This window comes from Geothrix paludis (assembly GCF_022808815.1).
Lineage (GTDB): Bacteria > Acidobacteriota > Holophagae > Holophagales > Holophagaceae > Geothrix > Geothrix paludis.
The window spans coordinates 55,823-111,417 of record NZ_JAKZLC010000002.1 but is presented as its reverse complement, the minus strand read 5'-3'; the positions used below and the strand labels follow the sequence as shown (position 1 = coordinate 111,417).

The following is a 55,595-nucleotide window of genomic DNA, read 5'->3' as shown; positions in this document are numbered from 1 at the left end:
CAGACGAAGCACTCGGAGGCGCAGATGGCCGCCAGCTCACCGCCGAAACCGCCGAAGACCTTGTCCTCGTGGGCGATGAGCACGCGGTGGGTCTTCTTCACGGACTTGAGGATGGCAGGCGTGTCCAGGGGGCTGAGGCTGCGGAGGTCGATCACCTCGGCGGACTTGCCTTCCTTCTCCAGCTTGGCCGCGGCTTCCAGGGCGAAGTGGACCGGCGTGCCGTAGGCGAGGATGGTGAGGTCCGTGCCTTCGCGGCGGACGCGGGCCTTGCCGAAGGGCACGGCGAAGTCCGGCGGCACCACGGCCTGGGCCATCTTCGCGTTGTAGAGGAACTTCGGCTCGAGGTAGAGGGTGGTGCCGCGGCTGCGCAGGGCCGTGCGCAGCAGGCCCGCGGCGTCGTCGGCGAAGGCGGGCACCACCACGCGGATGCCGGGCAGGGTGGTGAGCCAGCCTTCGACGTTCTGCGAGTGGTAGAGGCCGCCGCCGATGTAGCCGCCGGAGGCCAGGCGGATGGTGACGTTGGGGGAGAACTGGCCATTGCTGCGCCAGTAGTCGTGGCTGCACTCCACGATCTGCTCGGCGGCGGGCCAGATGTAGTCGGCGAACTCGGCGCCCTCCACCACCACGCGGATCTTGTCGTCCAGGCGGGAGAAGCCGTTGGCGGTGCCGACGATGAAGTCCTCGGCGATGGGGGCGTTGAAGACCCGCTTCTCGCCGAACTCCTGCTGCATCCCCTTCGACACGTTGAAGATGCCGCCCTTCTCCTTGTTGGCCATGTCCTGGCCCCAGATGAAGGTGTCGGGGTTGTGGCGGAACTCCTCCTTCAGGGTCTGGTTGAGGGCGGTGATCACGCTGACGGGGCTGCCCTCGGCGTGGTGCGTGCCGTCCGGATACTGCGCGGAGATCCAGCCCTCGGGGATGACGAAGTCGTAGATGGTGGCGGGATCGGGGTTCGGCGCGGCCATGGCCTTGTCGTGGGCCGCCAGGTAGCGGGCCTGGTTCTCCGTCTCGATGGCCTTCAGCTCCTCCTCCGCGAGGCCGTTCGCCAGACAGTAGGCGCGGAAGCGGGGCAGGGGATCCTTGGCCTTCGCCTCGGCCCGCTCCGCGTCGTCGCGGTAGAGCTCGTGGCGGTCCGAGTTCGAGTGGCTGCCGATGCGCACGCACATGGCGTAGACCATGGCCGGGCCCTGGCCGGTGCGGATGTGGGCGATGGCCTCCGCCATGGCGCGCATGGAATCCAGGAGGTCCAGCCCGTCGCACTTGATGATCTTCAGGTTGGAGTAGCCGCTGAAGTTGTCGCAGATGTAGTCGTTGGCGCTCTGGTCGTGCTTGGGCACGGAGATGCCGTAGCCGTTGTCCTGGACCACGAAGACCACGGGCAGCTGCTCGCGGTCGGCGCCGTTGATGCTCTCGGAGCAGTAGCCTTCGGACAGCGAGGATTCGCCCTGGCTGCAGAACACCACGCTGTCGCGGCCATAGTACTTCACCGCGCGGGCGAGGCCCACGGCGTGCTGGGTGTGGTTGCCCGTGAGGCTGGACACGTTCTGGATGCCGATGGACGGCTTCGCGAAGTGGTTGCTCATGTGGCGGCCGCCGCTGGCGGGGTCGGTAGCCTTGGAGATGCCGTTGAGGATGATCTCCTCGGGCGTGAGGCCCGCGGCGAGGCAGGTCATCATGTCGCGGTAGTAGGGGAACAGGAAATCCTGGCCCGCGCGGAAGGCCAGTCCGGCGGCCAATTGGATGCCGTCGTGGCCCGCGCACGGAGCGTGGTACGACCAGCCGATGGCCTGCTTCAGGTAGTTCGGCGCCTTGTCATCCAGGATGCGTCCGAGGTGCATCAGTTCGTACCATCGGGCGAGGTCCTCGCGGCCGGGGGCGCCCTGGCCCTCCAGCGCGTTGAGGGCCGCTTTCACCAAGGTCGGAGTTTCCAACATCCACCTCCACGGGGCCGGGTTCCACCGGCTGTGCCAGAGCTTTTCATCTTCCCATGGACCTGCCTGACGGGCCAGCGCGCGTGTCGCCGTTCATCCCCGGCGATGGCTCCAGATCAGGCTCGTACCTTCGCGATTGGCTTCAGTGAAGGCTTTGCCGACGCGCGTCAAAGCCGACTTCAAGGTCATGTCGTCATCCCCGGGGAACCACAGCGTCGCCCCGGTGGGATGCTCGCCCACGATTCCGCGAAGCCGCGTGAGCAGGACCTCCGCGCCCTCCTCGCTGGTGTGGGGCATGATCAGCAGGTACTGGTCCGCCGACAGCTCGATGAGCAGATCCTCGCCCCGCAGATGGGCGGCGGCGGCGGCCAGGCGGCCGCGGGTGCCCGTCACCAGGGGCTGGGACCAGAGGGCGAGGGCGATGGGCTCCTTGCGGCGGCGGGCCATGAACAGCGAGGCGCGCAGCCAGATGTCGAGGTAGCGGCGGTTGGGCAGGCCGGAGCGGGCGCTCTGGAGGGCGCTGTCCTCCACGATGGCGCCGCTGAGCTCCAGCGCGTCCAGGGCTCCCCGGAGCTCCTGCTTCATGCTCTCGGATTCGAGAGTGCGCGCCATGAGGTGCCCCATGGCGCGGATCAGCTCGGTCTCGCCGCGGTCGAAGGTCCTGGGGGCGTGGCACTGGACGCACAGGGTGCCCACCACGTTGTCGCCTTCCTTCAGGGCCACGCCGGAGTAGGCGCGGATGCCGAGTTCCAGGTAGCCAGGGCTCTTGCGCCAGCGCGGTTCCAGCGAGGCGTCCCGGATGGTGAGCGGGCGGTCCGGGTGGGCCATCACCCACGGACAGTAGCCCTTCTCGGGGGCCTCGAAGATGCCGTTCATGCCGGCGCCGTCCGCCACCGCCCACCAGAACACCTCGTAGCCCAGCCCCGTGATCCGGGTGAGCAGGGCGCGGTCCACGTTGAGGCGGTCCACCAGCAGGGCGAGGCCATGCTCGAAGAGCCGGGCCGGGTCCTCCCGGCTGGCGTTGAGCAGGTCCGCCAGCGCGGCAAGATGGTTCCCCTTGGCACTGCGACGCTTGACCGCCTTCCCAGGGCTCACGCATGTCTCCAGTCGGTACCCTTAGAGTGCCGGGCTTTTACCGCAGTGCAAGGGGTCAGATTGGAAAGAATCTACCAGCTCACGACGCGAAGGCTGGGGCTGATCTCCTCCTGCAACAGCCCCTCGATGTAGCGCAGGGTGCCGCTGGTGGAGGAGGGGCAAGAGCCGCAGGCGCCGTGGTAGCTGATCTGGAGGGTCTGGCCGTCGAAGGAGATCACCTCCAGGCCGCCGCCGTCGCCCGCCAGGCCGGGCCGGATGCGGGAGTCCAGCAGCTGGTTGATGCGCTCCAGCGTCGCGTCCGCGTCGCCGCCCGGCGTCAGCGCCACATCGCCGGTGTCGTTCTCGGGCAGCTTCAGGTCCTCGATGGATTCGCAGATGGGGTCGATGAGATCGGTCCACTCGGCCGAGGGATCCTTGTTCACGGTGACGAAGCGGTCCATGTAGAACACGGAGGTCACCTTGCCCAGGGCGAAGAGCGCCGAGCCCAGCGGATCACCCACCGCAGCCCCGAAATCCTTGAAGGACCGGGAACCGGCCTTGAGAATGGCCGGGTGCACCAGGAACTTCAGGGCATCGGGATTGGGCGTGGGTTCGATGTTGATGACCTTGGGCATGGAAGGCTCCCAGGAAAGTTTACCAAATTCGTCAGGATTTGCGAGGACCCATACTTGGACCCGGAGATCCCATGACACGGACGAAGGTCCTCCTGAGCTGGTCCAGCGGCAAGGACGCCGCCTGGGCCCTGCACGCCCTCCGGCAGGTCGGGGAGGTGGAGGTGGTGGGCCTCCTCACCACCACCAACGAGGCCTTCGGGCGGGTGGCCATGCACGCGGTGCGGGAATCCCTGCTGGAGGCCCAGGCCGAGGCCGTCGGCTTGCCCCTCTGGAAGGTGCCGCTGCCCTGGCCCTGTCCCAACGAGGCCTACGAGGCCCGGATGGCCGAGGCCTGCGCCAGCGCGGTGGCCGAAGGCATCAGGGCCATGGCCTTCGGGGACCTGTTCCTGGAGGATGTGCGGGACTACCGCATCCAGAAGCTGGCAGGCACGGGCCTGGCGCCCCTGTTCCCCATCTGGGATCCGGATACGGCGGGGCTTTCCCGCGCCATGGTGGCTGCGGGCCTGAAGGCCACCCTGACCTGCGTGGATCCCCGGGCGCTGGACGCGGCCTTCGCAGGCCGGGCCTTCGACGCCGGGCTGCTGGCGGACCTGCCGGTCGGGGTGGATCCCTGCGGCGAGCGGGGCGAGTTCCACACCTTCGCTTGGGACGGCCCGATGTTCAGCCATCCGGTGGCGGTCCAGAACGGTGAAGTGGTCGAACGGGATGGCTTCATCTTCGCGGACCTGGTGCCCGCATGACCTCGCCGCAGCCCACGGGCGCGAGCCTGATGGACCCCGGCCGGCCGCTGATCCTCGTCACCGGCGCCACGGGCTACATCGGCGGACGCCTGGTGCCCCGCCTCCTCGCCGCCGGCCACCACGTGCGCTGCCTGGCCCGCAACCCCGACCGGCTGGCGGGCCGACTCTGGCCGGGGGTGCAGACGGTGAAGGGGGACGTGAGCGATCCGGCCTCTCTGGCGGTGGCTCTGGAGGGTGTGTCCCAGGCCTACTACCTGGTCCATGCCATGAGCGAGGACCGGCCGGACTTCCGCGACCGGGACCTGGGCCATGCCCTGGTCTTCGCGGCGGCCTGCGCCAAGGCGGGCGTGCAGCGGATCATCTACCTGGGCGGGCTGGGGGATCCCAAGGGCCACCGGAGCGATCACCTCGCCAGCCGGCAGGAGGTGGGGGCGGCCCTCGGTTCCACGGGCGTGCCGGTGCTGGAGTTCCGGGCCGCCGTCATCGTGGGCAGCGGCAGCGCCAGCTTCGAGATGATCCGCCACCTGACGGAGCGGCTGCCCATCATGATCACGCCGCGCTGGGTCAACACCCGTTGCCAGCCCATCGGCGTGCGCAACGTGCTGGGCTACCTCACCGAGGCCCTGGAGCATCCCGATGTGTCTGGCATCTTCGAGATCGGTGGCCGCGATGTCCTCGACTACCGGCGGATGATGCTGGGCTACGCCGAGGCCCGGGGCCTGCGCCGCTACATCCTGCCCATGCGCGTGCCGCTGCCGATCCTGTCGGCCCTGTGGGTGGACCTGGTCACGCCCATCCCGCTGGTCCTGGCCAAGCCGCTCATCGAAGGCATGACCACCGAGGTGGTGGTGCGCGACCCCCGCGCCCTTGAGGTGTTCAAAGTGCGCCCCATGGCCTACAAGGAGGCCTTGGCCCTGGCCCTGCAGCGCCTGGACGAGGACGCGGTGGAGACCACCTGGGCCACCAGCCTCTCCAGCGAGCAGGAGGAGGAGGTCCTGGGCTCCCATGAGGGCATGTTCCTCGAGCGTCACCACCGGCATGTCAAGGCGCGGCCCCACGTGGTGTTCGAGACCTTCTGCGCGCTGGGCGGCGAGAACGGCTGGCCCGCCGGCAACTGGCTGTGGCAGATCCGCGGTTTCCTGGACCGGCTGTTCCGCGGCATGGGCATGCGCCGGGGGCGGCGGCACCCGCGGCAGCTCCGCGTGGGCGATCCCGTGGACTTCTGGCGCGTCGAGGCCGTCGAGGAGGACCGCCTCCTGCGCCTGCGGTCCGAGATGAAGCTGGACGGCCACGCCTGGCTCCAGTTCACCGTGCGGCCCGAAGGCGAGGGTTCGCGCCTGGAGCAGACCGCCTTCTTCGAGCCCCACGGCGTGCTAGGCCTGATCTACTGGTACTCGGTGCTGCCCTTCCACCTCTTCGTGTTCCCCGGCATGATCCGGGCGCTGAAGAAGCGCGCCGAAGCGGTGAGTGATTTCTACCAGCCTCCAATGAACTAAAGCGCAGGTCACGGAAGGCACGGAAGGACAGTGAGGACACGGAAGGGTTAGTGGTTCCCGGCGTGCGGGCGCTCACGCTCTTCTTCCGTGCCTTCTGGCTTTCTTCCGTAGGTTCCGTGACCAGCAAGGCTTTGGATGGTCATCGGAATCCATAAGATAATCAGGCCGGGATGGTGATCATGTACGACGCGCAACGGGAGGCCTGTATGGCTGCGGCCCAGGCCGGAGGGAAGGTGCTGCTGGGCTATTTCCGGAAGCTCGATCCGGCCACCATCACCGAGAAGACCAAGAACGACGTGGTGAGTGAGGCCGACCGAGCCGCCGAGGCCGCCATCCGCGCCGAGCTGGACTTCCACTTCCCTCAGTACGGCTTCCTCGGCGAGGAGGGCGGAAGCCATGGCAGCGCTGACATCCGCTGGATTGTCGACCCCCTCGACGGCACGCTCAACTTCGTCCAGGGCTTCCCCCACTGGTGTGTGTCCGTGGCCCTGTGGGACGCGGAAGGTCCCGTGGTGGGCTGCGTGCTGGATCCCCTGCGGGACGACTGCTTCCTGGCCGTGCGCGGCATGGGTGCCACCTGGAACGGTAAGCCCATGCGCGTCTCGCAGCAGGCGGGACTGGATGGCGCCTTCCTCGCCACGGGCTTCGCGTTTCAGCTGGGCGAGCGCTGGCCAGCCTTCAATGCCGCCCTGGGCCGCGTGTTCCCCCGGGCCAAGGGCATCCGTCGCGCCGGCAGCGCCGCCCTCGACCTGGCCCACGTGGCCTGCGGCATCTTCGACGGCTACTTCGAGCTGGGCCTCAAGCCCTGGGACCTCGCCGCCGGCGCCCTGCTGGTGCAGGAGGCCGGCGGTGTGATCACCGATTGGGAGGGCGGCCAGGGCTGGTTCGAGACGGGGAATCTGGTGGTGGGGAATCCCGGGGTGCAGCGGGAACTGCAGGCCTGTTTGCACCTGTCCTAGTCAACCGGCTTGATCAGGTCCTCGAAAGGCGGGTACCCGCGGAACTTGCGAAAGGCCGCGTCGTGCGTCAGGACGTAGGTGAGGTTCTGGCCATTCAGAATGGTCTGGCGAAGGAGTTCGACCATCCGCTCCTTCTCCCCGAGTGCAGCCAGGACACAGGCACGTTCGAACGGATGGCCGGGCATCGCTCCGGGCCGCGGTGGAAGCGTGGCCAGCTGCGCTTCCACCGCCCGGGCCTCGGCGGCCTCGCCCAGTTCCGCCAGGAGGATCCCTCGATCGGAGAGTGGATCCGGATTGCCGGGATCCCTTGCCAGCCGGGCGTCCGCCAGGGCCAGCGCCTCCTTCCGCCGCCCGAGCATGCGGAGCATGTGGGTGGTGTGGAACCACAGCTGTGGGTCCTCCGAAGGCGGATGGCGATCCAGGAACCGCGATGCCCAGCGCCGGCCCTCCTCCTCCCGGCCATGGGCATGGAACTCCGAGGCGGCGACGGCCTCAAGGGCACGGGGGGGGCCAGCCAGCCCGCGGCTCGGCTTGACGAGGCCGCCGGCCTGGACCGCCTGCTCCACCTCCGCCGTCCGGCCCATGGCTGCGAGCGCCGAAATTTCCCGTACGCGGAAGAGGATGTTGTCCGGAACCACCGCTATGCCCTTGCGAGCCAGCCGGAGCTCCTCCTCGAACTCTCCCCGCTGGTGCAGGATCCTCCCCATGGGGAGGGCGATCCATCCTGCGAACCAACCCTCCCAGAACATTGACGAATCCATGATCGGCTGGAATTCCCGGAGCGCGCCGCCATCGTGGTGCAGGCGGAGGTAAAGGTTCCCGAGATGGTAGTGGAGCGATTCGAAATCGCCGCAGGCCGCGCGAGCGTCCAGCAGGGCTTTGACGCCTTCCGCAGGCCGGTTCTCGGTTCTCGCCCGGTAGTAGCGCAGGAAGCACTGTTCTGCGAACGTGTAGCCGGAGCTGCGGGGTTCGACCGCATCCAGTACGGCCCTCGCCTCCTCGGCTCGCCCGGGCACAGCGATGTAGGCGAGCAACGTGTCGATGGCGTCGAACCCGTCCGGATCACTTTCCAGGAGCCTACGCAGGCCCGCAATCGTCCCTTCGGGATCGGCATTGAACTGCTCGTAGTACTTCTTCGACTGCAGCCAGGTGTCCAGGCGGGGTGCCCGCCACGTGCCGAACCTGGCTCCACCGTTGTCGCAGAGGGAGATGGCGACCGCTCCGGCCAGGTACTGCCGGAGCTCCTTCAGCGCGGCGGTGGGGTCCTCTGCCGGGGCCTGCCATGGCCCCAAGGAGTAGATGGTCGTGCCTGTCCACGGATCCTCGAGCCGGGCCTGGAACACCAGGTCGCGGCCGCGCCGTGCGTAGCTTCCGGTAGTTACAAGCCGCGCCCGGGTGGCCACCGCCAGACGGTGCGTATCGCGCCCCCCGGGGCTCCCGGCCAACTTCAGGTTCTTCACCTTCTCCAGGTCCTGACGTACCAGGTCCGCGGCCTGCTGGCCCAGATCGTCCAGGGCGGGGTCCCCGGTCCGGTTCTCCAGGGGCAGGACAAGCGCGAGGTGATCGTCCCACCTTGGCGCGGAAGGCACCCAGGGGCGCCACCACAGGAGGAAGCCGAGAGCTGCGGCCAGCGCCACTCCGGCGGCGGCCAGCAGTCCCCTGCGGGGAAGTCGCAGACCAGCCTGGGGTCTGGACGGGAAACGGAGTATCGGCGCGCCCTCCTTGGTCGCCACTGCCGCCAGTGCCTCCGCAAGTTCACCGTCGTTCCTGTAGCGTTCGGTGGGATCCTTCGCCAGGCAGCGCTGGACGATCGTGGTGAGACCCGCCGGGATACCCGGTGCCAGGCTTTCCAGCGGCGCAGGTTTGTCCCGTACGATCGCCGCCAGGGTCTCCGTAATCGAATCGCCGGTGAAGGGACGCATCCCGGCCACCATCTCATAGAGCACCACGCCGAGGCTGAACTGGTCGGTTGCGAACCCCACGGGCTTCCCGGTCGCCTGCTCGGGGCTCATGTAGGACGCCGTCCCCACCACCATCCCGGTGCCGGTTCCGAGTGTCGTCACCGAGGTGGACTTATTCTCCACGCCACCGGACTTGGCCAAGCCGAAGTCCAGGATCTTCACCACCCCGCGCCGGGTGAGGAAGAGGTTTTCGGGCTTGATGTCGCGGTGGATGATCCCCCGCTCGTGCGCTGCCGCAAGCCCTTCAGCGATCTGCGCTCCCAGCTCTGCAATGCGTCCCGCCGTCAACGGACCCTGTTTCATCAACTCCCGCAGGGTGAGCCCCTCGAGCAGTTCCATGACCAGGAAGGGGGAGCCCTCGTGGGTGCCGAGTTCATAGATCGTGAGGATGTTCGGGTGGTTCAGCGCGCTCGCCGCGCGGGCCTCATGCTCGAAGCGTCGAAGCCGCTCGGCGCTCTCGGCGAAGGCCGCCGGGAGGACCTTGATCGCCACCTCCCGCCCAAGCTTCGGATCATGGGCGCGGTACACCTCGCCCATCCCGCCCTTGCCCAGCAACTCGAGCACGCGATACGGGCCGAGGAACGTGCCTGTGGAAAGGTTTTGAGCAGACATCTTCCCCTCTCAGAAGCTCAGGGACAGGGCCCAGCGCAGATTGCGGCCAGGGAGCCAGGCCCAGGGCTGGCGCCAGGTGGGGTTGCCTTCCGGGTAGGGGTACTTCCCCCAGGCCTTGTTCTCGTCCACGCCGGTGACCGTCTGCCGATTGAACAGGTTGAACACGTCCAGGGAAGGCGTGACCTTGACCCGGCCGAAGCGCATCTCGTAGCGCAGGCTGAGGTCGCATACCACCTGGGTGGGCATGCGGCCGTGGTTGCCGTACCTGCCGTCGATGGGGTGCGCCGGTCCGTAGTCGCCGAAGTCGTTGGTGCCATCCCAGTCGGTGCTGGGGATGCCGCTCACCAGCCGGGAAAAGGTGCCGACCGTGAGGGTGTGGCCAAAGAGCGGAAGGCTCTTGGTGGCGAGCAGCTTCAGGCTGTGGGTGTGATCGAGGGGCAGGAGGCCCACTCCCACATAGGGCCAGTAGTCGTAGGTGAAGGACAAGTTGGCGTTGGCCTGGAACTGCACGGCCAAGCCCTCGTAGGAGCCTTCGAAGCGGCTGAGGGTGTAACTGAGCTCGAGGCTGTAGTCGGGGCCGTGCTTGGCCAGGGTGAGGTCGATGGCCCGGTAGAGGTTGTAGGCCGTGGGGAAGACGTCGTTCACCCACACGTTGAGCGCGCCAGGGTCACTGTGCAGGGCACTGTTCCGCCAGCGCACGGTGGCTCCGGCCTTGGGATTCCAGAGGATCGAGAAACCTTCACCGTCGATGGGATGGCCGTCCCTGTCGGTTGGCACCGAGTCCTCGATGACGTTGGTCAGCTTGCGCCAGCGGCCGTGGATACCGGCGAGCCAGCCGCTGGCGAAGAGGTGGTCGTAGCCGAGGGTGTACTCATCGCGCCGCGGGAGCTGGATGCCTTCGGCGATGGGCGACCTTGTCCCCCAGAATGCGGAGTTATCGTAGGTTGAGTGCGGGTCGAGTCCGGGGATGCCGTCGGGAACCCCGGTGATGGACCAAGCGCGGGTGGAGAGGTCGTAGCTGGCGCTGGCGGGGCTGTAGTTCTCCCAGCGGCTGAAGTACCCTCCGCCCCTGGTCATCACCGGGTTGAGGGGGATCTGCTCGTAGAATCGGCCGTAGCTCCCACTCAGCTTGCGGCGGCCATCGCCCATGAGGTCCCAGGTGAAGCCGAGGCGCGGCTGGGTGACATCCTTGGCCCTGGTGAACTTGAGGAAGGTCGCGCCCTGGTTGTCCCGCTGCTCCTGGCCCTCGTAGCGGAGGCCGTACATCAGCCGCAAACCTGGCCGGACCTCCCAGGTGTCCTGGGCGTACAGGGCCGAGTAGTCGCCGGATGCATGTGAATCCTGCGAGAAGAAGGAGCGCCTCAGGCCGCGGAACTGGTAGCGGTTGGGCCCTGAGTTGAATTGGTAGATGGTGATGGCATAGCCGCCGGTGGTTCGACCCTGGAGAGTCCACTCCGGCAGGATCCGGCTGATTCCGAACTTCAGAATGTGGTTGCCGGTGAGCCAGCTGAAATCGGCGCGCAGCTGGCGCGTGGTGATGACGCTCTCCGGGGTATACGTCCCTGGTCCGCCGTACGGGAAGACGTCGCCGGGAAGGGTTGACGCCGGTAGGGAATTTGATCCCCAGGGCCCCAGCGGGCTGAAGTACATCTGGTCGTTCACGCGGACCTCTGAGCCGTCCGTCGGGGTTCGGTCCGATTTGAATTGGGAGCGTCCGGCCTTGACGGCCAGCATCATGGACGGACTGATGATCCAGTCCCAGTTGAGGCTCAGGTTCCGGGTGCGGTCGTGGACTGCGGCACCGAGTTGAGCCGTGCCGTTGGGTGAGGGATAACGGTTGTCTTGGCTCTGATCACGGTTTCGGTCCTGAAGCGCGAAGGTCAGCTGGTGTTCCGGATGTGGGAACCAGTTCAGCTTGCCGTACAGATTGCGAGTGTCATCCTTCGCTGGATCGGACCGGAGGCCCTGGTTGTTGGGGGTCACTGAGGCCGGATCGGGCTCCACCCGGTTGAAGTTCCCGCCGAGGAAGTAAAACAGCCGATTCTCCTGCAGGGGCCCGCCGACGGTGAAGGTGGTGTCCCAAGTCCGCTGCGGGTCGTTGGGTTTCAGCTGGCCTGCGGCCGGGTTGTACTTCGCGCGCGCCTGCAGCTTCGGCAGGGTCGAGGTGTAAGTCAGGGAGCCGGCGAACGTGTTGGTGCCCTGCTTGGTGACGGCCACCACGACACCGCCGAGCGCCGAATATTCCGGGGCGAAGCCGCCGGTCTGAACCTCCACCTGCTTGACCCATTCCTTGGGCAATGCAGCACCCTGAAAGCCGGTGCGGAAGTCGTTGGTCACCAGGCCGTCGAGCAGGTAGAGGTTTTCCAGGGAAGACGCGCCGCTCACCGAAGGGTTGCCATTCCAGTTGGTGGTGCCGGTGCTCGTGAAGCCCGAATCCTCCACCCCGGGCCCGAGCAGGAGCAGGTCGCTCAAGCCCCGGCCAGTGGGCAACCGCTCAAGGTCGGGGGCGGTCAAGCTGGAGCCCTGGGTGTTCGTGCTCAAGTCCACCTGCAGGGCCTCGGCCACAACCTCGACCCGCGCCTGTCCCAACGGTGCCATCTTGACTTTTACAGGGTGGACATTGTTGGTGGTGACGGTAAGGGGCAGGGAGAGGGTGGTGTAGCCCGCCAGCGTGAACTCCAGGATCCAGTCGCCGGGATTGAGCAGGGCGAGATGGAACCCGCCCTCCCGGTCCGAGGCGGTCGTTCGCTGGATTTGCGGTGAGGTCGCGCGAATCCTGGCGCCCGTCAGGGGTGTACCTCCGGTGTCACACACCAAACCGGTGACTGCCCCAGTGGTGGAGGTCTGCCCCCGCAGTGCAGGTCCGGCGACCAGCAGGAGGAAAATAAGGTAGCTGACGAACCGGGGGGGCAACATGCTGCATCCCTTGGTGCTTCGCGAGCCAAATCAGATGAGTGGGGTGGATTAAGCAGATAGATAATCTGGCGATGGGTCGTCTTTTTCAAGGGAAAAGATGCCCTCGTCGTGAATGCTTCCACCCTGGCCATCAATCCTACGGTTCACCCATGCGACTTCAGCTCTTCCATCAGTTCCACCCTCTGGTTGAGATGAAGCTTCAGCCGAGCCCGGCTCACGTCCTCAGGATTCCTACTGGTGCGTCTCCGTGGCCCTATGGGACGCGGAGGGCCTCGTAGTGGGCTGCGTGCTGGATTCCTGCGCGCCGACACCTTCCTGGCCATGCAGGGCATGGTCGCCACCTGGAACGGCAAGCCCATGCGCGTGTCGCAGCAGGAAGGCCTGGACGGGGCCTTCCTGGCCACGGGGTTTGCGTTCCAGCTGGGCGAGCGCTGGCCGGTCTTCAATGCCGCCCTCGGCCGCGTGTTCCCCAGGGCCAAGGGCATCCGCCGCGCCGGCAGCGCCGCCCTGCTGGTGCGGGAGGCCGGCAGGGGTCATCACAGACTGGCAGGGCGGGCAGAGATGGTTCGAGAGCGGGGATCTGGCGGTGGGCACCCGGGGCGTACAGGCGGTGCTGCTCGACTGCGTGAAGGCTTGAAAAGACCAGAACGAACGAACGGAATTTAAAAAGCGGAGGAGAGCGGAGGGGCGAAGGAAAGCGGAGATGCTGGATTCGTCATTCCCTCCGCTTTCCTCCGCTTCTCTGCTTTCCTCCGCTTATCAGATTCCTTTTTACTGGCGATCGGCTACGCCTCGCCCTTCGCTCGCCGGCTGTAGACGACGACGTAGAGGCACAGGGCCACGAGGGCCGCGAGGCCGAGCCACTCGCCCAGGGCGCCTTCGGCCTGGTGGGTCGTGAGGAGGGGGAAGCCCTCGGTCCACTTGAGCTTCACGAAGCTGGCTACCACGCCCATGATGGCGCCGCCGGCCATGAGGCCGCTGGCGATGAGGACGCCGCGGTTCTCGCGGGCCTTGGCGTCGGCCTCGCTGGTGCCGGGCTTGGGCCGGTTCACCAGGTGGGCCAGGATGCCGCCCAGGAAGAGGGGCGTGTTCAGCTCGATGGGCAGGTACATGCCCAGCGCGAAGCCCAGGGCGGGAAGCTCCACCATGCGCAGCACGAGGGAGAGCATGATGCCCAGGCCGAAGCAGTACCAGCGCAGGGGCATGGCCGTGCTGCCGAAGATGCCCTCGAGGATGGCCTTCATGGCGCTGGCCTGGGGCGCGGGGATGGAGGTGCCCAGGGCCATGGTGCCATCCAGGTTCACCTGCTTGGCCATGAGCCACATGGCGATGCCCGTAAAGAGGGCCGCCACGAAGGTGCCCACGAACTTCCAGCCGATCTGGCGCGCGGGCGTGGCCCCGATCCAGTGGCCGATCTTGAGGTCCGTGCTGAAGGCGCCGGAGGCCGCCAGGGCCGTGCACACGATGCCGCCCACCATCATGGTGAGGAACATGCCGTAGCCGCCGGTGAAGTTCAGCCTCAGCATCAGCACGCCGGTGATGACCAGGGTCAGCATGGTCATGCCGCTGATGGGGTTGGTGCCGATGGTGGCGATGGCGCGGGCCGCCACGGGCGCGAAGAAGAAGGAGATGACCATCACCACGAGGGTGGCGATGAGGGCGGGCACCAGGGCCTGCTTGATGCCGAGACCGAAGCTGAGGAAGGCCATCGTGCCCACCATGCTGGTGACGAGGCCCACGGCGATCATGGAGCCCGCCAGGCTGCGCTCCGTGCGGATGGCGGCCTTGGGGGACTCGGCCGCCGCGTCGCGGTCCATGAGGGCCTTCATGTTGCTGATGATGCTGCGGATCATGTTGGGCATGGAGGCCAACACGCCCATGACGCCCGCGCCCGCGATGGCGCCCACGCCGATGATGCGCACGTAGGCGAAGAAGACCTGCTCCGGCGTCATGTCGGCGATGAGCTTCGAGCCCGGCGCCACGACCAGCGGCACGTGCTGGCCGATGGCGTGGAAGAGGGGCACCAGCACGAACATGCTGAAGAAGGAGCCTGCGGCGATGACGGCGGAGTAGCGCAGGCCGATGATGTAGCCGATGCCGAGCGTGGCCGCGCTGTTCAGGAAGTTGAAGCTCATGAACTTCTCACGGAGCGCCTTGCCCACCCAGACGTGCTCGAGGCGGATGTATTCGCCCATGCCGCGGAAGATCGAGGTGATGCCGTCATACAAAGCGCCGATGCCGGCGGCAATGGCCAGCTCCTTGGCCTGGTTGCCGGCCTTCTCGCCCGTCACGAGGATCTCGGCGGTGGCGGTGGCCTCGGGCCAGGGGAAGATGCCGTGGTTCTCCACCATGAAGTGGTGGCGCAGGGGCACCAGGAACAAGATGCCGATGCAGCCGCCCAGGAAGCTCACCAGCACCACCTGCCACAGCGTGGGCGTGGGCACACCGCTGCCGGGCGTCTGGGCCAGGATGTAGAGGGCCGGGATGGTGAAGGCGGCGCCACTCACCACGTGGCTGCTGTTGGCACCGATGCTCTGGACGATGACGTTCTCGAGGATCGTGTTCTTACGGGGGAAGAAGCGAGAGAGGCCCACGGCCAGAATGGCGATGGGGATGGCCGCCTCGATGCCCTGGCCCAGCTTCAGGGCCAGGTAGGCGGCGGCCATGCTGAAGATGGCGCAGAAGATGAGGCCCATGGTGATGGCGCGGGGCGTGGTCTCGGGCACGCCATCCTGGGGCACCAGCGGCACGTAGGCCTCGCCGGGACTCAGTGCCCGCCGCGCATTGGCAGGCAGGCCCTTGATCTCCTGGGGTTCGGATCCGTGGGACATCGGGGACTCCTGGGCCGATTAGGCGGGATAGGCTTCGAGGACGGACGCCACCACGCGGCGCGACAGGCCGTGGTAGCCGGGGCTGGCGGCGGCGAAGATCTCGCGGGCCAGGGCGCGGGTGCGGGCATGCTGCCCCAGGGCGCCGTAGAGCGGCCGAAGGTACTTCATGCGCCCCACGCGGACCAGCACCTCGCGGATGCGCGGGAAGGCCGCCTCGTAGTCGGCGGCGGCGGTCAGGGTCAGCCACTCCACGAGGATCTCGTGGTTGCCGCGGTCCATCAGCTTGAGGTGCGTGTCCAGCCAGGCGCAGTCGGTTTGGGTGAGCTGGCGGGGCAGCTTCTGGAGGTAGACCAGCAGTTCCGAAGGCGTCCAGGCCGCGATCTGGGCCTCGGCGGGCCGCTGGCCCGCGACCCAGCCATCCGCCAGGGCCGTGAGGCCGTCCAGCTGGGTGCTGCGGAACTGGGGCGCCGTGGCCGGCATCCCGGGCTCGTCCAGGTAGGCCTTGGCGTTCACGGCCGCCAGGGCGCCGGGCAGCTGCTCGTCCACGAAGGCGCAGAACTGCTCCGTGGTGATGGAGGTGAAGCGGAAGGCATCCATGTAGTCGCGGAGGAAGCGGCCGAAGGTGGCCTCTCCCACCTGCCGCTCCAGGGCCGCCACCAGCCTTGCGCCCTTCTCGTAGGGGATGCTGGAGAAGGCGTCGTCGGGATCGATGCCCTCGAGGTGCATGCGCAGCACCGTGAGGTGGGGCTCCTTCTTGAAACGCTCCAGGCTGTCTTCCAGGGCCTTCTGGCCGGTGGCCCAGCCCAGGGCCGCGGCGTCGTCGCCGTGGAGGGTGCGCAGGATCTTGCGCTCGGCCCACACGGTGAAGCCCTCGTTCAGCCAGAAGTGCTCCATGCTGGCGTTGGTGACGAGGTTGCCGGTCCAGCTGTGGGCCAGCTCGTGGGCCACCACGTCCACCAGGCTGCGGTCCCCCGCCAGCAGGGTGGGCGTGAGGAAGGTCATGCGCGGATTCTCCATGCCGCCGTAGGGGAAGGAGGGCGGCAGCACGAGCATGTCGTATCGGTCCCAGGGGTAGGCTCCGAAGAGGCCCTCGGCCTTGACGATCATCTCCTCCACCCCGGCGAACTCCCAGGCGGCGGCGGCCACCGTCTCCGGCTCCGCCCACACGCGGCTGCGGGGGCTCAGGTCGCGGGATTCCAGGCGCCCCACGGCCAGGGCCAGCAGGTAGCTGGGGATGGGCTGGGGCATGGTGAAGCGGAAGATGTGGCGGCCATCGCCGGTGGCCTCATCACCGTCCGGGCCCGCGGACATCACCGCGGTGAGGCCCTCGGGCACGGTGACCTCGGCCTGGTAGGACACCCGGGCGATGGGCGTGTCCTGGCAGGGCACCATGGTGCGGGCGTGGATCTGCTGGCACTGGCTGAAGAGGTAGGGGGCCACTTTGCCCTCGGTCTGCTCCGGGTCCAGCCACTGGAGGGCCATGGCGTCCGGGGCCGTCCGGTAGCGGACCGTCACTTCCCGGGTGCCGTCGGGCGCGGTCACCCGCAGGCGGCTGCCCAGGATGGGATCGGCCTCGCCCAGTTCCCAGGGGAGGGACCCCTTGCCCGGCGCATCCACGGCGAGGATCTCCAGCCCCTTGGTGTCCAGGTCCAGCGGGCCCGACACTGGGTCGCCGAACTCCAGGGCCACCTCTCCAGCGATGCGCTTGGCGGCGAAGTCCACCCCCAGCTTCAGGCGAAGCCGCCGGGCCTTCGGTTGGGCTGCATCGTAGTAGGAATGCGGATCAGGGCGGTGCATGAAAACCTCGGGGAACCCGCCATCATCCCACAGGGCCCTGAACGGCAGACATCACAACTAGGAAGGCCCCGCGAGCGGGGCCTTCCATCTGAAAACCGCAGGTTTTCAGCCCGGGGTTCACTCCTCGTCTGGAGCGAGCCCCTCCACCTTCTGCATCTTGATGACGTCGCCGTGGTCCTTGACGATGCAGCGCAGCCAGTCCTCGGGAGCCTTGGGATGGGTGACCTCGCCCTTCCCGTTGCGGACGTTGCCATCCAGGTACTTCCAGATGAGGGATTCGCCCAGCTTCTTCCACCGGCCCATGAGCTCCTCGGACTGAATGGCGGCGCGCTGGGTGAGGTAGGCCTGGGCCTGGGCGGGATCCTGCTTGTAGAGTTCCAGAGCCTTGCGGTCCACCTCGGCCTGGTCGGCCAGGTAGCGGCCTTCGAGCTCCTGCTGCACCTTCTGGACATCCACGATCATGTCGCTCCAGCGGGTGTAGGTGTAGTTGCTGACGAAGTTGAAGGTCCAGAACGCGCTGTCCCAGCTGAAGGAATCGAAGTTGCCCGTGCCGATGGCGAAGGCCTTGGGCGGGGCCGTGATGGCGCAGGAGATGGGCTGGTAGACCGTGGTGTAGGTGTCGTCCACGCCGAACCACAGCACGCCGCCCACGGGACCGGGCATCCAACCGCGGGCCTGGCTCACGAAGGAGAAGCCGGTCTGCTGGGTGCTGATGGCGCGCTCGTGGAGGTACTCCTGGCCGTCCACCTTCCAGGTCATGGGCCGCCAGCGGTAGGGCAGCTTGTAGGGGCCGGCACCCACGTCCTTGGTCATGTCGAACTCGGTGCCCTCGAAGTGGTCGCGCATGAGCTGCATGACGTCATGCACGCCCAGCTTCTGATCGGGCTTGATGAAGAGCGGCATGGGCTTGGCGCCCTTCACCGCCTTCACGTAGTCGATGGAGAGGTTCTGGCTGGGCGCGGCGCGGCGGAACAGGCTCCACACGCGGGCCTCGCAGGCGCGCAGGGCCCCGAAGGTGAGGGGCGCGTAGGTGTCGGCGAAGCTGAAGTCCTTGTCCGCCCCCTTGAAGTAGCCCTTCTCGCGGGCGAAGGGGATGAGGTCCTTGCTGTAGATGGCGGTGCTGGGATCGTTCAGGGGGAACTGGCGGATGCGGGACTGATTGGCGTGGGCGCTGATGGTGCCGTCCGGCAGGTGGTAGGCCACCCACAGGGCGCCCGTCTGGCCCTTGCCCTTGCCGATCATCTCGAGGATCCAGACTTCGTTGGGATCCGCGATGGAGAAGCTCTCGCCCTCGGAGGCGTAGCCGTACTGCTCGGCGAGGGTGGTCATCACCTGGATGGCCTCGCGGGCGGTCTTCGCGCGCTCCAGCCCGATGTAGATGAGGCTGCCGTAGTCGATGATGCCGCTGGGAACCTGCAGCTCCTTGCGCCCGCCGAAAGTGGTCTCCGCGATGGTGACCTGGTGCTCGTTCATGTTGCCGACGCGGGTGTAGGTCACGGGGGCCTCGGGGATGCTGCCCAGCACCTTGCCCGTGTCGAAGGTGAAGCCGCTGTCCCACTCCCGGATCACGCGCACCTCGCCGGGGCTGTGCTTCCCGCCGGGCTTGAAGTAGAGCTCGCCGTAGAGCGTGTGGCTGTCGGCGGCATAGGTGATCATCGTCGACCCATCCTTGGTCGCGCCCTTGGTCACGAGCAGGTTGGTGCAGGCGTCCAGGGCTGCGCCGGCGGTCAGGAGGGTGGCGAGGAGGACGAGGGGGCGGATGCGCATGGAGATCCTTTGGAAGTCGGGACGAAAGGGCGATGCTACCAGATGGCCGGGCGGTCCTTCTCGGGCCGTTTCATGGGGTCGCCGTCCTGGCAGCCGAAGGCCTCGTAGAACTCCGGCAGGTTGGAGAGGGGGCCGTTCACGCGGAACTTCGCCGGACTGTGGGGGTCGGTGATGGCGCGGAGGCGGGTGGCCTCCTCGCGGGTGAGGGTGCGCCAGGTCTCGGCGTAGCCCAGGAAGAACCGCTGTCCGGGCGTGAAACCCTCGATCTTTCCGACGGGGGCCTTGCCCTTCTGGCTCAGCTTCCAGGCGTCCCACGCGATCTTGAGACCGCCCAGGTCGGCGATGTTCTCGCCCAGGGTGAGCTTTCCGTTCAGGTGGAGGCCGGGCAGGGGCTCGAAGGCGTCGAACTGCTTCACCACCAGCTCGGCGCGTTCGTTGTAGGCCTTCTCGTCCTCAGGGGTCCACCAGCTCTTGAGGTTGCCGTCGGCGTCGAACTGGCGGCCCTCGTCGTCGAAGCCGTGAGTCATCTCGTGCCCGATGGTGGCGCCGATGTTCCCGTAATTGACCGCGTCATCGGCCGTCGCGTCGAAGTAGGGCGGCTGGAGGATGCCCGCGGGGAAGACGATCTCGTTCATGGTGGGGCTGTAGTAGGCGTTGTTGGTCTGCGGGGTCATGCTCCACTCGTTGCGGTCGATGGGACCGCCGAGCTTCGCCAGGCGCCGCTGGAACTCGAAGCGGCGGGCCTCCAGGAGGTTGAGCACGTACGGCTGCCGCTTGACCTCGAGCTGGGCGTAGTCGCGCCAGACATCCGGATAGCCGATCTTCACCCGCATGGCAGCCAGCTTCTGGCGGGCCTTGGCCTTGGTCGGGCCGCTCATCCAGGCGAGGCCGTCGATGCGGGCCTTCAGCGCCGTGCGGAGGTTCTCCACCATCTCCAGCACCTTGGCCTTGCTGCTGGCGGGGAAGGCGCGCTGCACGTACAGCTTGCCCAGGGCCTCGCCCAGGCCGCGGTCGGCGGCGAACATCACGCGCTTCCAGCGGGGATGCTGGGCGGTGGTGCCCTGGAGCTTCGTGCCGTAGAAGGCGAAGGATGCCTGCTCGAAGGCTTTGGGCAGGCCCGGGGCGGCATCGTTGAGAAGCGTCCAGCGCAGGTAGGTGCGCCACTGGTCGGCGGGGACCTCCTGGATCATGCGGCCCAGCTCGGCCATGAAGGCGGGCTGGCGCACCACGAAGCGGTCCGGGGCGGGGGCCGCCAGGGCCTTCAGGTAGAGCTCCGTGGGGAAACCGGGCGCGGCGGCCTTGAGCTGGGCGGGCGTCATGGCGTGGTAGACGGCGTTGGGATCCCGCTGCTCCACCCGGGTCATGCTGGCCTTGGCGAGGCGTGTCTCCAGGTCGAGGATGCGGTCGGCGTCCCCGGCCTGGAAGCCGGCCATGGTCATCATCTTCGCGACATGGGCGCGATAGGCCGCGAGGAGCTCCTTCGACTTGGGATCATCCTTCAGGTAGTAGTCCCGGTCCGGGAGGCCGAGGCCGCCCTGGGCGAGCACCATGGAATAGCGGCTGCTCTCCTTGTCATCCTGCTCAACTCCGAAATAGAAGCCCGCGAAGGCGCCCAGCCGGTGCAGGTCAGCCAGCACGGCCACCAGGGAGGCCGCGTCCTTCACGCCGTCGATGCGCGCGAACAGCGGGGCGAGGGGCTTGAGCCCCGCGGCCTCGATGCCGGCCTCGTCCATGCCGCTGGCGTAGAAGTCCCCGACCTTCCGGGTCTCGGAACCCGGGGCGGCCTTGGCGGCCGCCGCGGATTCCATGATCTCCCGCAGGATCTGGTGGGTCCGGGTGTCGATCTCCTGGTCCACCCCGTAGCGCTCGTACTCGGCAGGGATGACCGTGCGCTTGGCCCAGCCGCCCACGGCGTACTGGAAGAAGTCCTGGCAGGGCTTCACGGTGGGGTCGAGGTTCGCCGGGTTGAAGCCCTTGTAGGGCAGCTGGGCCGAAAGCGGCGCCATCAGCGCCAGTACGAGCAGTACGGAGCGGTTCTTCATGCCATTCCCTTTTTTCGATCTCCGGAATGCTCCGCATTCCGGAGCATGGATCACCAGATGGCCGGCCGCACCTTGACGTCCCGCTTCATGGGCTGGCCATCGGCGCAGCCGAAGGCGTCGTAGAACTCCGGCAGGTTGGACAGGGGGCCGATCACGCGCTCGCGGCCGGGGCTGTGGGGATCGGTCTTGAGGCGCACGGAGAGAGCCGCCTCGCGGATGTGGTTGCGCCACACGGCCGCGGCGCCGAGGAAGAAGCGCTGGGGGCCCGTGAAGCCGTCGATGGGCGCCGGGGCGGGCTTGCCCTTGAGGCTGTTCTGGTAGGCCGCAAAGGCGATCTTCAGGCCGCCGATGTCGGCGATGTTCTCGCCCAGGGTGAGCTTGCCGTTGACGTGCTCGCCCTTGATGGGCTCGTAGGCGTCGTACTGCTTCACCACCAGGTCTGTGCGGGACTGATAGGCCTTCTTGTCCGCCTCGGTCCACCAGTTCTTGAGGTTGCCTTCCGCGTCGAACTGGCTCCCGCTGTCGTCGAAGCCGTGGGTCATTTCGTGGCCGATGACGTAGCCCAGGGCGCCGTAGTTCACCGCGTCGTCAGCCTTGGCGTCGAAGAAGGGCGGCTGGAGGATGCCCGCGGGGAACACGATCTCGTTCATGGTGGGGCTGTAGTAGGCGTTCACGGTGGGCGGGGTCATGCCCCACTCCGTGCGGTCGATGGGCTTGCCGAGCTTGGTCAGGTTCTCGTGGACGCGGAAGGCGGCGGCGCGGCGCACGTTGCCGAAGAAGTCGTCCCGCTTCACGTCGAAGGCGTAGGTCTTCCACTTGTCGGGATAGCCGATCTTCACGCCGAAGGCATTGAGCTTCGTGAGGGCCTGCTGCTTGGTTTCGGGGCTCATCCAGTCCAGGTTCGTGATGCGCTCGCGCAGGGCGACGCGGAGGTTCTCCACCAGCTCCAGGACCTTCTTCTTGGATTCGGGCGGGAAGGCCACCTTCACGTAGAGCTGGCCCAGGGCCTCGCCCAGGGTGCCGTCCGTCATGGCCTCGATGCGCTTGGCGCGGGGCTCCCGCTCGGGTGTGCCGTTCAGGACCTTGCCATGGAAGGCGAAGGCCTCTTCACCGAAAGCCTTGGGCAGCAGGTTGGCAGTGGCGCTGAGGGCATGCCAGCGCAGGTAGGTGCGCCACTGGGGGGCCGGCACCTCAGAGGCCAGCTTGCCGAAGGCCTGGAAGAAGGAGGGCTGGCTGAGGTTCAGATCGGCGAGCTTGACCCCGCGGGCGGCGAAGTAGGCCTTCCAGTCGAAGCCGGGGGCTTCGGTCGTCACCTGGTCGAGGGTGCGCTTGTTGTAGGTCTTCTGGGGATTCCGCAGCTCCACGCGGGTCCACTGGGCCTGGGCCAGGCGGGTCTCCAGATCCAGCACCACCTTGGCGCGGACCCGGGCGAGGTCCGGCGCGTCGCCCGCCAACTCCAGCATCTTCGCGATATGCGCCTCGTACTTGGCGCGGATGTCCCGGCTGCGGGCGTCATCCTTCAGGTAGTAGTCGCGGTCCGGCAGGCCCGTGCCGCCCTGGCCCAGGTAGCCCAGGTACTGGGTGGAGGCCTTGGCGTCCTGGCGCACGAAGAATCCGAAGCCGCCGGGCAAGCCCTGGCTGTGCAGCTTCGCCAGCAGGGCGGGGAGCTGCTTCGTGTCCTTGAGGCCGTCGATGGTGGCGAAGATCGGCTTCATGGGCGCCAGGCCACGCTTCTCGATGGCGCCCTCGTTCATGCCGGACGCGTAGAAGTCGCCCACCTTCTGCTGAACGCTGCCCTTGGCCCAGGTGGTCTTCGCGCTGGTCTCGTTCAGGATCTTCTGGAGGATGGCGCGGTTGCGCTCGCTCAGCTCCTCCATGGCGCCGTAGCGGGACTTGTCCGCCGGCAGACTGTGGGACTTGAGCCAGCCGCCGTTGGCGAACCGGTAGAAGTCGTCGCAGGGCTTCACGGTGGTGTCCAGGTTGGCGGGATCGACGCCGGGCTTGGGTTGGGCCACCAGGGAGAAGGCCGCAAGGCCCAGGCAGAGGCCGAGGGAGGCGCGCAAGGAGGAAGCCATGAATAACCTCGTAAGTTGAGGGTAAAAGCCTATCAGGAAGAATCCCGAAGTGATATATGCACCACTTTCTGCAGTTCGGCATGGATGGCGCCGTCGGCGTCCCGCCATTCCACGGGATAGGTGCGGTCCACCTTGGGCTGGTCCTGAAGGAGGTGGCGAATCTCAGCCAGCTCGGCCTCGTCGATCCGGAAGGTGGCGGACAGGAGGCTGCGGCCCGGCTTGCGGAAGCGGATGGAGGCGGCCTTGTCCCACACCACGTACTCCGGTCCGAGCCGGTGGATCAGCATGAGCATGTAGATGGGATCCGCTCCGGCGTAGAGGCTGCCGCCGAAGGTGGTGCCCACGTAGTTCTGGGTCCTCCATGAGAGGGGCAGGCGCACGCGGACCTCGGACCAGTCCGAGGCGATGAAGGTCACTCGGGCCCCCGTGCCCCGGTAGCAGGGCCAGAGGTTGAATACCCAGCGGAAGAGGCGGGTGCGGAGGGATTCGCGCAAGAGATTCCGGGAAGGCTAGAAGCGGACCGTGACCTTCTCGCCTTCCTTCATGTGCACGGTGTCGATGAAGTGCACCTTCCGGTCCTGGTAGGTGAGCACCAGGCTCTGGGTGCGGACGCCGTGGCCGAAATGGAGCACGCCCTTCAGGAGGTTCCCGTGGGTGACGCCGCAGGCCGCGAACACGATCTGCTTGCCGGGGCAGAGGTCGTCCGTGAAGTAGATGCGGTTGAAGTCCACGCCCATGGCCTCGGCCTTCTCGCGGCTGGCGGTGTTGGTGTCCACCTTGAGGCGGCCCTGGATCTCGCCGTTGAGGCACTTGAGGGCGGCGGCGGAGAGCACGCCTTCGGGGGCCCCGCCGGTGCCCATGACCGCATGGATGCCAGTGCCGCTGACGGCGGCGCTGATGGCGGCGCTGAGATCACCGTCGCCGATGAGCTGGATGCGGGCGCCGGCCTTGCGGATGTCGGCGATGAGCTGGGCGTGGCGCTCCCGGTCGAGCACGGTGACGGTGATCTCCTCGACCTTGCGGTCCAGGGACTTCGCGATGATCTCCAGGTTCTCCTGCACGGGGGCGTTGAGGCTCACCTTGCCCTTGGCGGCGGGGCCCACGACCAGCTTCTCCATGTAGAGGTCCGGCGCGTGCAGCAGGCCGCCCTTTTCCGTGGCCGCCAGCACGGCGATGGCGTTGGGGGCGCCGGTGGCGCAGAGGTTCGTGCCTTCCAGGGGATCCACGGCGATGTCCACCGCCGGGTGGTCCCCGTCCATGTCCGCCCCCATGCCCACCTTCTCGCCGATGAAGAGCATGGGCGCCTCGTCCCGCTCGCCCTCGCCGATGACGATGGTGCCGTCCATGCGGACGGTCTCCATGGCGTGGCGCATGGCCTCCACCGCGAGCTGGTCGCTGTACTTCCGCCGACCGTGGCCGACGGAGGAGGCGCAGGCGATGGCGGCCTGTTCGACCACGCGCAGGAATTCGAGGGACAGGGTCTGTTCCATGGGGGGCTCCGGATGGGCGGGTCGGATGGGCTCAGGCGAGCCGGTTCACGCTCTGATGGATCCAGTCGAGGAAGCCCTCGGACCCGGCTTCCACGGGAAACATCAGGATCTCCGGGACTTCGTAGGTGTGGAGGTCCGAAATCACTTCCGACACCTGGGGGAAGAATTCCCTGGTGGTCTTGATGATGAGCATCACCTCTTCGTCGAGGTGGGTTTCGCCCTTGAAGTAGTAGTAGCTCTTGATGCTGGGGACGATGTTCACGCAGGCGGCATAGGCCTGATCCACCAGGGCCGCGGCGATGGTCAGAGCTGTCTCCTCGCTGCCGCAGGTGGTCATGATGGTGCAGGCGTCGCTCATCGGGTGGACTCCCCGCCCGGCGGGCGGAACCCGCCATTGTATCGTGCCGGCAGGGGCGCCGTTGATCACGAAGCTCGGAGGTGGATCGCGACGGCACCTGCGTGGTCTGACCACCGATTCGGAGGTTGGGAGCGATATTCGCTGGGGGACCATCGGTTGGGAGCTGTCCCGTCGGAGGTGGGCCGCTCTCCGTATTTGGCGCCGACCCACCAATGCGCGGATTCGAACCGCGTCTGGCTATGCCAGCCGCCGGTCCCGCTTCGGCGTGCCATCAAGGCACGCCTCGGGCGGTCCCACTCGGAGGTTCGAATCATTGTCTTTTCCCGACCAATAAGAAGGGGGCCCGCAGGCCCCCTTCTTATTGGTCGGGGCGAGAGGATTCGAACCTCCGACCTCTCGGTCCCGAACCGAGCGCTCTACCAGGCTGAGCCACGCCCCGACGAAGGTTTGACTCTACTGGAAACGGGCGGGGTCGTCCAGCCCGGGACTACTCGGACTCCAGGCCGAGGCGGATGCGCTCCCGGCGGCGGGCTTCGAGGAGACGCAGGGCACGGCGGAGGGGATCGGGATCCTCCGGCGGGGCGGGGGTTTCCACGGGTGGGTCGCAGGGGGTGATCTGGAGGCCGGTCAGGCTGAGGTTCAGGGCCCGCTGGATGCGGTCGCGGATCTGGGGCCACACGGCGGTGGCGGCGTCGCGCAGGGGGCCGATCCGGGTCAGTTCCCAGCAGCCCATCACGAGCACGTTCCGCTCCACGCGCAGCGGACGGGTGCGTTCCGCCAGGACGGGGCCCACCACGAAGACCCAGGCGGCGCGCAGGCGTGCCAGGGCCTTCTGGTCGGGCTGGCGGGCGCCCAGGGGCACCAGACGGGGGACGCGGCGGCGGTCGGCGCTCATGGCTTCCAGCGGGGCGGGGGCAGGGGGGCGCAGGCCCGTTCGCCGTTGAGCAGCACGGGCGATGCCAGGGTTGGGACCATGGCGTTGGTCTCGGCTTCGAACAGGGGCTGGAGCAGGTTGTGCAGCTCGCCGCCCTGGCGGAACAGCACCTCGTCCACGGTCCGGACACGGCTGGCCGGGATGGCGTTGGGTTCGCAGAAGGCCAGCACCCGGTCCACGGTGCTGACCAGCGTGCGGGCCTCGATGAGGGCCACCAGCGCCTCCCGGTCCCTCACGCGGCCCCGGTTCTGCCGCCACTCGGGCCGCGCCTCCAGGTCCAGGCCCAGCCACATGGCCAGCACCTCGAACTGGCGGTCGCTGCCCACGGCGATGGCCACGTCGCCATCGGAACAGCGGAAGGTCTGGTAGGGCACGATCTGGGGGTGGGCGTTGCCCCAGCGCTGCGGGGTCTTGCCGGTCATGAGGGCGCCCGCCCCGACGTTCACCAGGCCCGCCAGGGCGGCCTCCATGAGCGGCACCTCGATGTGGAGGGCCTCGCCGGTCCGCTCGCGGTGGAGGAGGGCCGCCTGGATGCCGTTGGCGCAGTAGAGGCCCGCCAGCACGTCCACCAGGGCCACGCCCATCTTCATGGGGCGGCCCTCGGGCTCGCCGGTGATGGCCATCCACCCGCTCTCGGCCTGGATGATGAAGTCGTAGCCGGCGCGCCGGGAGGCCGTGACATCCGAGGCGAACCCGCGGACGGAGGCCAGGATGAGCTTGGGGAACCTGGCATGAAGCCGCTTCCAGCCTAGCCCCAGGCGATCGGCGGAATCGGCGCGGAAGTTCTCCACCAGCACGTCCGCGTCCTTCAGCAGCTCGAAGAGGCCGGCCTTGCCTTCCTCCGTGTGGAGGTCGATGGTCCGGCTGCGCTTGCCGCGGTTGGCGCAGCGAAAGTAGGCGCTCTCGCCGGATTCGCCGTGCTCGAAGGGCGGTCCCCAGCCCCGCGAAGGATCCCCATCCGGGGGCTCCAGCTTCTGGACCTCGGCCCCGAAGTCCGCCAGCAGCTGGGTCGAGAAGGGGCCTGCGAGTATGCAGGACAGATCCACGATCCTGATGTGGGACAGGGGCTTGGGCATCGGGTTCTCCGCCACCCAGCCTACTTCATGTGCTTCATGCGCCCGTGAGGGATCAGCTGGCGGCCACGGTGCGGCGGTAGGCCGCGACCAGCGAGGCCGCGATATCCCCGGGCTCGTGGCCCAGGAAATCCTGGCGCTGCATGAGGTGGACCAGCTGCCCGTCCTTGAAGATGGCGGCCTGGGGGCTGGTGGGCATGGCGCCCTCGAAGTACTCGCGGGCTTGGGCCGTGGCTTCCTTCTCCATGCCGGCGAAGACCGTGACCAGGTGATCGAAGCGCAGGCCCTGGGTGCGGAGGGCCTCGGTCACGCCCGGCCGGGCCCCGGCCGCCGCGCAGCCGCAGACGCTGTTCACCAGCAGAAGGGTCGTGCCGGGCTGCTTCAGCGCCTCGTCCACCTGCGCCGGCGTAAGAAGCTGGCGGAAGCCCACCTGCACCAGTTCCTCGCGCATCGGAGCGACCATGTATTCCGGGTAGTTCGACACCACAGCCTCCAGGGGTTCTAAAAGTTTACCTATCAAGTCAAGATTGATCCAGATCACATTTCCGGAGGTCCCATGCGACTGGTCCTGGTGGGTGGAAGCCTGCGTCCCGCATCCCTGAACACCCGGTTTCTGAGGCACCTGGCGGCCGATCTGGAAACCCACGGCCACGAGGTGTCCAGCTTCGCCGGCCCTGCCCTCCGCTTCCCCCTCTACGAAGAAGGGGAGCCGCCGACGGCGGATCTCCAGGAGCTGCACGGGAGGCTCGGGAAGGCCCAGGGCCTGGTGATCGTGTCGCCGGAGTACAACTCGGGCATCCCGGGCCACCTGAAGAATGCCGTGGACTGGCTCAGCACCATGGCCCCCAGTCCCTGGCAGGGCTTGCCGGTGCTGCTGTGCGCCGCGAGTCCGGGCGCCTTCGGCGGGGCCCGCGGCCTGGTGGCATGGCGGGCGACCCTGGCGAACATGGGCGCGCTGGCCTTCCCGGGGGCGATCACGGTTCCGCATGCGGACCAGCAGCTCGACGAGCACGGTGCCCCGACCGATCCCCGCACGGCCGCCTCCGTCTCGAAGACGCTGGCGGGGTTCCTGGCCCTGGCGGCCCGACTTCACCCCGAGTGAGTTCGTGCGATCCTGAACTGTCCTCTCCGGAGCCGCCATGAAGGATTTCTTCAAGACTTTCTTCGCCGCCCTGCTGGCCCTGATGGTGGCCGGCGCGCTGGCCTTCGTCATGTTCCTCGGTGTCCTGGCGGCCCTCGGTTCCTCCGGGAAGCCCGTGGTGCCCAGCAAGGCCGTGCTGGTGTTCGACCTGGACACCAGCCTGTCCGACGCGGATCGCGAGCCCGAGCCCAGCGAGGCGCTCAGCGAGGCCCTGGGCGGCGGGGGTGGGCATGCCCAGTCCCTGCCCGCGGCCATCGAGGCCCTGGACCGGGCCGCCTCCGACAGCCGCATCACAGCGCTGTTCCTCACGGGCAACCTGCAGGGGGCCGGTCCCGCCCAGCTGCGGGAGCTGCGGGAGGCGATCCAGCGCTTCAAGGCGAAGAAGCCCGTGCTGGCCTACAACCAGGGCTGGAGCAAGCGGGACTACTACCTGGCCGCGGGTGCCAGCACGGTGTTCATCAATCCCTTCGGCGAGATGGAAGTGAACGGCCTGGCCAGCGAGCCGATGTTCTTCGGCGAGGCCTTCAAGAAGTACGGCGTGGAGGTGCAGGTCACCCGCGTGGGCAAGTACAAGAGCGCGGTGGAGCCCTTCATCACCGACCGCATGAGCGAACCCAACCGCGAGCAGGTGCAGAAGCTGCTGGAGGACATCTGGAGCGAGTGGAAGACCACGGTGGCCAAGGATCGCAAGAAGACCGCCGACGACCTCCAGGCCATCGCTGACGAGAAGGGGCTCGTGGAGGCCGATGAAGCCAAGAAGATGGGCCTGGTGGACCGCGTCGCCCCCTACGACGAGGTGCTGGACGAGCTGAAGAAGCTGGCCGGAAAGCAGCCCAAGGACAAGGACTTCCCCCAGATCGCCCTGGCCACCTATGCGGGCATCCCAGGGGAAGCGAAGACCGGCAGGACCCGCATCGCCGTGGTCGTGGCCGAAGGCGAGATCGTGGATGGCGAAGGCAAGGCCAACCAGGTGGGCGGTGAGCGCCTCAGCCGCGAACTCCGCAAGCTGCGCCTGGACGACCGCATCAAGGCGGTGGTGCTCCGCGTGAACAGCCCCGGTGGCAGCGCGGCGGCCTCCGAGCTCATCCAGCGCGAGGTCATCCTCACCAAGAAGGTGAAGCCGCTCGTGGTCTCCATGGGCCACCTGGCGGCCTCCGGCGGCTACTGGATCAGCACCTACGGCGACCGCATCTTCGCCGAGCCCAGCACCATCACGGGCTCCATCGGCGTCTTCGGCCTGCTGCCCAACGTGAAGAAGCTGGCCAACGACCATGGCATCACCTGGGATAGCGTGCAGACCGCCAAGCTGGCCAACCCCATGACCCTGGCCCGGCCCAAGAACGATCTGGAGCTGGCCCGCATCCAGGGCCTGGTGGACCGCATCTACGAGCAGTTCGTGGCCAAGGTGGCCGACAGCCGCAAGATGAAGAAGGAGGCGGTCCACGAGATCGCCCAGGGCCGCGTGTGGTCCGGCCAGGAGGCCGTGAAGCTGGGCCTGGTGGACGAGGTCGGCGGCCTGGATGCGGCAGTGAAGTACGCCGCCGGCCGGATCAAGGCGGGCGACGACTACCAGGTCGTGGGGCCCGAGCGGGAGCCGGACACCCTCCGGGAAATCCTGAAGAACCTGGGCGGCAAGCCCCGGAAGCTCGCCAAGCCTGGCCCGGTGGATGGTCTGGTGGACTCGTTCCGCCACCAGCTGGATCTCCTGGCCTCGCTGAACGATCCACAGGGTGTCTACGCCAGGCTGCCCTTTGAGCTCGAGCTGAAATAGCTGGGCGCTCCGGCGCCAGGAGGCCTCCATGCTGGGATCCAGACCCATGGGCGAATGGATCCAGGCCTATGCCCGGAGCCATCAGCACCCGGTCAACCAGGCCTGCCACACGGTCGGGATCCCCCTCGTCACGCTCTCGATCCTCGTGTTGCTGGGCGCTCCCTTCGTGCCGGGCCTGTGGAAGCTGGGCCTGGACGTCTTCGTGATCGGGTGGATCTTCCAGTTCCTGGGGCACGCGGTGGAAGGCAAGCCCCCGGAGTTCCTCAAGGACTGGCGGTTCCTGTTCGTTGGCCTCCGCTGGTGGGCGGCCAAGGTGAGCGGGCGGTCCATCCCGCCCCTCTGATCGCGAGGCGCCATGGACTCCTCCTCGTTCGTCTCGGCCATCGTCCTGCTGGTGCTGGTGACCGATCCCCTGGGCAACATCCCAGTCTTCATCGGACTGTTGCGCCAGGTGGATCCGGCCCGGCGCCAGCGGATCATCATCCGCGAGGTGCTGTTCGCTTTCGCCATCCTGCTCTTCTTCGCGCTCTTCGGTCAGAAGGTGCTGCGCCTCATGCACCTGACGGACACGTCGCTGGGCATCGCGGGCGGCGTGATCCTCTTCCTCATCGCTCTGAAGATGGTGTTCCCCCATGCGGAGGCTCCGGCGGATCTCCCTGTCCATGGAGAACCCTTCCTCGTGCCCCTGGCCATCCCCTTCATCGCCGGCCCCTCGGCCATCGCCACGGTGCTGCTGCTGGTGAGCCGAGAGCCCCACCGGCTCTGGGAATGGCTGGGCGCCCTGTCCGTGGCCATGGCCATTTCCGCCGTGGTGCTCGGGTTCGCGGAGAAGATCGCTGCCTTCCTGGGCGAGAAGGTCACCCTGGCCTTCGAGCGGCTCATGGGCCTGGTGCTGACGGCCATGGCCATCGAGATGCTGCTGGCGGGCATCCAGAAGTTCGTCATCCAGCTCCGGACGGTCTAGCTCTTCCGCTTGAGGCTCAGCTCCAGCGTGAACTCTGCCACGGGCTCGAAGGTGCCGTCCGGCAGCTTCACCGCGGCCTGGATGTGCATGGGCTCCGTGAGGCGCTCCTCGGAGGCCAGGGTGCGGCGCACCTGATCGCGAATGGCCGCGCCCTCCTCGCAGATGAAGTAGACGTCGGATTCAGGGCGCTTGAGGAAGGTGGCCTGGAAGGCCTTGAAGACGAGAGACACCGCCTGGCCCGACCGCTTGATCTGGTCCATGGCCAGCAGGCCTCCGGCACAGTCGGCGCCGATGGCCAGCGCTCCGAAATACATGGAACCCAGGTGGTTCTTCGTCCAGCGCCGGAGCGGGATCCGCACCACACAGCGGGCTTCCGTCAGCTCAATGACGCTGGGGCGCACGGAGGCCAGGAGGGGGATCTTCAGCCAACCGAACAGGCGCATGCCGAAGGTCTGTTTGAAGCGGTCGAAGGCGGGGAACATTCTCCGATTGTCCGTTCCCAGCCGGAGCCTGTCCAACGGGGGAATTCAGGGAACCAAGGTATCGGGGGCAGCTTCAAAGATCTCCACGAAGCACACGAAGAAGAATGCAAAGGTCACGAAGGCAGGCCCAGCGCCCTGGCCAGGACATCCGGGCCTCCGGCCCCCGGCCGCGCCCGGCGCGTCCGGCTTTGCGGGCGGCGGCCCAGGCCGGCTCCCAAGGGCCGCCATGGCCGCCGCCCGCGATGGGATGTCCGCGATGAGTCGGGCCTCATTCGTGCCCTTCTGACGCCCGCAGGGCGTTTTCGTGCGCTTCGTGGAGATCTTTTTTGGGCTGATGCTCGCCGATAGCCAGGGAATCTTTTCCCTCGTGTGCCGGGGCCTCAGACCTGGTTCACGTCCAGCAGGCCTTCCGGTGGATCCAGGTCCAGGCGGCGGTTCGGCAGGTCCAGGGTCCACCAGGCCTTGATGTAGGGGATGTCGCGCTGGCCCGTGCGGCCGGGGCGCAGGTCCCGCATCACCACCATGTCGTAGCCCGCGGGCCCGGGATCCAGGCGCAGCACCTCGCCCACCTTGCGGTCCCCGATGAAGACCTCGCAGCCGATCCACTGGTGGCGGAAGCTCTCTCCCTCGTCCAGGACCGCCGCCGATTCGGGCATCCACAGGGCCCAGCCCTTCAGCGCCTCGGCCGCCGTGCGGTCGGGCACCTCGGCGAAGGCGAGGCAGGGGCGGTCCTGGTGCCACCGGAAGCCTCGCAGCTTCACGGGCCGGGCCGGGGCGGCCGCCTCGCCATGCTCGAGGTCCATCTGGGGCGGCGCCAGCAGCAGTCCGGCCATGCCGTCCAGCCGCTCGGGGTCATCCATGACGGCATGGAAGAGGAACTCGCCCTTGAGGCCTTGGACCTTGGCGAGATGGCCCGCAAGAAGCATCTAGGCCTCCCGTTCGTCCTCGTCGTCCAGCTCGAGGTTCACCATCAGGTCCGCCTTCTCTCCGGCGACCTTGCAGAGGGTGCGAAGCGCCGAGATCATGCGCCCGTGCTTGCCGATGATGCGCCCGCGGTCCCTGGGGTCCGCGAAGACCAGCACATCGCGCTTCCGTCCCTCGCCGCTGACCTCGACCCGGAGGGCCTCCGGATGGTCCAGCAGGGGGGTCAGCACATCGCGTAGGAAGGCTTCGGGATTCATGGGCGCTCCACGAACAAAGAAAGCCGGACCCTGGCCCGGCTTTCGGCGAACGGAAACCGGCTACAGGATCTGGTTCTTCTTGAACAGATCGAGGACGGTCTTGGAGGGCTGGGCACCCTTCTGGAGCCAGGACTTGGCCTTCTCGGCGTCGATGCGGACCTCTTCGCCGGCGCCGGCGATGGGGTTCACGAAGCCCAGCACCTCCACGGCGCGGCCGGTGGGGATGCGGTCATTCTCGGAGACGACGATGTGGTAGAACGGGCGCTTCTTGGCACCATTGCGAGCAAGTCGGATCGAAAGCATGGGCACTCCCTGAGCAGGAGAGTGTATCGCGGAATTCACCCGTTCCCAAGCGCTAATTCAGGGCTCGAAGCTCGAGGGCGGGAAGCTGCCTTCCATGACGGCCTGGCGCTCCCGGACGTTCCGCCGGAGAGTCGGCCAGCGGGGGTGGGTCCGCATCTTCTCGAGGAAGGGTGACGACTCGTACCAGCGGGCGCAGCTGAACCCCTGGACAAAGGCCCGCGTGGCGCAATCCACGGCCCGATCCGAATCGCCGAGGAGCGAATAGGCCTCCGCCTGCTTGAAGGTCAACTCCCCGTCGGGAATGCGGAGCTTGCCGCGTACATCATCGATCCGCCGGAGCTCGGCCAGGCCGTCCGAGGTGCGTCCCTCCAGCAGGGCGCGGTAGACCCGGGCGAGGTCCTGGAAGGGGCTGAAGCCCCCCGCCGTTTCGGCGTCCTTCATACGCCCGAGGGCCGTCTTGCGGTCACCCTTCAGCAGGGCGAGGTAACCCAGGTAGAACAGGACGCCTGAATCCTCGCGCAGGGTCCTCGCCTGCTGCACGTCCTGCTCGAAGGCGGACCAGTCCCCGATGTAGAGGTTGGTGGTCTCGACGGTCCAGGAGGAGGCGGGGGACAGGGGGGCGAGGAGCTCCTGCCGCCGGAGCATGGCCGACCGGGCCCCGGCCAGCAGGCCTGAGGTTCGGCCGGCGTAGGTGAGGCCGAGGAAGATGTCGGGAACCTCCGGGCGCAGACGCATGGCCTCGTCGAGGACGCGCAGGGCCATGTCCTGGTTTCCCGTGTCCGTGAGCATCAGGGACCAGAGGAAGGTGGCCCGGGGGTGGCCCGGCACCAGCTCCACGGCCCGCTGGAACGCCCTGTGGGTGCGGGAATTGAGGCCGATGCCGGCCTCGGCGGGATCCACCCACAGGCTGCGGTAGAGGTGATCCCCCAGCGTGGTCCAGGCCGTGGCGCACATGGGCTCGGCCTCGGCCAGGGCCTGGGTGGCCGGCAGCTGGCTCGTGGCTTCCCGGTCGTCCCGGATGGCCATGGCCCGCAGGAGCTGCCAGAACCGCCCGGGATCCCGGGGATAGAGGTCGGCCCGGAAGCGGTGGCGTCGATCCAGGGGCCACCGTGCCACCCAGGTCTCCATGGCCTGGGCCGGATCCATGGGGGGCTGGGCGTCCCGGCGCCAGGGGCGGCCCGCCAGCAGCTCCGCAGGGGTGGTCCACTGGGTGGTCAGTGCCAGCCGCTGGCCGTCCCGGCGTCCGTGGAAGCGGAACAGGGCGAGATCGTGTGGGAGTTTCCGCAGGTCCGCCGGGGCGGGGACGGCCGCGGCGTGCGTGACCGTGATCCCCGCCAGCACTTCGAAGTGGTCCGAGATCAAGGTTTCGAGACCCAGGTTCACCTCGGTCTGCTGCGAAGGTTCGGCGCTGATGATGAGCACCCGCCGCGCTCCGGCGGAGTGGGCGCTGGACCGCCACAGCCATGCCCCGGTCAGGCCGACGGCCAGGACCACCCCGAAGACCATCCAGGTTCTGGCGGATGTCAGGGGACGGGGAAGCACCTAGGGTCCTCGCTAGAAAGGCAGGCTAGAAAGGCAGGTTGGGGCCGCCACCCATCTTGGCCATGCGCTGCATGCGGGCCATGAACTTGGGATCGTTCATCTGGCCCATCATCTTCTTGGTTTCCACATACTGCTTGATGAGCTGGTTGATCTCGCTCACGGGACGGCCGCAGCCGGCGGCGATGCGGCGCTTGCGCTTGCCGTCCAGCAGGTTGTGGTTGGCGCGCTCGGCGGGGGTCATGGAGTTGATGATGGCCTCGAGATGCTTGATGCGCTTGTCCGTGGCTACCTGGGCCAGCTGGTCCTTCATCTGCCCCAGGCCCGGCAGCATGCCCAGGATCTTGTTCATGGAGCCCAGCTTCTGCACCTGCTGGAACTGCTTGCGCATGTCCTCCAGGGTGAACTGGTTCTTGGCCAGGCGCTTGGCCATGACCTCGGCTTCCTTCTCGTCGATCTTGTCCTTGGCATGCTCGATGAGGCTGAGGACGTCGCCCATGCCCAGGATGCGCTGAGCCATGCGGTCCGGGTGGAAGCGCTGGAAGTCCTCCAGCTTCTCGCCCTCGCCCACGAACTTGAGGGGCTGGCCCGTGGCCTGCTTGATGCTGAAGGCCGCGCCGCCGCGGGTGTCGCCATCCGTCTTGGTGAGCACCACGCCCGTGATGCCCAGCTTCTCGTGGAAGGCCGTGGCGCTGCGGACGGCGTCCTGGCCCGTCATGGCGTCGGCCACGAAGAGGATCTCGTCCGGGGAGACCGAGCCCTTGATGCGGACCAGCTCCTCCATCAGCGTTTCATCGAGATGCAGGCGGCCCGCGGTGTCGAGGATGACCGTGTCCCAGCCCTTGAGCTTCGCTTCGGCCAGGGCCGCGGCGCAGATGGCCACGGGGTCCTTCTCCTCCGTGCGGAAGGAGGGCACGCCGGCGTCCTTGGCCACCACGTGCAGCTGCTCGATGGCGGCGGGGCGGTAGACGTCCGCAGGCACCAGCAGGGGCGAGCGCCCCAGCTTCTTCAGGAACACCGCCAGCTTGCCGCAGGTGGTGGTCTTGCCGGCGCCCTGCAGGCCCACCATCATCACCACCGTCGGCGGCTTCGAGGCGAAGGCGATGGGGTGCTCGGGGGCCTGGCCACCCATGATCTCCACCAGCTCGCGGTGGACGATGTCGATGAAGGCCTGGGCGGGGTTGAGGCCCTGCATGACCTCGGCGCCGAGGGCCTTCTCTTTCACCCGCTGGAGGAAGGTGCGGGCCACGCTCACGTGGACGTCGGCTTCCAGCAGCGCCATGCGGACTTCGCGCAGCACGGCTTCGAGGTTGGCTTCCGTCAGCTTCGACTGGCCCCGGAGGGCCTTCATGGCCTGGCTGAGTTTCTGGGTGAGGCTGTCGAACATGGGACTCCGGAGCGGCACGAAAGTTCCATTCTACCGGTGGCCACCGTCATGTCCCTGTCATGAAAGGAATCCTGGGGCATAATCCGGTCCGGGGAGCCGGATATGTCCAATCATCTCGCTGGAAGCCTCAGTCCCTACCTGCTCCAGCACGCCCACAACCCCGTGGACTGGTTCCCGTGGGGCGGGGAGGCGCTGGCCAAGGCACGGGCCGAGCAGAAGCCCATCTTCCTCAGCATCGGCTACAGCGCCTGCCACTGGTGCCACGTCATGGAGCGGGAGAGCTTCGAGAACCCGGCCGTGGCCGAGGTGCTCAACGCCCACTTCGTGAGCATCAAGGTGGACCGGGAGGAACGGCCGGATCTGGATGACCTCTACATGGACGCCGTGCAGGCGATGACCGGCCGGGGCGGCTGGCCCATGAGCGTGTGGCTCACGCCGGATCTGGAGCCCTTCTACGGGGGCACCTACTTCCCGCCAGAACCTCGGGGTGGCATGCCGGGATTCGTCCCCCTGCTGCGGCGCATCGCCGAGGTGTGGCGGGAGGACCGGGCGGGCGTGGTGGGGCAGGCGGCGAATCTTGCGGCGGAGCTGCGGCGGCAGGCGGCGGTGGATGCGGGTGCGGAGCTTCCGGGTGAGGCAGCGCTCGACGAGGCCCTGGCCCAGCTGCGGGCCGCCTTCGATCCCCGCTGGGGCGGCTTCGGCCCGGCGCCCAAGTTCCCCCAGTCCATGGCCGTGGAACTGATCCTGGCCCGGGGCACGGCGGAGGACCGGGCCATGGCCCTGCGCACCCTGGATGCCATGTGGGAGGGCGGCATGTACGACCACCTGGGCGGCGGCTTCGCCCGCTACAGCGTGGACGGCCAGTGGCTGGTGCCCCACTTCGAGAAGATGCTCTACGACAATGCCCAGCTCGCCTGCGCCTACCTGGCGGCCTTTCAGGCCACGGGAGAGCCACGATACGCACAGGTGGCGCGGGAGACGCTGGACTACCTGCTGCGGGACCTGCGGGATCCCGCCGGCGGCTTCCACTCCAGCGAGGATGCGGACAGCGAGGGCGAGGAGGGGAAGTTCTACGTCTTCACGCCCGCTGAGGTCCGCGAAGCCCTGGGCGAGGCGGATGGCGCACGCTTCTGCGCCGTCTTCGGCATCACCGATGGGGGGACTTTCGAGCACGGGAAGAGCGTGGTTCACCGCTTTTCATGTGCTCGGGAAGCTTCGCTTCCCGAGAAAGAAGATCAACTGCTGCGGGAGCGCCTGCGGCATTGGCGGGACCGCCGCGTGCGCCCGGGCAAGGACGACAAGGTGCTGGCGTCATGGAACGGGCTGGCGCTTTCTGCCCTGGCCCGGGGCTTCCAGGTGCTGGGCGAGGCCCGCTACCTCGAAGCCGCCAGGGACTGCGCCAGCTTCCTGCGCCGGGAGCTCTGGCGGGACGGACATCTGCTGCGCGTCTGGCGGCAAGGGCAGGCCCACACGCCGGGCTTCCTGGAGGACAGCGCCGCCGTGGTGGAAGGGCTGGTGGACCTCTACGAAGCCGGCTTCGATCCGGCCTGGCTGCGCTGGGCGGAATCGCTGGCCGAGGGGCTGATGGCGAGGTTCCTGGATCAGGTCGACGGCGGCTTCTTCAGCACCGAAGCGGATCAGGCGGACCTCCTCTTCCGTCTGAAGCCGGGGTTCGACAACGCCATCCCCGGCGGCAACACGCTGGCGGCGCGGGCCCTGCTGCGGTTGTCCCGCCACCTCCAGCGGGAGGACTTCCGGCTGGCCGCCGAGGGCGCGCTCCGCTGCTTCGCCCCCTGGATGCGACGGGCGCCCCGAGCCTTCCTGGGGATGCTCGGCGTGTTCGACCTGGCCCTGCGCGAGCCGGTGGAGGTGGCCATCTCCGGCAATCCGCGCAGCTCCGCGGTGCAGGCCATGCTGGCGGAGGTCCACCGCCGCCACCTGCCCGGGCGGGTCCTGTCTGTGTCGGAGGATCAGCTCCTCCCCCTGCACGAGGAACGCGCCACCTCCAGCGAAGGCCCCTTCGCCTTCGTCTGCCGGGGCCGCACCTGCGCCCGGCCCGTGACATCGCCGGTGGAATTGGCTTCGCTTCTCCACTGACCGCCTTCCGGATGTGACCCGTTGCCCTGGGGTAGATTGGCTACACTGGGGTGGTCATTTGCGTGAGCATCCAGGATGCCGGTGCATTCGCGCGATCATGTGAAACAGGGGCTGCCATGAAGACCTTCACGCTGAAGATCGACCCGCTGACGGGCGAGGAATACTACGAGGTCTACGTCCGGGGCCGGCAGCTGCTGAACAATCCGCATCTGAACAAGGCCTCGGCGTTCACCAAGGAGGAGCGCCTGGGGTTGGGCCTGGACGGCATGCTGCGGCCCGGCATCTCCACCCTGGAATCCCAGCTGGACCGGACCTACGAGGCGTTCCAGCGCAAGTCCGACGACCTGGAGAAGTACATCTACCTGTCGGGCCTCCTGGACCGGAACGAGGTCCTCTTCTACCGCCTCCTGGTGGACCACCTGGACGAGATGGTGCCCATCGTCTACACGCCCACCGTGGGCCAGGCTTGCCTCCAGCTGAGCCACATCCAGCGGCGCTACCGGGGCATCTACATCACGCCGGAGAACATCGGGAACATCGACCAGATCTTCCACGGGCTCTCCCAGCCCCAGGTGAACCTCATCGTGGTGACGGACGGCGAGCGCATCCTGGGCCTGGGCGACCTCGGCTCCGACGGCATGGGCATCCCCGTGGGCAAGGTGAGCCTCTATGTGGCCGCCGGCGGTGTCCACCCGGGGGTGTGCCTGCCTGTCACGCTGGACGTGGGCACCAACAACCCCCGACTGCTTGAGGATCCGCTCTACCTGGGCATCCGCAAGCCCCGGCTCCGTGGCGCGGAGTACGAAGAACTCGTCGAGAAGTTTGTTCTCGGCGTGAAGCGCAACTTCCCCGGCGCCCTGCTCCAGTGGGAGGACTTCGCCAAGCACACGGCCTTCAAGAACCTCGATCGCTACCGCGAGCGCATCCTCTCCTTCAACGACGACATCCAAGGCACGGGGTCCACGGCCCTGGCAGCGCTGATGACCGCCATGCGGATCAAGAAGAGCCGCTTCCAGGACGAGCGCTACGTCATCGTGGGCATGGGCCAGGCCGGCACCGGCATCGCCATGAACATCCGCGCCGCGCTGAAGGCGGAAGGCCTCTCCGACGAGGAGGCCCGCAAGCGCATCTTCGCCGTGGACATGCAGGGCCTGCTCATTGAAGGCGACCCCCTGCTGGAGGGCCCCCAGATGCCGCTGGCCCAGTGCCGCTCCTCAGTGGAAGGGTGGAAGCTGGACGATCCCTCCCGCATCGGCCTCCAGGATGTGGTGCGCAACGCGCATCCCACGGTGCTCATCGGCGTCACCGCCCAGCCGAACCTCTTCGACGAGGCCATCCTGGCGGAGACCGCCAGGCATTCCGAGCGGCCCATCGTGCTGGCGCTCTCGAATCCCACCCACAAGTGCGAATGCTCGCCCGAGGCGGTCTGGAAGGCTACGGACGGCAAGGGCCTGGTGGCCACGGGCAGCCCCTTCGCGCCGGTGGACTGGAAGGGCCGCACGCTCCAGGCCTCCCAGTGCAACAACATGTACATCTTCCCGGGCGTGGGCCTCGGCGCCCTGGTCTGCAAGGCCACCCGGATCACGGACAGCATGTTCCTGGCGGCCAGCAAGGCCATCAGCACCTTCGTGACGCCGGCGCAGGAAGCCACCGGCCTGCTGCTGCCGGAAATGAAGGACATCCGCCAGGTCTCCGCCGCCGTGGCCAAGGCCGTGGGCATCGAGGCCAGGAATGCCGGCCTCGGCCGCCTGCTCGATGACGACCAGCTGGAATCCATCGTCACCAAGGCCCAGTGGGAGCCGCACTACACCACCTACCGGGCCGGGGCGCCGGGCCTGATCGACTGATGGCTGCCAGGACAGTTTTTCCTCTTGAGAGGGGTGGAGGCCGGCCTAGCCTGTGAGTCGGGAAGAGTTTCTCTTTCCTCCCACGGGGCGACCGTTCACGCCAGCCCCTTCCGGCCCGTGATCCTAGTGGCCGAGACAATTGGGCACCCTTCGGGGTGCCCTTTTGTTGTCCGGGGGTTCCGCGCTGCGCGCATACCCCCGGGCCCCCGCGCACAAGCCCTGCAGAGCCGGGCTTGTGCTTTCCCTCGCTTGTCGGCGTTCCCTTTTCAAGGGAGCCCTTGACAATCGGCCCGATCTACACAAAATGGTCTACATCATCTTGTGTAGGATTCCCATGAAGCGACCGATCAAACCGACCGACGTGGAGCTCAAGTTCCTGCGGGTTCTCTGGGACCTGGGACCGTCCACCGTGAAGGAGGTGCATGCCCGCCTGAACCTCACGGAGGAGTACGCCTACACCGGCGTCCTGCGGATGCTCCAGGTGATGCTGGACAAGGGCCTGGTGACCCGGGACGAGCGGCAGCGCAGCCATGTCTACGCCCCGGCCCACAGCCGGGCGGCCATGGAGGGGGGGCTGGTGGCCGATCTGAGCCAGCGCCTCTTCGGAGGATCCGCCGCTGCCCTGGTGCTCGCGGCCCTCCGCTCAGGCCCCGTCAGTCCCGAAGAAAAGGCCCGTATCCGCGAGCTGCTGGGGAAGGAGGACTGATGGCCGCCGCCGTGCAGATCCTGGGATGGGCCCTCGTCCACGCTCTCTGGCAGGACGGCCTGCTGGTAGCCCTGGCGGCCCTGGGCGGGCTCCTTCTTCGAGGCCGCGCTCGGCATGCCATGAATGGCCTGATTCTGGCCCTCTGCCTGGGGCTGCCTGCTGGCACGGCATGGCACTTCCACCGTGCGGAACCGCTGGGAGTCGGTCCGGTCCAGGTGGCCGAGGTCGCCCAGGCTGACCTGGCCGCCTTCCTGCCCCTGGCGGACAGGACCTCCAGACCCCTGCTGGTGCGGCTGGAGGCCGCGCTCCAGCCACGTTTGCCCATCCTGGTCGTTCTCTGGGCGGTGGGAGCGAGCCTCATGGCCCTGCGCCTGGGCGGCGGGTATGCCCTCAGCCTGAGCTGGAAGCGGAGGGGCGTCCCGGCCCCCGGGGAATGGCAGGGCACGCTCGATGCCCTGGCCCGGCGCCTGGGGATCCTGCGCAAGGTCCGGCTCCTCCTGGTGGGGCAGGGCCAATCGCCCCAATCGCCTGTAGCCCTCGGGCTCTGGAAACCGGTGGTGCTCCTGCCGGCGACCCTGCTCACGGGCCTCCCGCCCGGTTATCTGGAGGCCCTCCTGGCCCATGAACTGGCCCACGTGCGCCGCCTGGACTACCTGGCCAACCTCCTCCAGGGCATCGCGGAAACCCTCCTCTTCTTCCACCCCGCCATCTGGTGGCTTTCGGCCAGGATCCGGGCCGAACGCGAGGAACTCGCCGATGACCTGGCGGCCGGGATGCTCGGCGATCCGCGGCGCCTGGCTTTGGCCCTCAACGCGCTGGACGACATCCAGCGGCCCCTTCCCCACCTGCTGTTCCCGGCCCTCGCGGCCCGAGGAGGACACCTGCTCACGCGCATCGAACGTCTGCTTTCTCCGAAGCCTGTCCGGGGCCCCCTCGGAGGTGCCCTGATTCTCTTGCTGATCCCCGGCCTGGCGTTCGCCCTGCGGGCGGCGGCTCCGGTGTTCCCGCCCATCGGGGCTCCCGTCCCGGTGATCGCCCAACTGGATGCCCTGGCGGCCCGGGAGGGCCTGGATCCCCAGCTGCTCCGCAGCATGGCCTGGGTGGAGAGCGGCTTCAATGCGGCCGCCAGGAGCCCCAGGGGCGCCACGGGCCTGCTCCAGGTCATGCCCGAAACCGCCCGGAAATACGGCGCGACGGACCCGGACGATCCCGCCCAGGTCATGGCGGCAGGGGCGAAGTACCTGCGCTTCCTGCTGGACCGCTACCAGGGGGAGGTCCAGAAGGCGGTGGCGGCCTACAACTGCGGTGAGAAGGCCCTGGACGAGGGACGCATCACCGAGGAGGCCACCCGTTACCGGAGCCTGGTGATGGACGTGCTGGCCGCCAAGGCCGTGCAGCCGGAGACCCCGCTGGCGGAAGGGGAGATCCAGGGCGTCATCCGCCGCGGCGGAGGAGGCCGGATCTCACTCCAGCTTCGCGCCAGCGGCCGGGGAAACCTGAAGCTGGAGATCCTGCCGGCCGAGGGCACCGGGGTGCTGGGAACCGTCCAGATCGGGGAGAAGCGCCAGGACGGAACCTACGCCGTGGACCCCTGGACGGAGGCCAGGCCCAGGATTCTGCTGGATGCCTCCAAGGCCGGGGCCAGCCTGGTGATCCGTGGCGAGGATCCCGGCATCGGCTGGCGGGGCGAAACCCGCGTGCTGCTGGACGCCCCCTGGAAGACCTTCACCTTCCAGATGAAGAAGCCGTGAGGCTCTCCCGTACGCAGAACGGCCCGGCATCGCCGGGCCGTTCTGCGTAGGATCCGGCCTCAGGCCGCGAACGTCCGATGGCTGCGGTGCATGACCTCGGCCTCGAGCTCGGCTTCGAGGGCCTGCACCTGGCGGAGGACGGCGAGGCCGCGCGGGGAGGCGCTCATCTTGGACTCGAGCTGGTTGAAGACCTCGTGCAGCCGTTCGGCGGTGGTCCAGAAGGCGGGGTTGTGCTGTCGAACGCTGGCATCCATGTGCATGGCCACTCCACTGCTTGCTGGACATCATCATCGTCTTTGATGATTCCCAATGCTAGTGATAGACATCACAAGAAATGTCACGAGTTACGAACATTTTTGTCATGGTCGCCATGACAATCCCAGAAGCCCTTGAAAAACATGACATACAGGTTGTCAACGGGGTGGATCAGACCCGTCGGGTGGCCAGCAGATGGCCGATGGCCACGGCGGCGGCGTCGGCCGCGTCGGCGGCCAGCGGCTCCCGCAAGTTCAGCAGGGTCATGACCATCTTCCCCACCTGGCTCTTGTCCGCCCAGCCGTAGCCGCTGACGGCCTTCTTCACCTGCATGGGGTTGTAGTCGCCCACGGGCAGGCCGTGGAGGGCCGCCGTCAGCAGGATGCCGCCGCGGATCTGGCCCAGCTTCAGGGCGGTGGCGGCGTTCTTCTCCACGAAGGGAGACTCCACGGCCATGAAGCCCGGCCCGTGGGCGGCGATGGCCTCCGCCAGGCGCTCGTGGATGCGCAGGGCCCGCTGATCGAAATCGGCGCCCCGGGGGCTGCGGATGACGCCCGCCTCCACCAGGGTCAGGCGCGAACCGAAGCGCTCCACCACCGCCCAGCCGCAGGCCAGGGAGCCCGGATCCACCCCCAGGCAGCGCACGGGTGATGGCGCGACGATCACCGGCCCTTCCGCTTGCCGGTGCCCCGCACACTGCCCTTCGGCGGCTTGGGGCTCGCTTCCCGGCGTTTTCCGCCCGTCTCGCGGGCCTTTCCACCCGCCTCGCGGACCTTCTTCGGCGGCCGACCCTTTGGAGGCGCCTCGTGGCGCACTTTGGGTTCCCTCGCCCGCGCTCCGCCCCCCCGCCTCGGCTTTTCGAAGTCCCCTTCCCGCAGCGTCGCAGGCGCTGCGAGCGTCGGCACGAAGGTGAAGGCCTTGCCGTGGGCATCCTGGGCCTTGGCTTCGGTCATCCAGGCGCTGATGCGGCGCAGGTCCTCGTCCACGGCGGTGACCTCGACCTCCACGGCATCGCCAATGGTGAGCACCACGGATCCGCGGAGGCCGGTGGCCTTGGTGCGGTGCTCGTCGATCCAGAATCTGCCGCCCAGGGCCGCCAGAGGCACGCCCACCTCCACGAAGGGCGCGTCGAGCGTGATGAACGCCACCTTGGCGGAGAAGCCCTGGATGCGGCCCCGGAACCGCTGCCCAATGCGGGACTTCATCAGAAGGCAGGCCTTCCACTTGTCGTTCTCGCGCTCGGCCTCGGTGGCCTTCTGCTCGGCGTCGCTGGCGCCCTTGGCCAGCACGGCCAGGTGGCTATGGAGAGCCTCGGGCAGGCGCTCACCCCGCAGGACCTTGCGCAGCAGGCGGTGAACGATGAGGTCCGGGTAGCGGCGGATGGGGCTGGTGAAGTGCAGGTAGTCCTGGAGGGCCAGGCCGGAATGGCCGATGTTCTCGGCGCTGTACTCGGCCCTCTTGAGGCTGCGCAGCAGCAGGGTATTGATCATCACCTCCAGGGGGCCGCCCCGGATCTTGTCCAGCATGGCGTTGAGGTGCTCGGGCGTGGGGGTCTCCTTGGGCTTCAGCAGTCCGAAGGTGCGTGCCACCTCCGCGAAGATCTCCAGCTTCAGCGGGTCGGGCTCGTCGTGGATGCGGTAGATGGTGGGGACCTTCTTCCGCGTGAAGAACTGGGCCACGGTCTCGTTGGCCAGCAGCATGAACTCCTCGATCATGCGGTGGGCGTCGTGGCGCGGATAGCGGCGGGCATCCACGGGACGGCCCTCCGCGTCGAAGATGAACTCGGCCTCCTCGGTGTCCAGGTTCATGGCGCCCCGGCCCAGGCGGGCCACGGTGAGGCGCCTCGACAGCACCAGCGATTCGTCCAGCAGGGCGCAGAGGTCCTCGCCCAGCTCGGCCCGTTTCCGCGTCGAGAGGTCGATGCTGGCCTCCTTCACCTCGTCGTAGGTGAGGCGCTTCGCGCTGCGGATGACGCTCTCGGAGAGCCGCGTCTCCACCACCTCCAACTCGGGCGAGATCGTCATCCAGGCCGTCATGGTCAGGCGGTCCACGCCTTCGCGCAGGCTGCACAGATCCCCGCTGAGGCGATCCGGGATCATGGGGATGGCCTCGTCCGGGAAATACACCGAGGTGCCCCGCAGGCGGGCCTCCTCGTCCAGGGGGCCGTTCTCGGTCACATAGTGGCTCACGTCCGCGATGTGCACGCCCAGCAGCCAGCCGCCGCCTTCGGACTTGGGCAGCGCCTCCAGGCTGATGGCGTCGTCGAAGTCCTTGGCCGTGGGCGGGTCCACGGTGCAGGTGAGCGTCTCGCGCAGATCCTCGCGGCCCTGGATCCATTCGGCGGGGATGGTCGTGGGGAAGGGCGCCAGCTCCTTCATCACGCCGTCCGGGAAGGTCGTGCGCAGGTTGAAGAGGGCCGCGGTCAGCCTGTTCTCGATCTTCAGGTCGGTCTTCTTGCCGAGGCGGGCCACCACGGTGCCGTGCAGCTGCTTGGCCTCGGGATCGGCATCCAGCTTCACGCTCACCAGCTCGCCATCCTCGGCCAGGTCCGTGGGCGGCACGGAGATGATCTGGGAGAGCCGCGGTTCCAGGGGCACCACACGCCAGCCCCAGGGCTGCTTCTGAAGCGTGCCGGGCAGGGGGATCTCGCCGCGGCCCCGAACCTCCAGCACCCGGGCCTTGAGGCGCCCGTCCCAGCCCTCGCCGCTGACTTCGGCCAGGACCTTGTCGCCGTGGATGGCGCCGTGGGCATCCCGCCAGTCCACGAGGAGGTCCATGCCGGGGCCCTTGGGCATTCCGGCCAGGCGCAGGAATCCGCCGGCGCCTTCAGGGTGGCCCAGGAAGGTGGCCTCGAAGGTTTCGTACGGACGAAGCCCCGCGGCAGGCCGCGGGGCTTTCGGGGATTCCCGCCGATCGGGCGTGCGGGCCGGGGGACGGACGGGGATGCGGGAGGCGGAACGGCGGGCCATGTCCTCAGGGTACAAGGCCCAGGAGGGGTTCAGCCCTTCTTTCCCTTCTTGGCGGGCTTGGCGGGCTTCACCGGCGTGGCCGGGGCCTTCCCGAACAGGACGTCGAGCTGGTGTTGGACCTTCTTGCTCTCAGGATCCACGACGGACAGGCGGTACAGGAAGCGCGCCTTGCCGGCCTTGTCGCCCTGGGCCTCGAGGTAGGCCGGGCTGGAGACCACGGCCTCGACCCACTTGAGCTTGTCGCCCTTGCCGGCCTTGTACTCCTCCACCTGGTTGGCCTCGCCCTTGAGCTTCTCCTCCATGACCTTCACCAGGGGATCATAGGCCTCGGTCTCGCGCTTGGTGACGTCGAGGTAGGTCTGGAAGAACTTTACCCACTTGGCGTCATCCGCCTGTTCCTTCTCCACCCCCAGGGCGAGGTCCAGCTCCTGGCGCTCGCCGGGATCGAGAACGCTCTTCCCCTTCAGCTCCTTGATGCGGGCGTCGTTCTCCTCGAGCACCTGCTTGGCCCGGGCGCCGGCCTGGGTGTAGTAGGTGACGGTCTGGCCGAAGGGCTCCTTGATCGCATCGTAGCTTTCGGCGGCCAGGGCCTTGGCGGTCTTCGCGTATTCCAGGGCCTTTTCCCAGTAGCCGGCCGCGTCCGCGGTTTCCACGGCCATCCGGTAGGCCTGGCCGAGGTCCATGTAGGTCACGGCGCTCTGGACCAAGGTCTGGTTGTCCTTCTTGTCAAAGACGGGCTTGGTGGCGGGAAGCAGGCTCTCGGCCCGCTTCATGGCCTCGGGGTACTGGAGGTCCGCCACCAGCTTGTCCACGGCCGGGCGTTCAGCCTTCAGCCGGTCCCCGAGGGACGCGGCGGGCGCCTGGGCGATCAAGGCGGCGGGGAGGAGCAGGGCAGGAAGTAGGGCGAATGTACGCATCAGCATGACCCAAAGTTGAGGGGGCGTCCCCCGGGGGAAAACGTCCATTGTGGTTCCATGGTCCAGCTTTGACTAGCCTGCCTTTTATCTCGACTTATCCCAAAGCTTCGGCCATCCGGCGAGCGGTGAGCATCGGAGACCGTAGGCGATGTCAGCTGATGGTTTCAGGCCGGCCCCGGATCTCGGCCTTGATCCTCGCCATGTCCTCGCGCTCGATCCTCCGCGCGGGGACACCGCCCCGCGAACCCCGGCGGGTGGCGCAGCGGGCTGCGGGGCAGCCTGCGAAGCCGGGACCCGGCGAGCGGTGAGCATCGGAAACCGTAGGCGGTGTCACCTGATGGTTCCGGGCAGGCCCCGGATCTCGGCCTTGATCCTCGCCATGTCCTCGCGCTCGATCCTTTGCGCGGGGACACCGCCCCAGGTCTCTCCCGCCCCCACCCGGCTCCCCGGCAACACCACGCTCTCGGGCAGGATGGTGGCGTCGTCGCCGATGACCACGTCGCCCATGATGCAGCAGGCCAGGCCGAGGGTGGCGCGGTGCCCGACGGTCACAGGGGCGATGACCAGATTCCCGGCGCCGCCGTAATGGGCGCAGAGGCGCACACTGCCGCCCAGCGCCGCGTCGTCGCCGATGGTGATGAGCTGGGGGTCGCTGATGTATTCCGTGTTGATGAAGGCATGGCGCCCGACCTTCATGCCCATGGCCTTGAGGAACCACACCCCGAAGGGCGTGAGGGTCACGAAGGGCAGGAAGGTGTAGCGCACCAGGTAGAAGAGCCCGTTGTGGAGGAACCAGGGCACGGCATGCAGGGTGTAGTAGCCGCCCTTGAAGGGCTTCACCCGGGTGGGCAGCAGCCAGTTGTAGAGGGGGACCACCACCAGCAGGGTCAGGCCGAAGATGAAGAAGCAGACGGCCAGGGCGATCCCCTGGGCCACCCAGGGCAGGACGCCGGGGAGCCTCTGCAACCCCGGATGGACCTGGGCCCAAGCCCACAGGGCTGGCGCCAGGGCCAGGCCCAGCGCCGTGGAGACGAGGGCGTACATCAGCAGGACCGCCACCATGTAGGCGCTCCTGCCGAAGCGGCGGAGCAGGCGATCCAACCCGTTGAGGGCCGGGGGATTCTTGGACTGGTCCAGGGCGAAGGGCTTCATGCCCCCAGCCTAGCGACATCGGCAGGTAGCATGGGGGCATGGATCTGGTCCTGCTCCGCCTCTCCGCCCTCGGTGACATCCTCCGGGTGATGCCGGCCTGGGCCAACCTCCGAGAGGCCTTCCCGGAAGCGCGCTTCCGGGCCGTGGTGGAGGACCGCCACGCGTTCCTGCTGGAACCGCTCCCCTGGCTGGAACCGGTGATCGTGCGCCGGAAGCGCCTCTCGAATCCCTTGTCGGCTCTGCCGGAGCTGCGGCGGGTGGCGGGCCTGGTGCGGGATGCCGAAGCCAGCCTCGATTTCCACGGCATCCTCAAGGCGGCCCTCATCCCGAAGCTGGCGGCCATCCCCGAGCGCTGGGGTGATGGCGTCACCAAGGAGTTCGCCGGGTCGCTCCAGACCCATCCGCTCCCCTTCCGCCACCAGACTCGGTACGACCAGGCCCTGGGGTTGGCCGAGGCCTTCGGGCGGGGCCGGGGCATACCAGGCCTGGGCCGCTTCAGGCCCGTGCTCCAGGCGGTGGATCTGCCGGATCCTGGCGAGGTCTGGCCGGTCCGGACAAAACCTCGCGCTGTGCTGGTGCCCGGCGCCTCCCGCCGCGGCGCCATCAAGCGCTGGCCCCTGCGCCACTGGATCACCCTCGCCGGGATGCTGAAGGACCGGTGGGACCTGCGGTGGTCCCTGGGCCCCGAAGAGGAGGACCTCCGCGGCTGGCTGCCGGCGGAAACCGGGGTTCCGGCCCTGCCGCGCCTGGGCTTCTGGCAGCTGGCGGCGGCCCTGCGGCAGGCGGATCGGGTGGTGGCACCGGATACGGGCCTCCTTCACCTGGCGGTCGTCCTGGGCGTGCCGGCCCTGGGCCTCTACGGCTCCAGCGATCCCGTGGTGGCCGGCCTGCCCGTGGGCGCCGGCCGCGTGCTCCGCACGGGCATCAGCTGCTCCCCGTGCCGGGAACGCGCCTGCCAGCGGCGCCAGTGTCTGGAGGAACTGGCCCCCGAGGCGGTTCGGGCCGCCCTCCTGGAATCGCCGGGGACCCTCAGCGGATATTGAACTTGAACTTGCCCTCGTGGCATTCCAGGCACTTCACCTTGGGAGCCTGATGCTGACGGTGGCATTCGGTGCAGGGGATCTCACCCAGGTGGGAATCGTGGGGGTTGGGTTTCACGTCCTTGGTCAGGGCCTTCATGGCGGGGTAGTCGCCGTGGCAGGTCATGCAGGAATCGGAAGCCACGGCCTTCTTGGTGGGCTTCTCCTCGTGGTGGCAGTCGAAGCAGTGGACACCCGCCTTCGCATGGTGCTCCGGCAGCTTGTGGGTGGCTGGATCCTGGGCCCACATCGGCGCCGCCATGAGCAGGCCGCAGAGCAGGCTGGCTAGACAACGGGCAAGTGCCATGGCGATCCCTCGGGCCGGCGGGGCGGGGCCGCCAGATTCACGAGCAGTCTACCGGAGCCCGGATCCCGATCCAGGGGACAGAATCCAGGGCGGTTCCGCAGATGCAGACCTGGAGGGCGTTTTTGCCTCCGGCGTGATCCGGGTCACGTTTCCATGCGGGGGCCGGGGGGATTGGGGTTCGGGTGTACGATGGCGACCTAAAGGGCATTTATGGCGGCATCTTTCCAGGTCATTGGCAGTTAACCGGGGAACACTCAGGGGACCGGCAGGGGGGGATCCCGGTCGGAACGCCTGATTCAACAAGGGGTCCATATGAGAGGGAACCACACCTACCTCGCCGCGGGCATGGCCGTGGCATTGGGGATGTCCTGTTTCACTGGGCTCCAGGCCCAGACAGCCCAGACCCGGGCCAAGGTGCCCGCCTCGATTCCCCGCTACCAGGCCCAGGCCGCGGTGAAGGGTCCCATCGACCTGCCGGGGGCGGACGAGCTCATGGATCTCGGCGACGAGTGGTCCGCCGGCTTCCGGAAGTTCCATCCTGAAGCCAACCTGATCTACCGGTCGAAGCTCACGAAAGAGGCGGTCAAGGACTTCCAGGACGGTACCGCCCTGCTCATCCTCGCCGACCGCGAGTTCACGTCCGAAGAGACCAAGGCCTTCCAGACGAAGTTCGGCTACATGCCCATGCGCATCCCCGTCTGCCTGGACGCGAACATCGTCTTCGTCAACAAGGCCAATCCGATCACCTCCATCACCATGGAGCAGCTGGACGCCATCTATTCCCGGACCCGCCTCGGCGGCAGCAAGGCGCCGGCGCTCACCTGGGGCGACCTCGGAGTCAAGGGCGAGTGGGCCAAGATGCCCATCGTCGCCTATGCGCGGGCCGAGGGGACGAACACGCGCACCTCGTTCGCCGCTCAGGCCATGCTCAAGGGAGAGTATAGGCCCGGCATCCAGGAACGCGGCGACTCCTCGGCGCTGGCCGAGGCCGTCATGACGGACCGCGCGGGTATCGCCTTCGGCACCATGGCCTCCTGGTACTTCGCCAACAAGGTGCTGCCGGTAACGCCCTATCACCTCGAAGACGCCCGCTTCCCGAACCAGGACGCGGTCACCACCAGCAAGTACCCCATGCCCCGGCTCTTCTACGCCTACCTGAACCGGACCCCTGGCCAGCCCCTTCCAGCTCCGGTGAACGAGGTCATCCACTTCCTCCTGACCCAGGAAGGGCAGAACGCCGTGGCCGATTCCGGCCTCCTTCCCGGTCCCCCGGAGTTCCTCCAGATCGCGTTGAAGCGTCTCAGCCGCTGAGGCCATCACACAGAAAGGCCCTCATGCCGCGGCATGAGGGCCTTTCTGCGTGAGAAAAGGCTATCCCCGTCGCCAGCCGACCGTTCCGTCCTTGCGGTCCTCCAGCACGATGCCCATGGCCTTGAGCTGGTCGCGCACTCGATCGGCTTCGGCCCAGTTCTTGGAGGCCTTGGCGGCCTTCCGGGCCTCGATGAGGGCTTCCACCTCGGCATCCAGGCTGGCCTCCTCGTGGGGCCAGGCGGCGAAGATGGCGTCGGCCTCGTCCAGGAAGGCCAGGACAGCGTCGCGCTCCTCGCGGGTGAGGGCCACGTGGTCGTCCTGGGCGTTGAGGTCGCTGATGAGGGTGAAGATGGCGGCGAGGGCCTCGGGGGTGTTGAGGTCGTCGGCCATGGCCGCCCAGAAGGCCTCCCGGGCTTGGTCCAGGCGGACGGTGGGATTGATCGCCTCCGCCCAGGGACCGCCGCCGGCCTGGCCCTCGCCTTCCATGCGCTTGCGGAAGGCCCGGATTCGCTTCAGGGAGTTCTCGGCGGCGCGCAGGCCCTCGAAGCTGAAGTTCAGCACCTTGCGGTAGTGGTTGCTCTGGATGGCGTAGCGCAGGGCGATGGGGTCCACGCCCTTCGTGATGAGGTCGCGCAGGGTGAAGAAGTTCCCCAGGCTCTTGGACATCTTCTGGCCTTCCACCAGCAGGAACTCGCCATGGACCCAGTGCTCCACCCAGCGGTGGCCGAGTTTGCCCTCGCTCTGGGCGATCTCGTTCTCGTGGTGGGGGAAGATTAGGTCCACGCCGCCGCTGTGGATGTCCACCCGCTCGCCCAGCAGCTCCATGCCCATGGCCGAGCACTCGATGTGCCAGCCGGGCCGCCCGGGGCCCCAGGGGCTGTCCCAGGAGGGCTCGCCGGGCTTGGCGGCCTTCCACAGGACGAAGTCGGTGACAGAGTCTCGTTCGTATTCGTCGGCGTCCACGGAGGCGCCTGCCTGCATACCCTCCCGGTCCAGGTGGGCCAGGCAGCCGTACTGGGGCAGGCCGGCGATGCGGTAATAGACGCTGCCTTCGCGGACGTAGGCCAGGCCCTTGGCTTCGAGATCCTGCACCAGGCGGATCATCTGGGGGATGTAGGCGGTGGCCCGGGGCAGGAAGTCCGCCTTCCGGATGCGGAGTGTGTCCAGGTCCTCCAGGAAGATGGCCGTGAAGCGCTCGGTGAGGGTGGTCATGGCCCCGTGGCGGGCCTCGTTGGAGGCGTCCGCGGGCAGGCCGCCCTGCGAATCCCGGATGATCTTGTCCTCCACATCCGTGATGTTCATGCAGTGGCGGACCTCGTGGCCAGCGGCCTGGAAGGTCCGCTTGAGCAGGTCCTGGAAGAGGAATGTCCGCAAATTTCCAATGTGTGCGTAGTTGTAGACCGTGGGACCGCAGGTGTACAACGAGAGTGACCCCGGCACCACAGGCACCACGGGTTCGATCTTTCGGGTCAGGGTGTTGAAAAGGGAGATCGGCCGCCGCATCTTCATGGCACTAGGTAACCATCTTTATCGCTTCTTCTGAAGGCTTCGTGTGCCCCATGGGTTTCTTCGGTGGAAAGACCAGGGACCTCGCGTCGGTGGGACGGGAGGACCGGCTGCGTCAGCTTGAGGAAGAGAACCGGGCGCTCCGGAACCGCATGGCGGAGACCCAGGAGCTGGTGCGGCACCTGGACGAGGATCGGGACCTCCTCCTGGGCGCCGCGAAGCGCCTCCGCCCCGGCCTCTCCCCGCGCGAGCTGGGCGAGGCCCTCATGGAGGTCTGCTTCAAGCCCCTGGGCCTGGCCTGCTTCTACGTGGCCCTGGCGGACTGGGACAACGACCAGCTTCAGTTCGTGTTCTACCACGAGGGCGGGCGTCTCCGGCAGCACCCGTCCCGGCGGCTCTCGGATCGGGCGGGCCTGTCCGAACGCGTGCTCTCCGGCCACCGGGCCATCTACATCCGGACCATGGAGGAGGGGCAGGCGGCTGGAAGCCTCCTGACCGCCGCGGAACAGGCCACGGGCCTCATCCCCCATTCCTGGTACGGCATCCCGCTGGGAACGGGCGGGCGGCCCGTGGGTCTGGTGAGCTTCCAGAGCTTCCAGACCGATGCCTTCAGCGAGAGCCGGCGGGGGGTCATGGATGCCCTGGCGGCCCTGCTGTCCAATTGCCTCTGTCTGCAGGCCGAGCTTCAGGGGCGCTGAATCAGCTCCAGGAGATCATCCGGCAGCACCCGGGCGCGGTTATCGGAGCCGGCCACTAGGTGGGTGCTCTCTCCCTCGGCCAGCAAGGTCCCGTTGCGTTCGATGCGGTAGCCGAACACGACGCGGCGGCGGCCGGTTTCCCGGAGGAAGGTCCGGACCTGCACCAGTTCGTCATAGCGGGCCGGTGAACGGAAGCGGACGCGGATCTCGTTGACCACCAGGCGCACGCCCCGGGCTTCCCAGTCCGCGTAGCTCTGGCCCAGCTCCCGCAGGAAATCGCTGCGGCCCAGCTCCATCCACACCGGATAGGTCGCGTGGTGGACGATGCCCATGGCATCCGTCTCGGCGTAGCGCACTCGGAGTTCGGTCAGAGATTCCATGGTTCCAGCGTACACAAAGAGGCCCCGCGTGGCGGGGCCTTGAGATGCGCGGAGGGGCTCCCGGCTACTCGACGGTGACGCGGATGTGATCGCCCTTGTCCGTGGTGACTTCCAGGAGCAGGTCGCCCGGCTTGGCGTCGGACAGCAGCTTCTGGAGCTGTTCGGGCTTCATGCCCTTCTTCGTCTCGCCATTGATCTTGATTTCCCCTTCGCCGGCCATGTCGAGGATGCCGTTGGCCAGGCTGATGGGCATGCGGACATGCACTTCACTGGGGCCATCCGCACCCTTGTGCCTGGCATGGTGCTGGAAGGATTTGGAGACGATATCCACCTTGAGGAACCGCGCGGTCTGCGCGGACAGAGGGAGACTGAGGCTGGCCGCCAGGGCCAGCGGGATCATGACGGCGCGCATGGGCGGCCTCCTTGGAAGGAAAGGGGTTCGGCACTCGCCGATTCACCTGGGATTACGGGGTTCTGACCCGCCGGATTAGCCCGGGTATCCTGGGAGATGGAACGGAAGCCCGGTTGGCTCCATCCAACGTTCTGTGCGGTGCATCCGCCCTCTCTCCGGAGTTCCAGCATGAAAGCCCTCGCCGCCCTCCTGCTCATCGCCGCGCCCCTGGTGGCCCAGGGACCCGTGAAGTGGGAGCACGACTACCAGACCGCCCTCAAGCGCGCCAAGGCCGAAAAGAAGGTCATCTTCATGGACCTCTGGACCGAGTGGTGCCCGCCCTGCCAGTACCTTCAGAAGAATGTCTTCCCCAGCGCCGAGGGCCAGGCCGCCCTCGCCAAGGTGGTGCCCTTCTCCGCCCTCGTGGAGAAGCGGGACCGCACCCCCATGCCCGAGGGGAAGAAGCTGGCCGATAAGTTCGGCCTCGAAGCCTTCCCGACCATGGTGATCCTCGACGCCAACGGCAAGGAGGTCCGCCGCCAGGTGGGCGCCTTCCGCACCGGCGCCGAGTTCGCGGCCTGGCTGGGGGCGAAGTAGCTATCAGCTGTCAGCCATCAGTAAAAGCACGGCGGCCTCCGGGCCGCCGTTTCTTTAGCTGACGGCTGATAGCTGACAGCCCGATTACAGATCCTTCACCCCTCCCGGGGTCTTCGGGGGCTTGGGCAGGCGCTGCTTGATGCCCTCCAGCTCGTCCTGCTGGGCACCCATGCTGGGGCGGGGCGGCGGGGGGGGCGGAGGGGTCTTCGGATTGGGTGGTGGCGGCGTGGCGTCCTTCACCAGGGTCTGCAGATCGTGGATGGCGTCCGGCTGGCCCGGATGTTCCAGCAGCAGGCGTTCCAGCAGGGCCCGGGCTTCGGCGGGACGCCTGGCCTCGAGGTGCGCCCGGGCGGCCAGGAGCAGGGCGGGCGTCCGCCAGGGCGGCAGGGGCCGCGGGGCTCCCTGGCCCACCAGGGGAGACAGGGCCTTCAGGGCCTCATCGGGAAGGCCGGTCCTCAGGTCGATCTGGGCGGCCAGGAGCACATGGGAGGGCTTGGCGTCCCCCGGACGCCACCGGCGGGCCCCAGGCAGATCCCCGTTCTCCAGGGCCCGCTGGGCGAACCAGGCCTTCACGCTGGGGGGCGCCCAGGCCTTCCCGGACTGGGCCCGGAGGGGCGCGGCCAGGGCCAGCAGGAGGAGCAGGGCGGGCCGCCACCGGGCCATGGGCTTGCCGGCGAAGGCCAGCCAGAGGGCCAGTCCCGCCAGGGCCAGCCAGGCGCCCACCTCGGGATGGGCCGGCTGGAGGGAACGCCGGGCCGGCAGGGGCAGCCTGCCGGCGGCCAGGGACTGGAGCCCCGCGGCGGCGGTCTCGCCGTTCGTGAACACCTGGCCCCCGGTGGCCTGAGCCAGGCGGGCCAGGAAGTCCGGGTGGGCGGTGCTCACGGCGGGTTCGGCCGCAGAGGCTTGGGCCGATGGTTGAGTGGGGGGTTGGCCTTCGGGTGCGGGCCTGGCGGGCACGGCGTGGGGTTGGCCGTCTCCCAGGGCAAGTACGCAGACCGGGAGCTTCGCCTTCTTCAGGGACTCCACGGCGCGGGCCAGTGCGATCTCAGGAACCTCCCAGGTCTCTTCGCCGTCGCTGAGCAGGAGGATGACGGCGGGCGCCTCGCGGTCCGCCTGGGCGGCCACCTGGGGCAGACCGCGGCCCAGGCTGGTGCCTGGGGAGCCCACCTCGCCGGGTACCACAGCCCGCAGCGCCTCGCGGAGCAGGGTGCGGTCCTCCCCGGGGGGCTGGAGGGGGATGTCGTCGCCGGTGAGCAGGTCCAGGCTCCATCGCAGGCCGGCCTGGGGTTGGGACCAGATGCGATCGAGGGCGGCCACGGCAGCGTCCCAGCGCGAGCGGCCCCCGGCATCGGGCACGGTCATGGATCGGCTGGCGTCCAGCACCACATGCACGGTCAGCCTCGGGAACTCCGGCAGACCCCAGCGGGGTTCCGCCAGGCCGAGCCCCAGGCCCGCCAGCATGAGTGCCATGCCCAGGCCCTGCCAGAGCGGGCGCTGGCCCACCACCTGAACGCCCAGGCCCGGTCGCAGGTGGGCGCGCAGGGCGAGGGCGAGGGCCACGACCGCCGCCGCGCCGGAGGGCGCCAGCAGCCAGGGATGGGTGAAGGGGAGGTTCATGTTCATGGCCCCTCCACCCAGGCGGGCCGCGGCTTGCCGCGCTTGAAGGCGAGGTCTGCGGCCAGGGGCAGCGCCAGGAGGGTCGCCGCCAGGAGGAACCAGCGCGCCAAGGGCTCGCCCTCCGTGGGCTGATCCACGGGCAGGAGCGTCTTCTCCAGCTGGTCAACGGAGGCGAGGCTGCGGGCCAGGCCGCCGGGATCCTCGGCGCTGAAGGACTCGCCGCCGGTCAAGTGGGCCACCTGCCGCAGGGTGGCGTGGTCCACCTCCACGCGGAGGCGGGCGAAGCCGCCGCCCTCCAGGGGCACCAGGCTCTCGCCGTCGGTGCCGATGGCCACGGCGTGGATGCGGATGCCGTTGCGCTGCGCCTCTTCCGCGGCCTCCACGGGGGTCACCCGGCCGCGGTTCTGCACGCCGTCCGTGATGAGGAGGATCACGCGGCTGCGGGCGGGGCTGTCCTCCAGGCGCCGCACGGCGGTCATGAGGGCGGAACCGATGGCGGTGCCGTCGTCCCGGCTGTCCAGGTCGAGGCGGGCCAGCATGCGGAGCAGGCGCGTGT

49 protein-coding genes and 1 tRNA gene (2 of these 50 running past the window's edge) are annotated in these 55,595 nt (G+C 68.0%); 16 read left to right on the top strand and 34 right to left on the bottom strand.

The genetic code is table 11. From position 1 onward, the window contains the following. The 3 genes from MLE64_RS06025 to MLE64_RS06015 form a co-directional block, all read right to left on the bottom strand. On the bottom strand, positions 1-1,838 hold the 5' portion of the coding sequence (locus MLE64_RS06025) for an alpha-ketoacid dehydrogenase subunit alpha/beta (RefSeq protein ID WP_423748248.1). 130 nt of this gene lie to the left of the window's left edge; 1,838 of the gene's 1,968 nt are visible here — the first part of the coding sequence; its start codon is at positions 1,836-1,838; its stop codon lies off the left edge, out of view. A 186-nt stretch (positions 1,839-2,024) separates the two neighbouring features. Then, positions 2,025-3,026 carry a sensor domain-containing diguanylate cyclase gene (locus MLE64_RS06020; protein ID WP_243316878.1) on the bottom strand — a complete coding sequence of 334 codons (1,002 nt, stop codon included), beginning with the start codon at positions 3,024-3,026 and terminating at the stop codon, positions 2,025-2,027. Positions 3,027-3,097: 71 nt separating this feature from the next. Then, on the bottom strand, positions 3,098-3,640 hold the full coding sequence (locus tag MLE64_RS06015) for a NifU family protein (RefSeq protein WP_243288689.1): 543 nt from the start codon (positions 3,638-3,640) through the stop codon (positions 3,098-3,100). 71 nt (positions 3,641-3,711) lie between these two features. Between MLE64_RS06015 and MLE64_RS06010 the strand changes: the two genes are divergently transcribed. From MLE64_RS06010 to MLE64_RS06000, 3 genes are all read left to right on the top strand, one after another. Next, positions 3,712-4,380, top strand: coding sequence for a Dph6-related ATP pyrophosphatase (locus MLE64_RS06010; protein WP_243316877.1), 669 nt, complete (start codon positions 3,712-3,714; stop codon positions 4,378-4,380). Beyond that, positions 4,377-5,876: an SDR family oxidoreductase gene (locus MLE64_RS06005; protein ID WP_243316876.1), complete on the top strand. Its 1,500-nt coding sequence runs from the start codon at positions 4,377-4,379 to the stop codon at positions 5,874-5,876. Before MLE64_RS06010 ends, MLE64_RS06005 begins: the two co-directional genes overlap by 4 nt. Before the next feature lie 206 nt (positions 5,877-6,082). Next, positions 6,083-6,835: an inositol monophosphatase family protein gene (locus tag MLE64_RS06000; protein WP_243316875.1), complete on the top strand. Its 753-nt coding sequence runs from the start codon at positions 6,083-6,085 to the stop codon at positions 6,833-6,835. Here the strand turns inward: MLE64_RS06000 and MLE64_RS05995 are convergent. Together MLE64_RS05995 and MLE64_RS05990 are read right to left on the bottom strand one after the other, a co-directional pair. Beyond that, positions 6,832-9,408: a serine/threonine-protein kinase gene (locus MLE64_RS05995; RefSeq protein ID WP_243316874.1), complete on the bottom strand. Its 2,577-nt coding sequence runs from the start codon at positions 9,406-9,408 to the stop codon at positions 6,832-6,834. The genes MLE64_RS06000 and MLE64_RS05995 overlap by 4 nt on opposite strands. 9 nt (positions 9,409-9,417) lie before the next feature. After that, entirely contained in the window at positions 9,418-12,324 is a 2,907-nt protein-coding gene (locus MLE64_RS05990; RefSeq protein WP_243316873.1) for a TonB-dependent receptor, read from the bottom strand. Positions 12,325-12,561: 237 nt separating this feature from the next. Here MLE64_RS05990 and MLE64_RS05985 point away from each other — a divergent pair, with 237 nt between their 5' ends. Then, on the top strand, positions 12,562-12,990 hold the full coding sequence (locus tag MLE64_RS05985; protein WP_243316872.1) for an FIG domain-containing protein: 429 nt from the start codon (positions 12,562-12,564) through the stop codon (positions 12,988-12,990). A 119-nt stretch (positions 12,991-13,109) separates the two neighbouring features. On the opposite strand, the gene MLE64_RS05980 is transcribed toward MLE64_RS05985, so the two are convergent. The 12 genes from MLE64_RS05980 to MLE64_RS05925 all read right to left on the bottom strand — a co-directional run bounded on the left by MLE64_RS05980 (position 13,110) and on the right by MLE64_RS05925 (position 27,154). Next, positions 13,110-15,155, bottom strand: coding sequence for an OPT family oligopeptide transporter (locus MLE64_RS05980; RefSeq protein ID WP_243316871.1), 2,046 nt, complete (start codon positions 15,153-15,155; stop codon positions 13,110-13,112). Positions 15,156-15,173: 18 nt separating this feature from the next. Next, complete coding sequence (locus MLE64_RS05975; protein WP_243316870.1) at positions 15,174-16,952, bottom strand: M1 family metallopeptidase; 1,779 nt, start codon at positions 16,950-16,952, stop codon at positions 15,174-15,176. 117 nt (positions 16,953-17,069) lie between these two features. Continuing rightward, positions 17,070-18,719: a dipeptidase gene (locus MLE64_RS05970; RefSeq protein WP_243295967.1), complete on the bottom strand. Its 1,650-nt coding sequence runs from the start codon at positions 18,717-18,719 to the stop codon at positions 17,070-17,072. Between the two features lie 35 nt (positions 18,720-18,754). Beyond that, entirely contained in the window at positions 18,755-20,761 is a 2,007-nt protein-coding gene (locus tag MLE64_RS05965) for a M13 family metallopeptidase (protein WP_243316869.1), read from the bottom strand. Between the two features lie 50 nt (positions 20,762-20,811). Next, the gene (locus MLE64_RS05960) at positions 20,812-22,836 is read right to left on the bottom strand and encodes a M13 family metallopeptidase (RefSeq protein WP_243316868.1); all 2,025 of its coding nucleotides are present in this window, start codon (positions 22,834-22,836) and stop codon (positions 20,812-20,814) included. 32 nt (positions 22,837-22,868) lie between these two features. Then, on the bottom strand, positions 22,869-23,330 hold the full coding sequence (locus MLE64_RS05955) for a DUF4442 domain-containing protein (RefSeq protein WP_243316867.1): 462 nt from the start codon (positions 23,328-23,330) through the stop codon (positions 22,869-22,871). A 15-nt stretch (positions 23,331-23,345) separates the two neighbouring features. Further along, entirely contained in the window at positions 23,346-24,326 is a 981-nt protein-coding gene (gene glpX / locus MLE64_RS05950) for a class II fructose-bisphosphatase (protein WP_243295971.1), read from the bottom strand. A 31-nt stretch (positions 24,327-24,357) separates the two neighbouring features. Then, entirely contained in the window at positions 24,358-24,684 is a 327-nt protein-coding gene (gene cutA / locus MLE64_RS05945) for a divalent-cation tolerance protein CutA (RefSeq protein ID WP_243288678.1), read from the bottom strand. 362 nt (positions 24,685-25,046) lie between these two features. Then, a tRNA-Pro gene (locus tag MLE64_RS05940) sits at positions 25,047-25,123 on the bottom strand. A 48-nt stretch (positions 25,124-25,171) separates the two neighbouring features. After that, the gene (locus MLE64_RS05935; protein ID WP_243316866.1) at positions 25,172-25,579 is read right to left on the bottom strand and encodes a DciA family protein; all 408 of its coding nucleotides are present in this window, start codon (positions 25,577-25,579) and stop codon (positions 25,172-25,174) included. After that, positions 25,576-26,694 (bottom strand): CaiB/BaiF CoA transferase family protein, encoded by a 1,119-nt coding sequence (locus MLE64_RS05930; RefSeq protein WP_243316865.1) that lies wholly within the window; start codon positions 26,692-26,694, stop codon positions 25,576-25,578. Before MLE64_RS05930 ends, MLE64_RS05935 begins: the two co-directional genes overlap by 4 nt. Before the next feature lie 52 nt (positions 26,695-26,746). Beyond that, positions 26,747-27,154: a BrxA/BrxB family bacilliredoxin gene (locus MLE64_RS05925; protein WP_279342977.1), complete on the bottom strand. Its 408-nt coding sequence runs from the start codon at positions 27,152-27,154 to the stop codon at positions 26,747-26,749. Positions 27,155-27,247: 93 nt separating this feature from the next. On the opposite strand from MLE64_RS05925, the gene MLE64_RS05920 reads away from it, so the two are divergent. From MLE64_RS05920 to MLE64_RS05905, 4 genes are read left to right on the top strand one after another with little or no spacing between them, the layout of a single operon-like run. Continuing rightward, positions 27,248-27,793: an NADPH-dependent FMN reductase gene (locus MLE64_RS05920; RefSeq protein ID WP_243316863.1), complete on the top strand. Its 546-nt coding sequence runs from the start codon at positions 27,248-27,250 to the stop codon at positions 27,791-27,793. A 37-nt stretch (positions 27,794-27,830) separates the two neighbouring features. Then, complete coding sequence (gene sppA, locus MLE64_RS05915) at positions 27,831-29,603, top strand: signal peptide peptidase SppA (RefSeq protein ID WP_243295976.1); 1,773 nt, start codon at positions 27,831-27,833, stop codon at positions 29,601-29,603. A gap of 28 nt (positions 29,604-29,631) precedes the next feature. Further along, a complete protein-coding gene (locus MLE64_RS05910; RefSeq protein ID WP_243316862.1) occupies positions 29,632-29,946 on the top strand; it encodes an Mpo1-like protein in 315 nt (104 codons plus the stop codon). 12 nt (positions 29,947-29,958) lie between these two features. Continuing rightward, complete coding sequence (locus MLE64_RS05905) at positions 29,959-30,567, top strand: MarC family protein (protein WP_243295978.1); 609 nt, start codon at positions 29,959-29,961, stop codon at positions 30,565-30,567. Here the strand turns inward: MLE64_RS05905 and MLE64_RS05900 are convergent. From MLE64_RS05900 to ffh, 6 genes are all read right to left on the bottom strand, one after another. Next, entirely contained in the window at positions 30,564-31,049 is a 486-nt protein-coding gene (locus MLE64_RS05900; protein ID WP_243316861.1) for a PaaI family thioesterase, read from the bottom strand. The genes MLE64_RS05905 and MLE64_RS05900 overlap by 4 nt on opposite strands. Before the next feature lie 380 nt (positions 31,050-31,429). Continuing rightward, positions 31,430-31,975, bottom strand: coding sequence for a ribosome maturation factor RimM (locus MLE64_RS05895; protein ID WP_243316860.1), 546 nt, complete (start codon positions 31,973-31,975; stop codon positions 31,430-31,432). Beyond that, positions 31,976-32,230 carry a KH domain-containing protein gene (locus tag MLE64_RS05890; RefSeq protein WP_243295981.1) on the bottom strand — a complete coding sequence of 85 codons (255 nt, stop codon included), beginning with the start codon at positions 32,228-32,230 and terminating at the stop codon, positions 31,976-31,978. It lies immediately after the preceding gene. 60 nt (positions 32,231-32,290) lie between these two features. After that, positions 32,291-32,533, bottom strand: a complete 243-nt coding sequence (gene rpsP / locus MLE64_RS05885) for a 30S ribosomal protein S16 (RefSeq protein ID WP_243295982.1) — start codon at positions 32,531-32,533, stop codon at positions 32,291-32,293. Between the two features lie 57 nt (positions 32,534-32,590). Next, positions 32,591-34,075, bottom strand: a complete 1,485-nt coding sequence (locus MLE64_RS05880) for a tetratricopeptide repeat protein (RefSeq protein ID WP_243316859.1) — start codon at positions 34,073-34,075, stop codon at positions 32,591-32,593. A gap of 25 nt (positions 34,076-34,100) precedes the next feature. Then, positions 34,101-35,459: a signal recognition particle protein gene (gene ffh, locus MLE64_RS05875; RefSeq protein ID WP_243316858.1), complete on the bottom strand. Its 1,359-nt coding sequence runs from the start codon at positions 35,457-35,459 to the stop codon at positions 34,101-34,103. A gap of 102 nt (positions 35,460-35,561) precedes the next feature. Between ffh and MLE64_RS05870 the strand changes: the two genes are divergently transcribed. The 4 genes from MLE64_RS05870 (at position 35,562) to MLE64_RS05855 (ending at position 41,860) form a co-directional block, all read left to right on the top strand. Further along, on the top strand, positions 35,562-37,556 hold the full coding sequence (locus MLE64_RS05870; protein WP_243316857.1) for a thioredoxin domain-containing protein: 1,995 nt from the start codon (positions 35,562-35,564) through the stop codon (positions 37,554-37,556). A gap of 116 nt (positions 37,557-37,672) precedes the next feature. Further along, positions 37,673-39,403, top strand: a complete 1,731-nt coding sequence (locus tag MLE64_RS05865) for an NAD-dependent malic enzyme (RefSeq protein WP_243316856.1) — start codon at positions 37,673-37,675, stop codon at positions 39,401-39,403. A gap of 334 nt (positions 39,404-39,737) precedes the next feature. After that, positions 39,738-40,109 carry a BlaI/MecI/CopY family transcriptional regulator gene (locus MLE64_RS05860; protein WP_243316855.1) on the top strand — a complete coding sequence of 124 codons (372 nt, stop codon included), beginning with the start codon at positions 39,738-39,740 and terminating at the stop codon, positions 40,107-40,109. Then, a complete protein-coding gene (locus MLE64_RS05855) occupies positions 40,109-41,860 on the top strand; it encodes a transglycosylase SLT domain-containing protein (protein WP_243316854.1) in 1,752 nt (583 codons plus the stop codon). Before MLE64_RS05860 ends, MLE64_RS05855 begins: the two co-directional genes overlap by 1 nt. A gap of 59 nt (positions 41,861-41,919) precedes the next feature. Here MLE64_RS05855 and MLE64_RS05850 read toward each other — a convergent pair whose 3' ends face one another. The 5 genes from MLE64_RS05850 to MLE64_RS05830 form a co-directional block, all read right to left on the bottom strand. Beyond that, on the bottom strand, positions 41,920-42,120 hold the full coding sequence (locus MLE64_RS05850) for a hypothetical protein (RefSeq protein WP_243288661.1): 201 nt from the start codon (positions 42,118-42,120) through the stop codon (positions 41,920-41,922). Between the two features lie 166 nt (positions 42,121-42,286). Continuing rightward, the gene (ruvC, locus tag MLE64_RS05845) at positions 42,287-42,781 is read right to left on the bottom strand and encodes a crossover junction endodeoxyribonuclease RuvC (protein ID WP_243316853.1); all 495 of its coding nucleotides are present in this window, start codon (positions 42,779-42,781) and stop codon (positions 42,287-42,289) included. After that, positions 42,778-45,084 carry a ribonuclease R family protein gene (locus tag MLE64_RS05840; RefSeq protein ID WP_243316852.1) on the bottom strand — a complete coding sequence of 769 codons (2,307 nt, stop codon included), beginning with the start codon at positions 45,082-45,084 and terminating at the stop codon, positions 42,778-42,780. The genes ruvC and MLE64_RS05840 overlap by 4 nt, the downstream gene beginning before the upstream one ends. Positions 45,085-45,113: 29 nt before the next feature. Beyond that, the gene (locus tag MLE64_RS05835; RefSeq protein WP_243316851.1) at positions 45,114-46,001 is read right to left on the bottom strand and encodes a hypothetical protein; all 888 of its coding nucleotides are present in this window, start codon (positions 45,999-46,001) and stop codon (positions 45,114-45,116) included. 330 nt (positions 46,002-46,331) lie between these two features. Next, on the bottom strand, positions 46,332-47,153 hold the full coding sequence (locus MLE64_RS05830) for a hypothetical protein (protein WP_243316850.1): 822 nt from the start codon (positions 47,151-47,153) through the stop codon (positions 46,332-46,334). A gap of 38 nt (positions 47,154-47,191) precedes the next feature. Between MLE64_RS05830 and MLE64_RS05825 the strand changes: the two genes are divergently transcribed. After that, positions 47,192-48,196 carry a glycosyltransferase family 9 protein gene (locus MLE64_RS05825; RefSeq protein ID WP_243316849.1) on the top strand — a complete coding sequence of 335 codons (1,005 nt, stop codon included), beginning with the start codon at positions 47,192-47,194 and terminating at the stop codon, positions 48,194-48,196. On the opposite strand, the gene MLE64_RS05820 is transcribed toward MLE64_RS05825, so the two are convergent. Beyond that, positions 48,183-48,539, bottom strand: a complete 357-nt coding sequence (locus MLE64_RS05820) for a cytochrome c3 family protein (RefSeq protein WP_243316848.1) — start codon at positions 48,537-48,539, stop codon at positions 48,183-48,185. The genes MLE64_RS05825 and MLE64_RS05820 overlap by 14 nt on opposite strands. Before the next feature lie 312 nt (positions 48,540-48,851). On the opposite strand from MLE64_RS05820, the gene MLE64_RS05815 reads away from it, so the two are divergent. Continuing rightward, positions 48,852-49,850 (top strand): PstS family phosphate ABC transporter substrate-binding protein, encoded by a 999-nt coding sequence (locus tag MLE64_RS05815; RefSeq protein ID WP_243316847.1) that lies wholly within the window; start codon positions 48,852-48,854, stop codon positions 49,848-49,850. 60 nt (positions 49,851-49,910) lie between these two features. Here the strand turns inward: MLE64_RS05815 and cysS are convergent, their stop codons facing one another. Then, the gene (cysS, locus tag MLE64_RS05810) at positions 49,911-51,353 is read right to left on the bottom strand and encodes a cysteine--tRNA ligase (RefSeq protein ID WP_243317297.1); all 1,443 of its coding nucleotides are present in this window, start codon (positions 51,351-51,353) and stop codon (positions 49,911-49,913) included. Positions 51,354-51,409: 56 nt separating this feature from the next. Here cysS and MLE64_RS05805 point away from each other — a divergent pair, with 56 nt between their 5' ends. Further along, positions 51,410-52,054: a GAF domain-containing protein gene (locus MLE64_RS05805; RefSeq protein WP_243296050.1), complete on the top strand. Its 645-nt coding sequence runs from the start codon at positions 51,410-51,412 to the stop codon at positions 52,052-52,054. Here the strand turns inward: MLE64_RS05805 and MLE64_RS05800 are convergent. Then, positions 52,042-52,434 carry an acyl-CoA thioesterase gene (locus MLE64_RS05800; protein ID WP_243316846.1) on the bottom strand — a complete coding sequence of 131 codons (393 nt, stop codon included), beginning with the start codon at positions 52,432-52,434 and terminating at the stop codon, positions 52,042-52,044. The two genes, MLE64_RS05805 and MLE64_RS05800, sit on opposite strands and share 13 nt — an antisense overlap. Before the next feature lie 64 nt (positions 52,435-52,498). After that, the gene (locus MLE64_RS05795) at positions 52,499-52,846 is read right to left on the bottom strand and encodes a hypothetical protein (protein ID WP_243295996.1); all 348 of its coding nucleotides are present in this window, start codon (positions 52,844-52,846) and stop codon (positions 52,499-52,501) included. Between the two features lie 168 nt (positions 52,847-53,014). On the opposite strand from MLE64_RS05795, the gene MLE64_RS05790 reads away from it, so the two are divergent. Then, positions 53,015-53,422, top strand: coding sequence for a thioredoxin family protein (locus MLE64_RS05790; RefSeq protein WP_243316845.1), 408 nt, complete (start codon positions 53,015-53,017; stop codon positions 53,420-53,422). 84 nt (positions 53,423-53,506) lie between these two features. Here MLE64_RS05790 and MLE64_RS05785 read toward each other — a convergent pair whose 3' ends face one another. Beyond that, positions 53,507-55,045 carry a vWA domain-containing protein gene (locus MLE64_RS05785; protein WP_243316844.1) on the bottom strand — a complete coding sequence of 513 codons (1,539 nt, stop codon included), beginning with the start codon at positions 55,043-55,045 and terminating at the stop codon, positions 53,507-53,509. Next, on the bottom strand, positions 55,042-55,595 hold the 3' portion of the coding sequence (locus tag MLE64_RS05780; RefSeq protein WP_243316843.1) for a VWA domain-containing protein. It continues 403 nt past the right edge of the window; the window shows 554 of its 957 coding nt (coding positions 404-957); its start codon lies off the right edge, out of view; its stop codon occupies positions 55,042-55,044. Before MLE64_RS05780 ends, MLE64_RS05785 begins: the two co-directional genes overlap by 4 nt.

What these genes read in the sequence shown, in the direction of transcription:
- MLE64_RS06015 (WP_243288689.1), bottom strand. Translation starts at nt 3,640, where the DNA reads ATGCCCAAGGTCATCAACATCGAACCCACGCCCAATCCCGATGCCCTG.
- MLE64_RS06010 (WP_243316877.1), top strand. Translation starts at nt 3,712, where the DNA reads ATGACACGGACGAAGGTCCTCCTGAGCTGGTCCAGCGGCAAGGACGCC.
- MLE64_RS06005 (WP_243316876.1), top strand. Translation starts at nt 4,377, where the DNA reads ATGACCTCGCCGCAGCCCACGGGCGCGAGCCTGATGGACCCCGGCCGG.
- MLE64_RS06000 (WP_243316875.1), top strand. Translation starts at nt 6,083, where the DNA reads ATGGCTGCGGCCCAGGCCGGAGGGAAGGTGCTGCTGGGCTATTTCCGG.
- MLE64_RS05995 (WP_243316874.1), bottom strand. Translation starts at nt 9,408, where the DNA reads ATGTCTGCTCAAAACCTTTCCACAGGCACGTTCCTCGGCCCGTATCGC.
- MLE64_RS05990 (WP_243316873.1), bottom strand. Translation starts at nt 12,324, where the DNA reads ATGTTGCCCCCCCGGTTCGTCAGCTACCTTATTTTCCTCCTGCTGGTC.
- MLE64_RS05980 (WP_243316871.1), bottom strand. Translation starts at nt 15,155, where the DNA reads ATGTCCCACGGATCCGAACCCCAGGAGATCAAGGGCCTGCCTGCCAAT.
- MLE64_RS05975 (WP_243316870.1), bottom strand. Translation starts at nt 16,952, where the DNA reads ATGCACCGCCCTGATCCGCATTCCTACTACGATGCAGCCCAACCGAAG.
- MLE64_RS05970 (WP_243295967.1), bottom strand. Translation starts at nt 18,719, where the DNA reads ATGCGCATCCGCCCCCTCGTCCTCCTCGCCACCCTCCTGACCGCCGGC.
- MLE64_RS05965 (WP_243316869.1), bottom strand. Translation starts at nt 20,761, where the DNA reads ATGAAGAACCGCTCCGTACTGCTCGTACTGGCGCTGATGGCGCCGCTT.
- MLE64_RS05960 (WP_243316868.1), bottom strand. Translation starts at nt 22,836, where the DNA reads ATGGCTTCCTCCTTGCGCGCCTCCCTCGGCCTCTGCCTGGGCCTTGCG.
- glpX (WP_243295971.1), bottom strand. Translation starts at nt 24,326, where the DNA reads ATGGAACAGACCCTGTCCCTCGAATTCCTGCGCGTGGTCGAACAGGCC.
- cutA (WP_243288678.1), bottom strand. Translation starts at nt 24,684, where the DNA reads ATGAGCGACGCCTGCACCATCATGACCACCTGCGGCAGCGAGGAGACA.
- MLE64_RS05935 (WP_243316866.1), bottom strand. Translation starts at nt 25,579, where the DNA reads ATGAGCGCCGACCGCCGCCGCGTCCCCCGTCTGGTGCCCCTGGGCGCC.
- MLE64_RS05930 (WP_243316865.1), bottom strand. Translation starts at nt 26,694, where the DNA reads ATGCCCAAGCCCCTGTCCCACATCAGGATCGTGGATCTGTCCTGCATA.
- MLE64_RS05925 (WP_279342977.1), bottom strand. Translation starts at nt 27,154, where the DNA reads ATGGTCGCTCCGATGCGCGAGGAACTGGTGCAGGTGGGCTTCCGCCAG.
- MLE64_RS05920 (WP_243316863.1), top strand. Translation starts at nt 27,248, where the DNA reads ATGCGACTGGTCCTGGTGGGTGGAAGCCTGCGTCCCGCATCCCTGAAC.
- sppA (WP_243295976.1), top strand. Translation starts at nt 27,831, where the DNA reads ATGAAGGATTTCTTCAAGACTTTCTTCGCCGCCCTGCTGGCCCTGATG.
- MLE64_RS05910 (WP_243316862.1), top strand. Translation starts at nt 29,632, where the DNA reads ATGCTGGGATCCAGACCCATGGGCGAATGGATCCAGGCCTATGCCCGG.
- MLE64_RS05905 (WP_243295978.1), top strand. Translation starts at nt 29,959, where the DNA reads ATGGACTCCTCCTCGTTCGTCTCGGCCATCGTCCTGCTGGTGCTGGTG.
- MLE64_RS05900 (WP_243316861.1), bottom strand. Translation starts at nt 31,049, where the DNA reads ATGTTCCCCGCCTTCGACCGCTTCAAACAGACCTTCGGCATGCGCCTG.
- MLE64_RS05895 (WP_243316860.1), bottom strand. Translation starts at nt 31,975, where the DNA reads ATGCTTCTTGCGGGCCATCTCGCCAAGGTCCAAGGCCTCAAGGGCGAG.
- MLE64_RS05890 (WP_243295981.1), bottom strand. Translation starts at nt 32,230, where the DNA reads ATGAATCCCGAAGCCTTCCTACGCGATGTGCTGACCCCCCTGCTGGAC.
- rpsP (WP_243295982.1), bottom strand. Translation starts at nt 32,533, where the DNA reads ATGCTTTCGATCCGACTTGCTCGCAATGGTGCCAAGAAGCGCCCGTTC.
- ffh (WP_243316858.1), bottom strand. Translation starts at nt 35,459, where the DNA reads ATGTTCGACAGCCTCACCCAGAAACTCAGCCAGGCCATGAAGGCCCTC.
- MLE64_RS05870 (WP_243316857.1), top strand. Translation starts at nt 35,562, where the DNA reads ATGTCCAATCATCTCGCTGGAAGCCTCAGTCCCTACCTGCTCCAGCAC.
- MLE64_RS05865 (WP_243316856.1), top strand. Translation starts at nt 37,673, where the DNA reads ATGAAGACCTTCACGCTGAAGATCGACCCGCTGACGGGCGAGGAATAC.
- MLE64_RS05860 (WP_243316855.1), top strand. Translation starts at nt 39,738, where the DNA reads ATGAAGCGACCGATCAAACCGACCGACGTGGAGCTCAAGTTCCTGCGG.
- MLE64_RS05855 (WP_243316854.1), top strand. Translation starts at nt 40,109, where the DNA reads ATGGCCGCCGCCGTGCAGATCCTGGGATGGGCCCTCGTCCACGCTCTC.
- MLE64_RS05850 (WP_243288661.1), bottom strand. Translation starts at nt 42,120, where the DNA reads ATGCACATGGATGCCAGCGTTCGACAGCACAACCCCGCCTTCTGGACC.
- MLE64_RS05840 (WP_243316852.1), bottom strand. Translation starts at nt 45,084, where the DNA reads ATGGCCCGCCGTTCCGCCTCCCGCATCCCCGTCCGTCCCCCGGCCCGC.
- MLE64_RS05835 (WP_243316851.1), bottom strand. Translation starts at nt 46,001, where the DNA reads ATGCGTACATTCGCCCTACTTCCTGCCCTGCTCCTCCCCGCCGCCTTG.
- MLE64_RS05830 (WP_243316850.1), bottom strand. Translation starts at nt 47,153, where the DNA reads ATGAAGCCCTTCGCCCTGGACCAGTCCAAGAATCCCCCGGCCCTCAAC.
- MLE64_RS05825 (WP_243316849.1), top strand. Translation starts at nt 47,192, where the DNA reads ATGGATCTGGTCCTGCTCCGCCTCTCCGCCCTCGGTGACATCCTCCGG.
- MLE64_RS05820 (WP_243316848.1), bottom strand. Translation starts at nt 48,539, where the DNA reads ATGGCACTTGCCCGTTGTCTAGCCAGCCTGCTCTGCGGCCTGCTCATG.
- MLE64_RS05815 (WP_243316847.1), top strand. Translation starts at nt 48,852, where the DNA reads ATGAGAGGGAACCACACCTACCTCGCCGCGGGCATGGCCGTGGCATTG.
- cysS (WP_243317297.1), bottom strand. Translation starts at nt 51,353, where the DNA reads ATGCGGCGGCCGATCTCCCTTTTCAACACCCTGACCCGAAAGATCGAA.
- MLE64_RS05805 (WP_243296050.1), top strand. Translation starts at nt 51,410, where the DNA reads ATGGGTTTCTTCGGTGGAAAGACCAGGGACCTCGCGTCGGTGGGACGG.
- MLE64_RS05800 (WP_243316846.1), bottom strand. Translation starts at nt 52,434, where the DNA reads ATGGAATCTCTGACCGAACTCCGAGTGCGCTACGCCGAGACGGATGCC.
- MLE64_RS05795 (WP_243295996.1), bottom strand. Translation starts at nt 52,846, where the DNA reads ATGCGCGCCGTCATGATCCCGCTGGCCCTGGCGGCCAGCCTCAGTCTC.
- MLE64_RS05790 (WP_243316845.1), top strand. Translation starts at nt 53,015, where the DNA reads ATGAAAGCCCTCGCCGCCCTCCTGCTCATCGCCGCGCCCCTGGTGGCC.
- MLE64_RS05785 (WP_243316844.1), bottom strand. Translation starts at nt 55,045, where the DNA reads ATGAACATGAACCTCCCCTTCACCCATCCCTGGCTGCTGGCGCCCTCC.